This is a genomic window from Pantoea sp. Acro-807, from assembly GCF_011752675.1.
Classification (GTDB): Bacteria; Pseudomonadota; Gammaproteobacteria; order Enterobacterales; family Enterobacteriaceae; genus Pantoea; species Pantoea eucrina.
Genome location: NZ_VWXE01000001.1, coordinates 741574 through 798972 on the forward strand (window position 1 = coordinate 741574; position 57399 = coordinate 798972).

54 protein-coding genes, 3 tRNA genes and 1 other RNA gene (2 of these 58 cut by a window edge) are annotated in these 57399 nt (G+C 56.2%); 27 read left to right on the forward strand and 31 right to left on the reverse strand.

The window, feature by feature from the left end; genetic code table 11:
• The 4 genes from btuD to F3J39_RS03605 form a co-directional block, all read left to right on the forward strand.
• Positions 1–242, forward strand: partial view of a vitamin B12 ABC transporter ATP-binding protein BtuD gene (gene btuD / locus F3J39_RS03590; protein WP_104084797.1) — the 3' end only. It extends 508 nt beyond the left edge of the window; 242 of the gene's 750 nt are visible here — the last part of the coding sequence; its start codon lies off the left edge, out of view; its stop codon occupies positions 240–242.
• A gap of 63 nt (positions 243–305) precedes the next feature.
• Positions 306–764 carry an NlpC/P60 family protein gene (locus F3J39_RS03595; protein ID WP_039384078.1) on the forward strand — a complete coding sequence of 153 codons (459 nt, stop codon included), beginning with the start codon at positions 306–308 and terminating at the stop codon, positions 762–764.
• A gap of 312 nt (positions 765–1076) precedes the next feature.
• Positions 1077–1820 (forward strand): EAL domain-containing protein, encoded by a 744-nt coding sequence (locus tag F3J39_RS03600; protein ID WP_039384082.1) that lies wholly within the window; start codon positions 1077–1079, stop codon positions 1818–1820.
• 97 nt (positions 1821–1917) lie between these two features.
• Positions 1918–3357: a protein adenylyltransferase SelO gene (locus F3J39_RS03605; protein ID WP_071668770.1), complete on the forward strand. Its 1440-nt coding sequence runs from the start codon at positions 1918–1920 to the stop codon at positions 3355–3357.
• Between the two features lie 2 nt (positions 3358–3359).
• On the opposite strand, the gene F3J39_RS03610 is transcribed toward F3J39_RS03605, so the two are convergent.
• Together F3J39_RS03610 and F3J39_RS03615 are read right to left on the reverse strand one after the other, a co-directional pair.
• Positions 3360–4406 (reverse strand): 3-deoxy-7-phosphoheptulonate synthase, encoded by a 1047-nt coding sequence (locus F3J39_RS03610; protein WP_039384089.1) that lies wholly within the window; start codon positions 4404–4406, stop codon positions 3360–3362.
• A gap of 133 nt (positions 4407–4539) precedes the next feature.
• Positions 4540–5367, reverse strand: a complete 828-nt coding sequence (locus tag F3J39_RS03615; protein ID WP_039384092.1) for a pyruvate, water dikinase regulatory protein — start codon at positions 5365–5367, stop codon at positions 4540–4542.
• Positions 5368–5807: 440 nt separating this feature from the next.
• On the opposite strand from F3J39_RS03615, the gene ppsA reads away from it, so the two are divergent.
• A complete protein-coding gene (ppsA, locus tag F3J39_RS03620) occupies positions 5808–8198 on the forward strand; it encodes a phosphoenolpyruvate synthase (protein ID WP_071668771.1) in 2391 nt (796 codons plus the stop codon).
• 162 nt (positions 8199–8360) lie between these two features.
• Here ppsA and rprA read toward each other — a convergent pair.
• Both rprA and ydiK read right to left on the reverse strand, forming a co-directional pair.
• Positions 8361–8469, reverse strand: an RNA gene (gene rprA, locus F3J39_RS03625) — antisense sRNA RprA.
• Positions 8470–8719: 250 nt separating this feature from the next.
• A complete protein-coding gene (ydiK, locus tag F3J39_RS03630) occupies positions 8720–9829 on the reverse strand; it encodes an AI-2E family transporter YdiK (RefSeq protein ID WP_039384098.1) in 1110 nt (369 codons plus the stop codon).
• 201 nt (positions 9830–10030) lie between these two features.
• On the opposite strand from ydiK, the gene F3J39_RS03635 reads away from it, so the two are divergent.
• On the forward strand, positions 10031–13084 hold the full coding sequence (locus tag F3J39_RS03635; protein ID WP_166713835.1) for an FAD-binding and (Fe-S)-binding domain-containing protein: 3054 nt from the start codon (positions 10031–10033) through the stop codon (positions 13082–13084).
• Between the two features lie 30 nt (positions 13085–13114).
• On the opposite strand, the gene F3J39_RS03640 is transcribed toward F3J39_RS03635, so the two are convergent.
• On the reverse strand, positions 13115–13519 hold the full coding sequence (locus tag F3J39_RS03640) for a hypothetical protein (RefSeq protein WP_039385821.1): 405 nt from the start codon (positions 13517–13519) through the stop codon (positions 13115–13117).
• A gap of 387 nt (positions 13520–13906) precedes the next feature.
• Between F3J39_RS03640 and sufA the strand changes: the two genes are divergently transcribed.
• The 7 genes from sufA to F3J39_RS03675 are packed head-to-tail and all read left to right on the forward strand — an operon-like array spanning position 13907 to position 20509.
• The gene (gene sufA, locus F3J39_RS03645; protein ID WP_039384102.1) at positions 13907–14281 is read left to right on the forward strand and encodes a Fe-S cluster assembly scaffold SufA; all 375 of its coding nucleotides are present in this window, start codon (positions 13907–13909) and stop codon (positions 14279–14281) included.
• 7 nt (positions 14282–14288) lie between these two features.
• On the forward strand, positions 14289–15782 hold the full coding sequence (gene sufB, locus F3J39_RS03650) for a Fe-S cluster assembly protein SufB (RefSeq protein ID WP_039384104.1): 1494 nt from the start codon (positions 14289–14291) through the stop codon (positions 15780–15782).
• Positions 15783–15821: 39 nt separating this feature from the next.
• A complete protein-coding gene (sufC, locus tag F3J39_RS03655; protein ID WP_039384106.1) occupies positions 15822–16568 on the forward strand; it encodes a Fe-S cluster assembly ATPase SufC in 747 nt (248 codons plus the stop codon).
• Positions 16543–17820 carry a Fe-S cluster assembly protein SufD gene (gene sufD, locus F3J39_RS03660; protein WP_039384107.1) on the forward strand — a complete coding sequence of 426 codons (1278 nt, stop codon included), beginning with the start codon at positions 16543–16545 and terminating at the stop codon, positions 17818–17820. Before sufC ends, sufD begins: the two co-directional genes overlap by 26 nt.
• Positions 17817–19037 carry a cysteine desulfurase SufS gene (gene sufS, locus F3J39_RS03665; protein ID WP_108569279.1) on the forward strand — a complete coding sequence of 407 codons (1221 nt, stop codon included), beginning with the start codon at positions 17817–17819 and terminating at the stop codon, positions 19035–19037. The genes sufD and sufS overlap by 4 nt, the downstream gene beginning before the upstream one ends.
• A gap of 20 nt (positions 19038–19057) precedes the next feature.
• Entirely contained in the window at positions 19058–19474 is a 417-nt protein-coding gene (gene sufE / locus F3J39_RS03670; protein ID WP_071668772.1) for a cysteine desulfuration protein SufE, read from the forward strand.
• A 60-nt stretch (positions 19475–19534) separates the two neighbouring features.
• Positions 19535–20509 (forward strand): L,D-transpeptidase family protein, encoded by a 975-nt coding sequence (locus tag F3J39_RS03675; protein ID WP_039384113.1) that lies wholly within the window; start codon positions 19535–19537, stop codon positions 20507–20509.
• A gap of 88 nt (positions 20510–20597) precedes the next feature.
• On the opposite strand, the gene F3J39_RS03680 is transcribed toward F3J39_RS03675, so the two are convergent.
• From F3J39_RS03680 to F3J39_RS03705, 6 genes are all read right to left on the reverse strand, one after another.
• Positions 20598–20834, reverse strand: coding sequence for a major outer membrane lipoprotein (locus tag F3J39_RS03680; protein WP_039384115.1), 237 nt, complete (start codon positions 20832–20834; stop codon positions 20598–20600).
• A gap of 302 nt (positions 20835–21136) precedes the next feature.
• A complete protein-coding gene (gene pykF / locus F3J39_RS03685; RefSeq protein WP_039384119.1) occupies positions 21137–22549 on the reverse strand; it encodes a pyruvate kinase PykF in 1413 nt (470 codons plus the stop codon).
• 343 nt (positions 22550–22892) lie between these two features.
• Positions 22893–22969 (reverse strand) — tRNA-Val (locus F3J39_RS03690).
• Between the two features lie 14 nt (positions 22970–22983).
• Positions 22984–23060: transfer RNA gene (locus F3J39_RS03695), tRNA-Val, on the reverse strand.
• Between the two features lie 3 nt (positions 23061–23063).
• Positions 23064–23140 (reverse strand) — tRNA-Val (locus tag F3J39_RS03700).
• A gap of 154 nt (positions 23141–23294) precedes the next feature.
• Positions 23295–24668 carry an MATE family efflux transporter gene (locus F3J39_RS03705; RefSeq protein WP_039384121.1) on the reverse strand — a complete coding sequence of 458 codons (1374 nt, stop codon included), beginning with the start codon at positions 24666–24668 and terminating at the stop codon, positions 23295–23297.
• Between the two features lie 191 nt (positions 24669–24859).
• On the opposite strand from F3J39_RS03705, the gene F3J39_RS03710 reads away from it, so the two are divergent.
• Positions 24860–25516: a riboflavin synthase gene (locus F3J39_RS03710; RefSeq protein WP_039384122.1), complete on the forward strand. Its 657-nt coding sequence runs from the start codon at positions 24860–24862 to the stop codon at positions 25514–25516.
• A 34-nt stretch (positions 25517–25550) separates the two neighbouring features.
• Here F3J39_RS03710 and cfa read toward each other — a convergent pair whose 3' ends face one another.
• Both cfa and punC read right to left on the reverse strand, forming a co-directional pair.
• Positions 25551–26699: a cyclopropane fatty acyl phospholipid synthase gene (gene cfa / locus F3J39_RS03715; RefSeq protein ID WP_071668774.1), complete on the reverse strand. Its 1149-nt coding sequence runs from the start codon at positions 26697–26699 to the stop codon at positions 25551–25553.
• Positions 26700–26971: 272 nt separating this feature from the next.
• Positions 26972–28165 (reverse strand): purine nucleoside transporter PunC, encoded by a 1194-nt coding sequence (gene punC / locus F3J39_RS03720; protein ID WP_145339102.1) that lies wholly within the window; start codon positions 28163–28165, stop codon positions 26972–26974.
• A 108-nt stretch (positions 28166–28273) separates the two neighbouring features.
• Here punC and punR point away from each other — a divergent pair, with 108 nt between their 5' ends.
• Positions 28274–29185 (forward strand): DNA-binding transcriptional activator PunR, encoded by a 912-nt coding sequence (punR, locus tag F3J39_RS03725; protein WP_094111259.1) that lies wholly within the window; start codon positions 28274–28276, stop codon positions 29183–29185.
• Here punR and purR read toward each other — a convergent pair.
• Entirely contained in the window at positions 29182–30207 is a 1026-nt protein-coding gene (gene purR / locus F3J39_RS03730) for an HTH-type transcriptional repressor PurR (protein WP_039384130.1), read from the reverse strand. The two genes, punR and purR, sit on opposite strands and share 4 nt — an antisense overlap.
• 297 nt (positions 30208–30504) lie before the next feature.
• Entirely contained in the window at positions 30505–31293 is a 789-nt protein-coding gene (locus F3J39_RS03735; RefSeq protein WP_039384133.1) for a C40 family peptidase, read from the reverse strand.
• 352 nt (positions 31294–31645) lie between these two features.
• Here F3J39_RS03735 and F3J39_RS03740 point away from each other — a divergent pair, with 352 nt between their 5' ends.
• Positions 31646–31978 carry a Grx4 family monothiol glutaredoxin gene (locus F3J39_RS03740; RefSeq protein ID WP_021506217.1) on the forward strand — a complete coding sequence of 111 codons (333 nt, stop codon included), beginning with the start codon at positions 31646–31648 and terminating at the stop codon, positions 31976–31978.
• A 38-nt stretch (positions 31979–32016) separates the two neighbouring features.
• On the opposite strand, the gene rnt is transcribed toward F3J39_RS03740, so the two are convergent.
• The 5 genes from rnt to eptA all read right to left on the reverse strand — a co-directional run bounded on the left by rnt (position 32017) and on the right by eptA (position 36731).
• Complete coding sequence (rnt, locus tag F3J39_RS03745) at positions 32017–32700, reverse strand: ribonuclease T (RefSeq protein WP_039384135.1); 684 nt, start codon at positions 32698–32700, stop codon at positions 32017–32019.
• Between the two features lie 108 nt (positions 32701–32808).
• Complete coding sequence (gloA, locus tag F3J39_RS03750) at positions 32809–33216, reverse strand: lactoylglutathione lyase (RefSeq protein ID WP_039384137.1); 408 nt, start codon at positions 33214–33216, stop codon at positions 32809–32811.
• Positions 33217–33312: 96 nt separating this feature from the next.
• On the reverse strand, positions 33313–34410 hold the full coding sequence (locus F3J39_RS03755) for an alkene reductase (RefSeq protein WP_039384139.1): 1098 nt from the start codon (positions 34408–34410) through the stop codon (positions 33313–33315).
• A 41-nt stretch (positions 34411–34451) separates the two neighbouring features.
• Positions 34452–35054: a TetR/AcrR family transcriptional regulator gene (locus F3J39_RS03760; protein WP_039384141.1), complete on the reverse strand. Its 603-nt coding sequence runs from the start codon at positions 35052–35054 to the stop codon at positions 34452–34454.
• A gap of 39 nt (positions 35055–35093) precedes the next feature.
• Positions 35094–36731, reverse strand: a complete 1638-nt coding sequence (eptA, locus tag F3J39_RS03765) for a phosphoethanolamine transferase EptA (RefSeq protein WP_104084802.1) — start codon at positions 36729–36731, stop codon at positions 35094–35096.
• 184 nt (positions 36732–36915) lie between these two features.
• Here eptA and F3J39_RS03770 point away from each other — a divergent pair, with 184 nt between their 5' ends.
• The 4 genes from F3J39_RS03770 (at position 36916) to F3J39_RS03785 (ending at position 39339) form a co-directional block, all read left to right on the forward strand.
• Positions 36916–37185 (forward strand): DUF1289 domain-containing protein, encoded by a 270-nt coding sequence (locus F3J39_RS03770; RefSeq protein WP_162287178.1) that lies wholly within the window; start codon positions 36916–36918, stop codon positions 37183–37185.
• Between the two features lie 64 nt (positions 37186–37249).
• A complete protein-coding gene (locus tag F3J39_RS03775) occupies positions 37250–38146 on the forward strand; it encodes an aldo/keto reductase family oxidoreductase (protein WP_039384145.1) in 897 nt (298 codons plus the stop codon).
• Between the two features lie 81 nt (positions 38147–38227).
• The gene (gene sodC / locus F3J39_RS03780) at positions 38228–38746 is read left to right on the forward strand and encodes a superoxide dismutase family protein (protein ID WP_094111264.1); all 519 of its coding nucleotides are present in this window, start codon (positions 38228–38230) and stop codon (positions 38744–38746) included.
• 125 nt (positions 38747–38871) lie between these two features.
• Complete coding sequence (locus tag F3J39_RS03785) at positions 38872–39339, forward strand: hypothetical protein (protein WP_039384148.1); 468 nt, start codon at positions 38872–38874, stop codon at positions 39337–39339.
• Here F3J39_RS03785 and F3J39_RS03790 read toward each other — a convergent pair whose 3' ends face one another.
• From F3J39_RS03790 to F3J39_RS03800, 3 genes are read right to left on the reverse strand one after another with little or no spacing between them, the layout of a single operon-like run.
• Positions 39340–41337: an FUSC family protein gene (locus F3J39_RS03790; protein WP_071668776.1), complete on the reverse strand. Its 1998-nt coding sequence runs from the start codon at positions 41335–41337 to the stop codon at positions 39340–39342.
• A 7-nt stretch (positions 41338–41344) separates the two neighbouring features.
• Positions 41345–42202 carry an HlyD family secretion protein gene (locus F3J39_RS03795; protein WP_039384152.1) on the reverse strand — a complete coding sequence of 286 codons (858 nt, stop codon included), beginning with the start codon at positions 42200–42202 and terminating at the stop codon, positions 41345–41347.
• A 6-nt stretch (positions 42203–42208) separates the two neighbouring features.
• The gene (locus F3J39_RS03800; RefSeq protein ID WP_039384154.1) at positions 42209–42445 is read right to left on the reverse strand and encodes a DUF1656 domain-containing protein; all 237 of its coding nucleotides are present in this window, start codon (positions 42443–42445) and stop codon (positions 42209–42211) included.
• A gap of 151 nt (positions 42446–42596) precedes the next feature.
• On the opposite strand from F3J39_RS03800, the gene slyA reads away from it, so the two are divergent.
• Complete coding sequence (gene slyA / locus F3J39_RS03805) at positions 42597–43034, forward strand: transcriptional regulator SlyA (protein ID WP_039384157.1); 438 nt, start codon at positions 42597–42599, stop codon at positions 43032–43034.
• A gap of 39 nt (positions 43035–43073) precedes the next feature.
• On the opposite strand, the gene slyB is transcribed toward slyA, so the two are convergent.
• Complete coding sequence (slyB, locus tag F3J39_RS03810; protein WP_039384159.1) at positions 43074–43541, reverse strand: outer membrane lipoprotein SlyB; 468 nt, start codon at positions 43539–43541, stop codon at positions 43074–43076.
• 277 nt (positions 43542–43818) lie between these two features.
• On the opposite strand from slyB, the gene anmK reads away from it, so the two are divergent.
• From anmK to pdxY, 5 genes are all read left to right on the forward strand, one after another.
• The gene (anmK, locus tag F3J39_RS03815; protein ID WP_145339334.1) at positions 43819–44940 is read left to right on the forward strand and encodes an anhydro-N-acetylmuramic acid kinase; all 1122 of its coding nucleotides are present in this window, start codon (positions 43819–43821) and stop codon (positions 44938–44940) included.
• Positions 44941–44949: 9 nt separating this feature from the next.
• Positions 44950–45279 (forward strand): MliC family protein, encoded by a 330-nt coding sequence (locus F3J39_RS03820; protein WP_039384161.1) that lies wholly within the window; start codon positions 44950–44952, stop codon positions 45277–45279.
• Between the two features lie 19 nt (positions 45280–45298).
• Positions 45299–45955, forward strand: a complete 657-nt coding sequence (gene pdxH, locus F3J39_RS03825) for a pyridoxamine 5'-phosphate oxidase (RefSeq protein WP_071668777.1) — start codon at positions 45299–45301, stop codon at positions 45953–45955.
• A 138-nt stretch (positions 45956–46093) separates the two neighbouring features.
• Positions 46094–47368, forward strand: coding sequence for a tyrosine--tRNA ligase (gene tyrS / locus F3J39_RS03830; protein WP_039384166.1), 1275 nt, complete (start codon positions 46094–46096; stop codon positions 47366–47368).
• Positions 47369–47422: 54 nt separating this feature from the next.
• Complete coding sequence (gene pdxY, locus F3J39_RS03835) at positions 47423–48283, forward strand: pyridoxal kinase PdxY (protein ID WP_039384169.1); 861 nt, start codon at positions 47423–47425, stop codon at positions 48281–48283.
• A gap of 41 nt (positions 48284–48324) precedes the next feature.
• On the opposite strand, the gene gstA is transcribed toward pdxY, so the two are convergent.
• The gene (gstA, locus tag F3J39_RS03840) at positions 48325–48930 is read right to left on the reverse strand and encodes a glutathione transferase GstA (protein WP_039384173.1); all 606 of its coding nucleotides are present in this window, start codon (positions 48928–48930) and stop codon (positions 48325–48327) included.
• 168 nt (positions 48931–49098) lie between these two features.
• Positions 49099–50604 carry a dipeptide/tripeptide permease DtpA gene (gene dtpA / locus F3J39_RS03845; protein WP_039384176.1) on the reverse strand — a complete coding sequence of 502 codons (1506 nt, stop codon included), beginning with the start codon at positions 50602–50604 and terminating at the stop codon, positions 49099–49101.
• 733 nt (positions 50605–51337) lie between these two features.
• On the opposite strand from dtpA, the gene F3J39_RS03850 reads away from it, so the two are divergent.
• A complete protein-coding gene (locus F3J39_RS03850; protein WP_039385834.1) occupies positions 51338–52402 on the forward strand; it encodes a mechanosensitive ion channel domain-containing protein in 1065 nt (354 codons plus the stop codon).
• A gap of 41 nt (positions 52403–52443) precedes the next feature.
• Here F3J39_RS03850 and nth read toward each other — a convergent pair whose 3' ends face one another.
• The 5 genes in view from nth to rsxC are tightly spaced (at most 3 nt apart) and all read right to left on the reverse strand, a layout consistent with a single transcriptional unit that may run on beyond the window.
• Positions 52444–53079, reverse strand: a complete 636-nt coding sequence (nth, locus tag F3J39_RS03855) for an endonuclease III (RefSeq protein WP_039384179.1) — start codon at positions 53077–53079, stop codon at positions 52444–52446.
• Positions 53076–53783, reverse strand: a complete 708-nt coding sequence (locus F3J39_RS03860; protein ID WP_039384182.1) for an electron transport complex subunit E — start codon at positions 53781–53783, stop codon at positions 53076–53078. Before F3J39_RS03860 ends, nth begins: the two co-directional genes overlap by 4 nt.
• Positions 53780–54409 (reverse strand): electron transport complex subunit RsxG, encoded by a 630-nt coding sequence (gene rsxG / locus F3J39_RS03865; protein ID WP_039384184.1) that lies wholly within the window; start codon positions 54407–54409, stop codon positions 53780–53782. Before rsxG ends, F3J39_RS03860 begins: the two co-directional genes overlap by 4 nt.
• 3 nt (positions 54410–54412) lie before the next feature.
• Entirely contained in the window at positions 54413–55471 is a 1059-nt protein-coding gene (gene rsxD / locus F3J39_RS03870) for an electron transport complex subunit RsxD (protein WP_039384187.1), read from the reverse strand.
• Positions 55472–57399, reverse strand: the 3' portion of a protein-coding gene (gene rsxC / locus F3J39_RS03875) for an electron transport complex subunit RsxC (RefSeq protein WP_166713836.1). It continues 355 nt past the right edge of the window; 1928 of the gene's 2283 nt are visible here — the last part of the coding sequence; its start codon lies off the right edge, out of view — the gene reads right to left on this strand; its stop codon occupies positions 55472–55474. It abuts the gene before it with no gap.

The window sequence follows — 57399 nt, forward strand, 5'->3', positions numbered from 1 at the left end:
AGCAGGGCGTCACCCGGCTTCTGCAGCAGCTTTGCGCCGCCGGCATCGGCGTGATCACCAGCAGTCACGACCTGAATCATACGCTGCGCTACGCGGATCGCGTCTGGTTGCTGCATCAGGGAGAGCTGAAATATCAGGGCAGGGCGCATGAGGTGCTGACGGCCGCCCGGCTTGCGCCGCTGTTTCAGACAGAGTTGACAGAGGTGGATACACCGCAGGGGCGTCTGCTGCTGCTCTCCTGACTTGCACACCGCGCGCGTTTACGGCTACAGTGTCTGCCGGATCGGGCTGACAGGGAACAGGCTATGCGGTTACTTATTCTGCTATTCGTGCTGATGGTCACAGGGTGCAGTCATCATGCGCCTCCGCCTGATTCCCGTCTCTCAGATCCTGCCGCAGTGCAGACCCGGCTCAACTATCAGCTCAGCCGCTGGCAGGGCACGCCGTACCGCTATGGTGGCCTCAGTCCGCGTGGGGTTGACTGCTCCGGCTTTGTCCTGCTGACGTTCCGCGATCGCTTTGACATCGCGCTGCCACGCTCCACACGCGCTCAGACAAAAATCGGCAACCGTATCGATCCACGTGATTTGCTGCCTGGCGATCTGCTGTTTTTCAAAACCGGCAGCGGCGAAAACGGGCTGCATGTCGGTATATATGCCAGCAACAACACCTTTATACACGCCTCTACCAGCAAAGGCGTTATTCGCTCTTCGCTCAATAATGTTTACTGGCAGAGGGTCTTCTGGCAGGCGCGCAGAATATGACAAGTTGCATTCTGGATGAATGAAATAGCGCGGCGAAAAGAGAGCTTAATTCGCACAATGGGTTCTTTTTTTGCTGAAATAAAGCTCTCATTAAAATTGGTACTTTACCACCTGACAAATTACTACTAAAAATAGAGCTAAAGATTTTATCATTGTGGATATTAACACGGCGTATTTGGCTTAAGTATAATTTAATGATTAATAGCTTGCATTAGGCGCTAAAACACCTTCTCTTCCGGCGTTTGGTGCTATTGCCTGACTCTTTTCATTGATATACGATGCCTTCATTGCCACTGCCTCTGGCTGTAAAAAATGAAAGTCCATATTTCGGCCGACTATCAGTCGGAAACCTGGTTTTATCCGGCTTATACGCTGGAGGGCCAGCTCACTGCGGTTGAGCTGGTTACACAATTTGTTCATGACAGTGCGCCAATTACGTTGCCACAGGATTTACTGTTGCCGCAGCTCGATGCCAGTCAGCAGTTAAGGCTGCTGCAGGCTCAGCTTTTAATCCTGGAAAAGCACCGCGCTTTCTTTGAGCGTAATCATGTTGATGCGCTAATGAGAATTGACGAATCGCTGGCTGAAACGCTGTTAGAGAGTGAAATTCTGTTAAGGAAATTTAAACAGCTGCCATTTATCGTAATGGATATCAGCGAAACGTTTCCGCAATTATCTGCCGGCAAAGCGCATCCGGTTTTATCCCGACTTAATCATCAATTCCGTTTATCGCTTTCACAATTCGGAGCTGGCAAAGCCCCGGCAACGGCAGTCTATGATTCGCTGTTTAGCGTCCTGAAGCTGGATAAATTATTTATCCAGAATCTGGCGAAGCGCGCCTCCTTTATCCCTTTTATGCAGACGGTTATCGATAATTTCAGCGGCTATACGCAGCAAATTATTATTTCTGGTATCGATGATGCGCGCCTGCTGAGCAAAGTCAGCGATCTGAGCGGCGTGCATATTCAGGGTAACGTGTTCCCGGTGGTTAAAGCGGAACGGTTAGAAGATCTCATCACTCCTTTTCTGACGCAGACCACACCCTCGCAGCAGTAATTCAGGCGCTGTTTTTCCCGGGCGCCCCGTGCCAGACTATCCTTTACTCTCTACACGCTATCCTGGTGCTGCATTATTAAGCACCTCTGGAGTATATATGCAATTTATCAATAGCTGGCAGCAGGAGCTGACCGGATATTACACATCGCTGCAGCCCACGCCGCTGGCGGGAGGGCGTCTCCTCTATCATAATGCGCCGCTGGCGGCGGAAATGGCGCTGGATGCGGAGCTGTTTGCCGGCGACGGCCACGGCGTATGGAGCGGTCAGGCGCTGCTGCCAGGCATGGCTCCGCTCGCTCAGGTGTATAGCGGCCATCAGTTTGGCGTCTGGGCCGGGCAGCTGGGTGACGGACGCGGCCTGCTGCTGGGTGAGCAGCAGCTGGAAGATGGGCGCAAGCTGGACTGGCATCTGAAAGGCGCAGGCTTAACCCCTTATTCCCGCATGGGAGATGGACGGGCGGTGATCCGCTCAAGCGTGCGGGAGTTTCTCGCTTCAGAAGCGTTACACCATTTGGGTATTCCCGGGACGCGCGCCCTGGCGCTGGCCATCGGTGACGAACCGGTGCTGCGCGAAACGCAGGAGCGCGGCGCGATGCTGATGCGTATTGCGGAGAGCCATCTGCGTTTTGGTCACTTTGAACACTTCTATTACGCAGGGGAGACGGATAAAGTACGCCAGCTGGCAGACTATGCGATTCGTCATCACTGGCCGCACCTTGAGGCGGAACCGGATCGCTATCTGCTGTGGTTCACGGATGTGGCAAAACGTACCGCCCGCCTGATCGCACTGTGGCAGAGCGCAGGCTTTGCTCACGGAGTGATGAACACAGATAACATGTCGATTCTCGGCCTGACGCTGGATTACGGTCCTTACGGCTTTCTTGATGAGTACGATCCCGCCTTTATCTGCAACCACAGTGACTATCAGGGGCGCTATGCGTTTAATAATCAGCCGACGGTTGGCCTGTGGAACCTCAACCGGCTGGCGCACGCGCTGTCGGGATTGCTGACCACGGAGCAGCTGAAGCAGGCGCTGAGCCACTATGAGCCTGAACTGATGCGCGTCTGGGGAGAGCGCATGCGGGCGAAACTTGGCCTGCTGACGCCGCAGGCAGAGGATAATACGATTCTGAGCAACCTGCTGGCGCTGATGAGCAATGAGCACAGCGATTACACCTTTACGTTTCGTCAGCTCAGCTATACCGAACAGCAGGAAAGGCGTTCGCCGCTGCGCGATGAGTTTATCGATCGCGACGCGTTTGATCGCTGGTATAGCAGCTATCAGCAGCGACTGCTGCAGGATGAGGCCAGCGACAGCGAACGGCAGGCGGTGATGCAGGCGGCCAACCCCGCCATCGTGCTGCGCAACTATCTTGCCCAGCAGGTGATTGAAGAGGTGGAGCGGGGCGAGACTGCGGCCCTTAAAGAGCTGCATCTGGCGCTGCAGCACCCCTTTGATGAAGCGGCCAGCAGCGCGACATTGCGCCAGCGGCCGCCAGAGTGGAGTAAAACGCTGGAGGTCAGCTGCTCCAGCTGATATCAGAAACGGCTGTCGACGGCGGCAGCCAGCTCTGCCAGTACCGCCGCGCTATCGTCCCAGCCGAGGCAGGGATCGGTAATCGACTGGCCGTACACCAGCGGCTGACCAGCCACCACTTTCTGGTTTCCTTCCTGCAGAAAACTCTCAATCATAACGCCTGCTACCGCTCGCGAACCGGCGCGGATCTGCGCGGCGATATCGCGCGCCACATCACGCTGGCGACGATGCTGCTTAAGGCAGTTGCCGTGACTGAAATCGATCACCATCTGCTCAGACAGGCTGAACTCACGCAGGCTGGCTGCCGCCGCCGCCACATCTTCCGCATGATAGTTTGGCTGACGCCCGCCGCGCAGGATCACATGACCGTGCGGATTGCCGCTGGTCTGATAAATGGTCATCTGGCCCGCTTTATCCGGCGAGAGGAACATATGGCTGGCGCGGGCAGCACGAATGGCGTCGACGGCGATCTGTACGTTACCGTCCGTGCCGTTTTTAAACCCTACCGGGCAGGAGAGCGCAGAGGCCATTTCGCGATGGATCTGGCTTTCAGTGGTGCGGGCGCCAATGGCACCCCAGCTGATGAGATCGGCTATAAACTGGCCGATGACCATATCGAGGAATTCAGTCGCCGTTGGCAGACCCAGCGCGTTGATATCCAGCAGCAGCTTGCGGGCGATAGCAATACCGCGATTGACATCAAAGCTGCCGTCAAGGTCGGGATCGGAAATCAGCCCTTTCCAGCCCACCACGGTACGCGGTTTCTCAAAATAGGCGCGCATGACGATTTCCAGCCGGTCCTGATACTGCTCGCGCAGCTGCTGCAGGCGTGCCGCATAATCCAGCGCAGCGCGCGGGTCATGCAGCGAACAGGGCCCGATTATGACCAGCAGGCGCGGATCCTCGCCGGTCAGAATGCGCGCAATACGCTGGCGCGCGGCCGTAACGCTCTCTGCGATATCAGACGATAGCGGGTGCTGGCTGGCCAGCGCGGCGGGCGTAATCAGGCTGCCAATTCGCGCCGTACGCAGTTCATCAGTTTTATTCATAGTGGCTCTCAAACAGGTTCTTCGCAGCGGTGATATACCGGGAAGTGATGAGGTTCACAATAAACCAATGCGTCCTGAATTCAACCAGCAAAATCACAGAGATAATAAATACGCGGGCCGCTTAGCGCATCAGTCAGTACATATGTCGCTCCAGCCCCATAATGTCGAGGATTTTGGTGGCAATCTCCTCGACCGAGTAGTTGGTACTATTGAGGTAGCGAATCTGATGTGTACGGAACAGCGCTTCCACTTCACCCACTTCCAGCCGGCACTGGCGTAGCGAGGCGTAGCGGGTATTCTCCGCCCGTTCCTGGCGAATGGCCGCCAGCCGTTCCGGATCAATGGTCAGCCCGAACAGCTTGTGCTGATGCGCGCGCAGCGCAGGAGGAAGCTTGAGGTTATCCATATCATCGGCAATAAAGGGGTAGTTGGCTGCGCGAATACCAAACTGCATGGCAAGATAGAGGCTGGTCGGGGTTTTGCCACAGCGCGAAACGCCCAGCAGGATCACCTGAGCATCTTCGAGTCCGCGCAGTGAGATCCCGTCATCATGCGCCAGGGTGTAGTCAATCGCGGCGATACGCGCATCATATTTACCCAGATTATTCGCGGTCAGCCCGTGAGTGCGGTGTGCCACCGGCATAGAGGAGACGCCCAGTTCACTCTGCAGGGGAGCCACCAGCGCCTGCACAATATCCTGACAAAACCCCTCACTCTCCAGAATGATGTCGCGAACCTCAGGCGTAACGATGGAAAAAAAGACCAGCGGCCGCACGCCGCTGCGCTGCCAGAGCGCGTTGATCTGCGCTTTGACCGCCTGGGCCCGCTGCACGTTTTCTACAAACGGCAGGGTAACGCTGTGCGTATCAACCGGAAACTGCGAGAGCACCGCGTGGCCCAGCACTTCTGCTGTAATGGCGGTGCCGTCTGAAATATAAAACACGCTGCGTTCAGTGCTCATTGAAAAGTGCTCTCTGAATGAATAGTGAATTAACCGATTTCATTTCAAATTAAATCGAAATGAAATATCCATATGCCGCCGTGCTCAGACCGGAATAATGTCATACCTGACGTTAATAGCATCATAAAGAAAAAGCGATAAATAAACGTCCGCGCCCGCCACAGTTCTATAAATGACGCGCAGACTCTGTCTGATGTCGTTTGCGCAACAGCAATCCGCTGATAATGCTATAAAAATGGAAAATTCGTTATTGCAGCAAGCTGTTAGTAATAATAGTGCCGTTTGCGCAACGTCAGCCCCGGCAGGTAATAGTCTGATTTTGTCTCTCTTTTTTTGCTTTAACGATTCAACACTTAGTCTTTATAAACCAGTTATGCCAGGCTGCTGTGGCGAATAGCAAAATGTTCCATGTGCCCTAATCATTTAAAAGGATCATCTCAATGTCCAATCAAGACCAACAATCGCTAGTGCTCTGGTATAACCAGCTTGGCATGCATGATGTTGATCGGGTGGGAGGCAAAAATGCCTCTCTTGGAGAAATGATTACCAATTTGTCGTCGCTGGGCGTATCCGTCCCGAACGGCTTTGCCACGACGTCTGACGCGTTTAATCAGTTTCTCGACCAAAGCGGACTGAACCAGCGCATTTATGCACTACTGGATATCACGGATATTGATGACGTGGCGGCGCTGGCCCAGGCGGGCAAGCAGATCCGCCAGTGGGTCGTGGACACGCCGTTTCAGCCGGCGCTGGAAGCGGCTATTCGTACTGCTTATGAGCAGCTTTCTGCTGATGATGCCGACGCCTCTTTTGCCGTCCGCTCATCCGCGACTGCCGAGGATATGCCTGACGCCTCATTCGCCGGGCAGCAGGAGACCTTCCTCAACGTACAGGGGTTTGATGCCGTGCTGGTGGCGGTTAAGCACGTATACGCCTCGCTGTTTAACGATCGGGCTATCTCATACCGCGTGCATCAGGGCTACGATCATCGCGGCGTGGCGCTCTCGGCCGGGGTGCAGCGTATGGTTCGCTCCGATCTTGCCGCCTCTGGCGTGATGTTTACCATTGATACTGAGTCAGGTTTTGATCAGGTCGTCTTTATCACTTCAGCCTGGGGGCTGGGTGAGATGGTGGTACAGGGTGCGGTCAACCCGGATGAGTTTTACGTGCATAAACCGACGCTGGCGGCAAACCGCCCGGCTATTGTCAGGCGGACGATGGGGTCTAAAAAAATCCGCATGGTGTATGCCGATTCTCAGACGCATGGCGAGCAGGTGCGCATTGAGGATGTGGAGCAGGCAACGCGCGATCGTTTCAGCCTGACCGACGACGAAGTACAGGCGCTGGCACGCCAGGCGGTGCTGATTGAACAGCACTACAAGCGCCCGATGGACATCGAGTGGGCAAAAGACGGGCATACCGGCAAGCTCTATATCGTACAGGCGCGACCGGAAACCGTACGCTCGAATGGTCAGGTGATGGAGCGCTACAGCCTGCAGGGCACGGGCCAGGTGCTGGTTGAAGGACGCGCCATCGGTCACCGTATCGGTGCGGGTGAAGTCAAGGTGATCCACGATATCAGCGAAATGCACCGCATTGAGAAGGGCGACGTGCTGGTCACCGATATGACGGACCCGGACTGGGAACCTATCATGAAAAAAGCGTCGGCTATCGTGACCAACCGCGGCGGACGCACCTGCCATGCGGCGATCATTGCACGTGAGCTGGGGATCCCGGCGGTGGTGGGATGTGGTGATGCCACCGATCACCTGCGTGACGGGCATAAAGTGACGGTTTCCTGCGCCGAAGGCGATACCGGCTACGTCTACAATGACCTGCTCGATTTTGAGATCGCCAGCTCTCAGGTCGACTCGATGCCCGATCTGCCGCTTAAGATCATGATGAACGTCGGTAATCCCGATCGCGCGTTTGACTTCGCCTGTCTGCCCAACGAGGGCGTGGGTCTGGCGCGGCTGGAGTTTATTATCAACCGCATGATCGGCGTGCATCCTAAAGCGCTGCTGGAGTTTGATCAGCAGACGCCGGAGCTACAGCAGCAGATCCGCCAGATGATGAAAGGCTTTGACGATCCGGTTGAGTTCTATATCGCGCGCCTGACGGAGGGGATTGCTACCCTGGGCGCCGCCTTTGCGCCGAAGCGCGTGATTGTGCGCCTGTCCGATTTTAAATCGAACGAGTACGCCAATCTGGTCGGCGGAGAGCGCTACGAGCCGGAAGAGGAGAACCCGATGCTTGGCTTCCGGGGGGCCGGGCGCTACGTTGCTGACAGCTTCCGCGACTGTTTTGCGCTGGAGTGCGAAGCCGTGAAGCGGGTGCGCAATGAGATGGGGCTGAGTAACGTTGAAATCATGGTGCCTTTTGTGCGCACCGTTGACCAGGCGGAAGCGGTCGTGGCTGAACTGGCGAAGCACGGGCTGAAGCGCGGTGAAGCGGGTCTGAAGGTGATTATGATGTGTGAAATCCCGTCAAACGCGCTGCTGGCAGAACAGTTTTTGCAGCACTTCGACGGTTTCTCCATCGGTTCCAACGATATGACGCAGCTGGCACTGGGGCTGGATCGCGATTCTGGCGTGGTGTCTGCTCTGTTTGATGAGCGCAATGAAGCGGTGAAAGCGCTGCTTTCGATGGCGATTCAGGCCGCAAAAAAACAGGGCAAATATGTCGGTATCTGCGGACAGGGTCCTTCAGATCATCAGGATTTTGCCGCGTGGCTGATGGAGCAGGGCATTGACAGCCTGTCGCTTAATCCGGATACGGTGGTGGAAACCTGGCTGAGCCTGGCTGAGATTGACTCTGCTCAGCGCGCTTAACCTCTGAGCATGGCGCGTAAGGTTATACCGTACGCGTCATGATTCATGCAGGCTTAAGCTGCGGATGAGCCACTGTTTCAGCATAATAACCCTGATTTTTAGCTGCTAAGCATCCCGCCTGTTCAGATAGCATGCAGTGCTACAGCGGGCGCTGAATGCAGGCCAAAAAAAAGCCCATCACAGGGGATGGGCAAAGACTACACACAGCAATTCTTTTACGTTACTCAGGGGAAAAAGGTTGTTTAAAAATCAGTAGGTTGATTTCCAACATGAGAAACATATTATTTATTGCGCCTGCTATAGTCTTTAAGAATCCTCTTATTAGTTTAAAGCTGATAATCTTTTATCGCCTCTTTTGCCCGCTGCATCGGGCGATTCAGTATGAAAAATAATCATTCCAGCCAGCGAAACGTCGTTAAGCGCTAAAAAGCGCGTTTTTTCTTAAAAACCGTTTATGAAAAACAGCGTGCCTGAAAAATGCCCGGGCATGAATGTTCAGGCCGCTGCGACCATCAGAGGTATCAGGGCAGCTCTTCATGCTCTGTCAGCGCTTCAATTGCCGTTTCCACATCATCATCCGGCGCCGGAGCCTCGTGCATCCAGACTGAAACCAGGCGATAAGAGACCGCCAGCACGACCGGGCCGATAAACAGGCCAATCATGCCAAAGGCGATCAGGCCGCCGATAACACCTGAGAGGATCAGAATCATGGGTAAATCGGCACCCATGCGAATCAGCACCGGACGTAACACGTTGTCGAGCGTGCCGACAATACAGCTCCAGACCAGCAGCACCGTGCCCCACGTCGTATCACCGCTCCAGTAGAGCCAGATAATCGCGGGTACCAGAACAATCAGCGGACCCAGCTGGACCAGGCAGGTCAGGATCATCAGCACCGTCAGCAGCGTGGCATAAGGTATGCCCGAGATCGCCAGTCCGATCCCGCCTAATACCCCCTGCACCAGCGCCGTGACGACAACACCCAGCGCAACGGCCCGTATTGCCTGTCCGGCCAGCAGCACCGCAGCATCGCCACGGGGCCCCCCCATACGGTAGGCGAAGTGGCGGATACCCTGTCCCACCTGCTCACCGCGCCAGTAAAGCAGCACGCTGAATAACAGCATCAGCGCCAGATGCAGCATAAAGCGGCCAAAATGTCCCGCCTGTGCGACAAAGAAGCCCGTGGTGCGACCAATATAGGGCTGCACCTGACGCATGATCGCTGAACCGCCTCCATCCACCAGCTTATGGTAACTGACATAGAGCTTGTTGCCGGCATACGGGATCTCCCGCAGCCAGGCGAATTCCGGCATCAGCAGATGGCGCTGAGTAGCCCAGGCGATAACCGGGGCGCTGTTGTCAATCAGGCTGCTGACCAGCAGCGCAATCGGAATGATAAACAGCAGCAGCAGCAGAATCGTCATGGCGATAACGGCCAGGGAGCGGCGTCCCCACAGCAGATGCTGCAGGCGAATCATGAGTGGCCAGGTTGCGATAACAACCATGCTTGCCCAGGCAAAGCCCAGAATAAAAGGCTGTACCACCCAGAGACAGGCGATAATCATCAGCAAAATAAACATCAGTGAGAACAGCAGTTGCGGCAGATCCACACCGCGTTGCAGGCTTTTCATAACAGCGATTTAACCTCAGTTAATCCTTCAGGAAGGGCCCCTGGCCCGGGATCATCATGCGCTATTTCCTGAAAATTAAACAGGAAAAGCAGGGCCACAGAAGCGGGGAAGGGAAATGCCAGCAGACAGGAAAAAAATGTGATACAACCAGACGTTAAAAAATTACTACGCAAACGTTTACAACATCCCGGTCACGACACCATGATCCCACAAATTCCGCAGGCTCCTGGCCTGGTTCAGCAAGTTCTCGCCTTTTTGCAGGCGCTCAAAGAGCAGGGTTTTACCGGCGATACCGCTACCAGCTATGCCGACCGTCTCTCACTCTCTACGGATAACAGCATCTATCAGCTTCTGCCGGATGCGGCACTGTTTCCGCGTTCGACCGCAGATATCGCTCTGATTGCGCGGCTCGCCGGTGAGGACGCTTTTGCCAGCCTGACGTTTACGCCACGCGGCGGCGGCACCGGCACTAACGGACAGTCGCTGAATCAGGGCATTGTGGTTGATATGTCGCGCTACATGAACCGCATTCTGGAGATCAACACCGAACAGGGCTGGGTGCGGGTTGAGGCGGGAGTAGTGAAAGATCAGCTCAACGCCTGGCTCCGGCCATACGGTTTCTTCTTTTCCCCGGAGCTCTCCACCAGTAACCGCGCCACGCTGGGCGGCATGATCAACACCGATGCCTCAGGTCAGGGATCGCTGGTATATGGTAAAACTTCCGATCATGTCGAGGGGTTACGCGCGGTGCTGCTGGGCGGCGATATCCTTGATACGCGCGCCATACCGGTGGCGCTGGCGGAGCAGCTCGCCGCAACGCCGACGCCTGAGGGCCGCATCTACCAGACGGTGCTGCAAAGCTGTCGTGAGCAGCGCGCGCTGATCCTTGAAAAATTTCCAAAGCTTAACCGCTTCCTGACCGGTTACGATTTACGCCACGTCTTCAGTGATGACATGCAGCAGGTCGATCTCACGCGGCTGTTGTGCGGTGCCGAGGGCACGCTGGCGTTTATTACGGAAGCGCGTCTTGATATCACGCCAATCCCCAAAGTCCGTCGTCTGGTTAACGTTAAATATGAGTCTTTCGACTCCGCGCTGCGCAACGCTTCATTTATGGTAAAAGCGCAGGCGCTGTCAGTGGAGACGGTGGATTCAAAAGTACTGAATCTGGCGCGGGAAGATATTGTCTGGCACTCCGTTAAAGAACTGATCACCGATATCCCGGATAAAACGATGCTGGGACTGAATATCGTGGAGTTTGCCGGCGATGATGGCGCACTTATCGAACAGCAAATCGCCCGTCTCTGCGACCGGCTGGATACGCTGATGGCTGAGCGGCAGGGTGGCGTCATAGGTTATCAGATCTGTAATGAACTGGCTGAGGTCGAGCGTATTTACGCGATGCGTAAGAAGGCGGTTGGCCTGCTGGGCAATGCACAGGGGCGCGCCAAGCCAATTCCGTTTGTGGAAGATACGGCGGTGCCGCCGGAGCAGCTGGCCGATTATATTGGTGAGTTTCGCGCGCTGCTGGATAGCCACGGCCTGAGCTACGGTATGTTTGGCCATGTTGATGCGGGCGTGCTGCACGTGCGTCCGGCACTGGATATGTGCGATCCGCAGCAGGTGCTGCTGATGAAGCAGATTTCAGATGAAGTGGTCGCGCTGACGGCCCGTTACGGCGGGTTACTGTGGGGGGAGCATGGCAAAGGTTTCCGCGCGCAGTATAGTCCGGCCTTTTTCGGTGAAACGCTGTTTACCGAGCTGCGTCGTATCAAACGCGCGTTCGATCCCGATAACCGGCTGAATCCGGGTAAAATCTGCACGCCGCTGGAGAGCGATGCGCCGATGATGCAGGTGAATGGCGCGATGCGCGGCGATCTGGATCGTCAGATCCCGCTGACGGTGCGCACCAGCTGGCGCGGCGCGATGGAGTGCAACGGCAACGGCCTCTGCTTCAATTTTGATGTGCGCAGCCCGATGTGTCCGTCGATGAAAATCACCCGCAATCGTATTCACTCGCCGAAAGGACGCGCGACGCTGACGCGTGAATGGCTGCGCCTGCTGTCGGAGCAGGGCGTTGATCCTGACCAGCTTGAGCAGGCGCTGCCGCAGCAGGGAGCCAGCCTGCGTATGCTGATCCAGCGTACGCGTAACAGCTGGCACGCTAACCGCGGAGAGTACGATTTTTCCCATGAGGTAAAAGAGGCGATGTCGGGCTGTCTGGCCTGTAAAGCCTGTTCGACCCAGTGCCCGATTAAAATCGATGTGCCCGATTTCCGCGCGCGCTTTTTACAACTTTACCATACGCGCTATCTGCGACCGGTCAGCGATCACCTGGTGGCCAGCGTAGAGAGCTATGCGCCGCTGATGGCGAAAGCGCCAAAGGTGTTCAATTTCTTCCTGCAGCAGCCGTGGATGCGCGAATTCAGCAAAACGCATATCGGTATGGTGGATTTGCCTCAGCTCTCCGCACCTAACCTTAAACAGCGTCTGAGCGGGCATCCGGCAATGAACCTGACGCTGGAGCAGCTGGAAGCGATGGATAGCGCAGCGCGGCAGCAGTGCGTGCTGGTGGTGCAGGACCCGTTTACCAGCTACTACGAAGCGCAGCTGGTGACCGACTTTATTTCACTGATTGAAAAGCTGGGTTACCGTCCGGTGCTGCTGCCTTTCTCTCCCAACGGCAAAGCGCAGCATGTTAAGGGGTTTCTGCAGCGTTTCGCCCGTACCGCAGCGAAAACTGCTGAACTGCTCAATCGGGTGGCAAAACTGGGGATCCCGATGGTCGGGGTCGACCCGGCCACTGTGCTCTGCTATCGCGATGAGTATCAGCAGGTACTGAAAAGCAAGCGCGGTGATTTCAGCGTGCTACTGGTGCATGAGTGGCTGCAGCAGGCGCTGGCTGATGGCGTAAATCAGCCGGTCAGCGGCGAGCCCTGGTATCTGTTTGCGCACTGTACGGAAGTGACCGCGCTGCCCGCTACGCCGAATCAATGGCAGAAGATATTTGCCCGCTTCGGTGCCCGGCTGGAAAATATCAATACCGGCTGCTGCGGCATGGCGGGGACGTATGGCCACGAGGCGCAGCATCTGGAGAACTCGCTCGGCATCTATGCGCTCTCCTGGCATCCGCAGCTGCAGCGGCTGCCGCGCCAGCGCTGTCTGGCGACCGGCTTTTCCTGTCGCAGCCAGGTGAAACGTGCCGAAGGCAACGGCATGCGTCATCCTTTACAGGCGCTGCTGGAATTGATGTAAACAAAATGTAGGAGCCGTCACAAAGCTGGATTAGAATATCCAGCCAGCGTGGCGGACAAAATCACGCTGCAGGCCCGTTATCTGGTCCCAGTCGCCGCTTTGTGCAAGCTTTTGGCATAAATGCGTCAGCGACTGGCGGGCGAACTGATACGCCTGCAGGCGAAACAGCCGGTCACGGTCATCGTTGCCCATCTCCTGAATCAGGCGATGGTGCAGCTTGCCTAAGGCGTGCAGATAGCTGCGATCGTCGCCGTTGATATCGCAGATTTCCGCCATATCCAGGCAGGTATCGTTAAACCGGCGCAGCTGCTCCAGTGAGCACTCTGGCCGGTTGAGTCTGGCTTCGGCCAGATAAAAATCTACGGTGATGTCGCGCACGGCAAATCGGTAGTCGCTGATTTTGTGTTGTAACCAGGCTGAAACGGTACGTGTCATAGCGCCGCCTAAATAGTTAATGATAATCATTATCATATTAAACTGCGTCAGGAATGCAATTCCCGCTAAAGAAATATATTGATGTCTGTAACCTGTTACTAAAATCGGCAATAACAATCTCTTTACATTCGGTAAAGGCGTAACCTGTATACAGGTTAATTGCTTTAGGGCCGGTTTTTATAAAATGTTACGATATCAATAGGTTGTAATATTTGTCCCGAATAAAAACTGTCTGTTACAGGCCGTACTAAAGGGACTATGCTTAATAATTAAGCAGAAAAAACAGCACGAGATGATTATCCCTGCAAAACAAGAGGTTGAAGTGATAGGCGATATCACTACCATAGGGGGATAGCCTGAGAAGGTCCAGACTTGCGAGGTACAACGATGTCATCAGTAAACGCCGCGTCCTTTTCGCCTGACGATTTTGTCTGGAAAGGACTTACGCTGACCGAGTCGGCAGCGAAACAGATCCTGACTCTGGTTGAACAGGACCCGGAAGTAAAGGGTCTGAAACTGAGCGTGAAACAATCTGGCTGTGCCGGTTTTGGTTATGTCATGGATCTGGTAAAAGAGCCAGCCGATGACGATCTGCAGTTTGAGCAGTTTGGCGCAAAACTCTTTGTGCCGCTTCAGGCAATGCCGTTTGTCGACGGCACCGAGCTGGACTACGTCCGTGAAGGCCTGAACCAGATCTTTAAATTCAATAACCCTAAAGCTCAGCACGCCTGCGGGTGCGGTGAAAGCTTTGGCGTCGAGTAAGTGAAATATGTCACGACATAGCGAAGCATCTGATGATGTACAGACCTGGGAAGGCAAGCTCAACTACAAAGAGGGCTTCTTTACCCGGTTACAAACCGACGAACTGGCACACGGCATTAATGAAGATGTCGTGCGTGCGATCTCGGCTAAACGTAACGAACCCGAATGGATGCTTGAGTTCCGGCTCAAGGCTTTCCGTGCCTGGCTTGAAATGGAAGAGCCGCACTGGTTAAAAGCGCACTATGACAAGCTCGACTATCAGGATTACAGCTACTTTTCTGCGCCATCATGCGGGAACTGTGACGACAGCTGCGCATCTGAGCCGGGTGCAACCCAGGCGTCGGGCAGCGTGGCCTCCAGTGACTACCTGACTCAGGAAGTGGAAGACGCGTTTAATCAGCTGGGTGTTCCGGTACGTGAAGGTAAAGAGGTCGCTGTCGATGCGATTTTCGATTCCGTGTCGGTCTCAACCACCTACCGTGACAAGCTGGCCAAACAGGGCATTATCTTCTGCTCATTTGGTGAAGCGATCCATGACCATCCGGAACTGGTACAGAAGTATCTGGGTACTGTCGTGCCACACAACGATAACTTCTTTGCTGCGCTTAACTCAGCGGTAGCCTCCGATGGCACCTTTGTTTATATCCCGAAAGGGGTACGCTGCCCGATGGAGCTGTCGACCTATTTCCGCATCAACGCGGCGAAAACAGGTCAGTTTGAGCGCACCATTCTGATTGCAGATGAAGACAGCTATGTCAGCTATATCGAGGGCTGCTCGGCGCCGGTACGTGACACTTATCAGCTGCACGCAGCGGTCGTTGAAGTCATCATCCATAAAAATGCTGAAGTGAAATATTCCACGGTACAGAACTGGTTCCCTGGCGGCGAAGGTGAGGGCGGTATCCTCAACTTCGTTACCAAGCGCGCCCTGTGCGAAGGCGATCACAGCAAGATGTCCTGGACGCAGTCTGAGACTGGCTCTGCGATTACCTGGAAATATCCAAGCTGTATCCTGCGCGGTGACTACTCCGTAGGTGAGTTCTACTCGGTTGCCCTGACCAGCGGTCGCCAGCAGGCGGATACCGGTACCAAAATGATCCATATCGGTAAAAACACCAAATCGACCATTATCTCTAAAGGGATATCGGCGGGTAAAAGCCAGAATACCTACCGCGGTCTGGTGAAAATCATGCCGACGGCAACCAATGCGCGTAACTTTACGCAGTGTGACTCGATGCTGATTGGTCCCGATTGCGGTGCGCATACTTTCCCGTATGTAGAAACGCGCAACAACACAGCGCAGCTTGAGCATGAAGCCACTACGTCACGTATTGGCGAAGATCAGATGTTCTACTGCCTGCAGCGCGGCATCAGCGAAGAAGATGCGATCTCTATGATCGTCAACGGCTTCTGTAAAGATGTTTTCTCCGAGCTGCCACTGGAATTTGCCGTGGAAGCACAAAAACTGTTAGCGATCAGCCTTGAGCACAGTGTCGGCTGATGCCACACGCGTTGCCGGAAGCAATGTGAAGGAATAAGTATGTTAAGTATTAAAGATTTACAGGTTAGCGTTGAAGATAAAGAGATTTTGCGCGGTCTGAACCTGGAAGTTAAACCAGGTGAAGTCCACGCCATTATGGGCCCGAATGGCTCAGGTAAAAGTACGCTTTCAGCAACGCTGGCGGGTCGCGAAGATTACGAGATCACCGGTGGCTCCGTCACCTTTAAAGAGAAAGATCTGCTGGCGCTGGAACCTGAAGAGCGTGCCGGAGAAGGCATCTTTATGGCGTTCCAGTACCCGGTAGAGATCCCGGGTGTCAGCAACCAGTTTTTCCTGCAGACCTCCGTTAATGCAGTACGCAAATATCGCGAGCAGGAAGAGCTGGATCGCTTCGACTTCCAGGATTTTATCGAAGATAAGATCAAGCTGCTGAAAATGCCGGAAGATTTGCTGACGCGTTCAGTTAACGTCGGCTTCTCCGGTGGTGAGAAGAAGCGCAATGATATTCTGCAGATGGCGGCGCTGGAGCCGGAACTCTGCATTCTCGATGAGACCGATTCGGGTCTGGATATTGATGCCCTGAAAATCGTGTCTGAGGGCGTTAACAGCCTGCGCGACGGTAAGCGCTCTTTCATCATCGTAACGCACTATCAGCGTATCCTGGATTACATTAAGCCGGATCACGTGCACGTTCTTTATCAGGGTAAAATCGTTAAGTCTGGCGACTTTTCACTGGTGAAACAGCTGGAGGAGCAAGGCTATGGCTGGCTTACCGACGAAGAGTGATAATGCCCTGCAGCAGTGGCACCATCTGTTTGAGTCTCGCGGCGAGCAGCGCTCGCTGCAGGCGCAGCAGCACTGGCAGCAGCTGATGCGTGAAGGCTTGCCCACCCGCAAGCATGAAAACTGGAAATATACGTCGCTGGAGAGCCTGCTGGGACAGCACTTTGTGCTGCCTTCCGCGCAGAGTCTCAGCCGTGAGCAGGCGGATGCGCTGGCGCTGCCGCTGGACGCGGTACGACTGGTATTTGTTGATGGCCGCTTCCAGCCTGCGCTGAGCAGCACGGAAACCGATCTGTTTGAGATCCAGCACGTTCAGGCAGCTGAGCGTCGCGATTTGCCGGCGCCGGTACAGCCGGAGATCTTCCTGCATCTGACAGAGAGCCTGGCAGAAGAGGTGACGACGATTCGTCTGGCGCGCGGCAAAGCGGCTACCCGCCCACTCTACCTGCTGCATATCACCAGCGGTCAGGCAGATGCGCTCAACACCGTGCATCATCGTCATCATGTAGAGCTGGAGCAGAGTGCGGTAGCGGAAATCGTTGAGCACTATGTCACGCTGAATGACGCGGCGCACTTTACCGGCGCGCGGATCACCTTTGCCGTAGCGGATAATGCGCAGCTGAAACATACCAAGCTCGCCTTTGAAACCAGCAGCAGCTATCACTTTGCGCATAATGACATTGTGATGGGTCAGGATGCGCGCGTCAGCAGCACCAGCTTCCTGCTGGGCGCCGGCCTGTCACGTCATAACACCAGCACGCAGCTGAATGGCGAAAACAGCGAGCTGGCAATGAACAGCCTGGTCCTGCCGGTGGGCAGCGAAATCGCAGATACCCGCAGCTATCTGGAGCACAACAAAGGCCACTGCCTGAGTCGTCAGCTGCATAAAACCATTTCGCGCGAAAAAGGCCGTGCCGTCTTCAATGGTCACATCAAAGTGGCACAGCACGCGCTGAAAACCGATGGCCAGATGACCAACAATAATCTGCTGCTGGGCCGGCTGGCGGAAGTCGATACCAAGCCACAGCTGGAGATCTACGCCGATGACGTGAAATGCAGCCATGGTGCCACCATCGGCCGCATTGATGATGAGCAGATGTTCTATCTGCGCTCGCGCGGTATCGCTGAAGAAGCGGCGCAGCAGATGATCATCCACGCTTTTGCCGCCGAACTGACCGAAACGCTGGATGATGACATTCTGCGTCAGGCGGTGCTGGCACGCATCTCACAGCGTTTCCCTGGAGTACATTCATGAGTTTCGATTCCGAACGAGTCAGAGCGGAGTTTCCGATCCTGAGTCGTGAGGTCAACGGACACCCGCTGGCCTACCTTGACAGCGCGGCCAGCGCGCAGCGTCCGCTCGCGGTAATCAACGCGGAAAGTCATTTTTACCAGCACGGCTACGCCGCCGTGCATCGCGGCATCCATTCGCTTAGCGCGCAGGCCACCAGCGATATGGAAGCGGTACGCGCGCAGGCTGCGGCCTTTCTGAATGCGGCTTCGCATGAAGAGATTATCTTTGTTAAAGGCACAACCGAAGGCATTAATCTGGTAGCCAATAGCTGGGGCGGCAGTCAGCTGCAGCCCGGTGACAATCTCATCATTACCGAGATGGAGCATCACGCTAACATCGTGCCGTGGCAGATGGTGGCACAGCGCACCGGTGCTGAGATCCGCGTCCTGCCGCTCAGCGATAGCGGCGAACTGGCTACAGAGCAGCTTGCTTCGCTTATCGACAGCCGTACCCGGCTGCTGGCGGTCACGCACGTCTCTAACGTGCTGGGCACCGTTAACCCGGTTAAGGCGCTGGTCGCTCAGGCGAAAGCAGCCGGCCTGGTGACACTGATTGATGGCGCGCAGGCGGTGATGCATCACGCCGTTGACGTGCAGGATATCGACTGTGATTTCTACGTTTTCTCCGGACATAAGATTTACGGTCCGACCGGCATCGGCGTGCTCTATGCGCGTAAAGCGCTGCAGGAGCAGATGCCGCCGTGGGAAGGCGGGGGTTCCATGATTGACCAGGTCATGCTGCCGGTGGGAACCACCTGGAACAGCGCGCCGTGGCGCTTTGAAGCGGGTACGCCTAATACCGGCGGTATCATCGGTCTGGGTGCCGCACTGAATTGGGTAAGTGAACTGGGTCTTGATGCTATTCATGCACGCGAAAGCGCGCTGATGCGTTACGCGCTGGACAAACTCGCTTCAGTACCGGACATCGTGCTTTATGGTCCTGCGCAGCGCAGCGGGGTGATCGCCTTTAACCTGGGTAAACATCACGCCTTTGACGTTGGCAGCTTCCTCGATCAGTATGGTATTGCCATTCGCACCGGTCACCACTGTGCGATGCCGCTGATGCGCCACTATGCCGTACCGGCGATGTGTCGCGCCTCCTTCGCGCTCTATAATACCGAAGATGAGGCAGATCGGCTGGCCGCTGGCCTGACGCGTATCCATCGCCTGCTGGGCTAAGCAGATTTCAGGAGTAACAGATGGCGAACCTGCCGGAAAAAGAGAAGCTGGTGCGCAACTTTAATCGTTGCGCTAACTGGGAAGAGAAGTACCTTTACATCATTGAGCTGGGTGCAAAATTACCAGAATCCTCTGAAAGCCTGCATCAGCCTGAGTATGTCATTTCAGGCTGTCAGAGCCAGGTCTGGATCCGCATGACGCCGCAGGCGGACGGATCGATGGCGTTTGAAGGGGATAGCGACGCAGCTATTGTTAAGGGATTGATTGCAGTAGTATTTAGCCTCTATCAGGGGCTGAAGCCGCAGGAGATCCTCGAGCTGGATGTGCGCCACTGGTTTGCGGAACTGGCGCTGACTCAGCACCTGACGCCAACGCGTTCTCAGGGGCTGGAAGCGATGATCCGCGCTATCCGGCATAACGCTCAGCAGCTCTGCTAAGGTACACTCTTCAGACCCCGGTTTAGCCGGGGTCTTTTCCATCCAGAAAGAGAAACCTGCATGAAACCTGCGTTACGTTTAGCTGGTGCACTGCTGCTGTCCTGCTTTGGACTCTCTGCACCTTCAATGGCTACTGAATATCCTCTCCCTGCCGACGACAGCCGCCTGATCGGCGAAAACGTTCTGACCACTATCTCTGATAACAAACAGCCGCTGGAGAGCGTGGCAGCGCGCTACAGCACGGGACTGCTCGGCCTGCTGGAAGCAAACCCCGGCGTTGATCCCTGGCTGCCGGCGGCAGGTACGCAGATCACCGTGCCGCTGCAGATGCTGTTGCCGGATGCGCCGCGCAAAGGGATTGTGGTTAATCTGGCTGAGCTGCGCCTCTACTACTATCCGCCGGGAGAAAACCGCGTGGTGGTCTATCCGATCGGCATTGGCCAGTTAGGCGCTGCGACGCCCGATATGGTGACGCGTATCAGCCAGAAAATTCCCAACCCGACCTGGACACCGACGCCAAATATTCGCAAGCGCTATGCGAAAGAGGGCGTGACGCTGCCGGTGACGGTTCCGGCCGGCCCTGACAATCCGATGGGGCTATTCGCCCTGCGTCTGGCGTATGGCAAGGGACACTACCTGATTCACGGCACTAACGCTGACTTTGGCATCGGCATGCGCGTCAGCTCCGGCTGTATTCGCCTGCGTCCCGCTGATATTGAAGCGCTGTTCAACAGCGTCCCGGCAGGCACGCGCGTTCAGATTGTTAATCAGCCGGTGAAGTACGCCATCGAACCAGACGGTAAACGCTATATTGAGGTTCATCAGCCGCTGTCGCGCAGTGAAAAAGATGATCCGCAGACGCAGCCGCTGGTGCGCAGCACCGCTCTGAAAGCCTTTAGCCGCAGTGCGAAAAGCGACAGTGCGCTGATTGAGGAGGCGATGACGCGCCGTTCAGGTATGCCGGTGCTGGTCAGCAGCGGCGAGCCGGTTGCCGCAGAGACGGCAGAGCAAGTTGCAGCAGAGCCGCAGGGCTGAAGTCAGCCGGTCAGACAGCGCCACCGGGCGCTGGAATCAGCACAAAAAAAATGGTGCCACCAGGGCACCATTTTTCAAACCAGAACTCTTACTTACGGTAAGAGTGAGCCTGGTTGTCCAGACGCTGGTTAGCGCGAGCTGCGTCATCTTTAGCAGCCTGAACGTCAGAACGCACTGCGTTCACGTCGTTGCTCAGCTGGTCAACTTTAGCGTTCAGAGTCTGAACGTCTGAAGACAGCTGGTCGATTTTAGCGTTGCTTGAGCAACCAGCCAGCAGAGTTGAACCCAGGATTACCGCGCCCAGTACCAGTTTAGTACGTTTCATTTTATACCCTCTAGATTAAGTTAATCTCCATGTAGCGTTACAAGTATTGCACAAAGCTTTTTAAGTTGAGAATAAATTTTTGATGAGAACATGCTTAAATTTGATCGTTCGCTCAAAGAAGCAGCATCTGGCAGAATATGATGAAAATATTTAGCGAAAACAGAGGGATTTAATCGGATTAACCTTAATTCCACAACATATTGAATAGTTATTTTCGATTTGAATTTTTCTGATTATAGATTAGCGATGGAATAAAAAAAGCGCCGGTTAAGGCGCTTGTTTAAATAAAGTGTGACGTTAAATCAAATCACGTGCACGGAAGCGGTGTTAGTAGTTCCGCTTGGCACCAGGGCACCTGAAACCATCACGACCACATCACCTTTCTGCGCGTAGCCGCTTTCCAGCGCCAGCTCTTTACCAATGCGATAGAAATCATCGGTTGATTCAATGCGGGCGACCAGGCGAGTCTCGATACCTTTGCTCAGGATCAGCTGACGGGCAGTGGTCTGGTTGGTCGTCAGGGCGAGAATGGTTGCATCCGGGAAGTACTTACGTACTGATTTTGCTGATTTACCGCCCTCGGTGGCTACAACAATCAGTGGTGCTTCCAGTTTCTCTGCGGTCTCAACGGCACCACGGCAGACAGCTTCCGTAATACGCAGCTTGCGGGAATCTTTCAGCTCGTCGATGCGTGACTTCATCACGCGATCGGTACGCTCACAGATAGTGGCCATGATCGTGACCGACTCCAGCGGATAGCGGCCTTTGGCGCTCTCACCAGACAGCATCACGGCGTCAGTACCGTCAAGAATGGCGTTAGCCACGTCGCCCGCTTCAGCACGGGTAGGGCGCGGGTTTTTGATCATGGAGTCGAGCATCTGCGTAGCAGTGATGACCACTTTGCGGGCTTTGTTGCACTTTTTGATCATCATCTTCTGCGCGAAGATAACCTCTTCAACCGGGATCTCTACGCCCAGATCGCCACGCGCAACCATGATGCCGTCAGACGCTTCAAGAATTTCATCGAAGTTGTTAAGGCCTTCCTGGTTTTCGATCTTAGAGATGATCTGGATGTTTTCGCCGCCATGCGCTTTCAGATGCTCGCGGATCTCCAGCACGTCAGAGCGTTTACGAATAAACGACGCGGCGACAAAGTCCACTCCCTGCTCGCAGCCAAAAATCAGATCGCGCTTATCTTTTTCTGCCAGTGCAGGCAGCTGGATAGAGACGCCAGGCAGGTTAACGCCTTTGTTTTCGCCGAGGTCGCCGTTATTCAGCACTTCACACACTACGCTGTTTTCCGTGACTTCAGTAACGGTCATGCCAATCAGGCCATCGTCGACCAGAACCGTGTTGCCAATTTTCAGATCTTCAGTAAAACCGGCATAGGTAACAGCGACGCGTTCATGATTACCAATCACAGACTGATCGGTGGTAAAGGTAAAGGTCTGGCCCGCCTTGAGTGAAACGTCGTTGCCACCCTCCAGCTTCATGGTGCGGATTTCCGGTCCTTTGGTGTCCAGCAGAATCGCGGCCTGATGCCCCGTTTTTTCCATGACGGCACGCATATTTGCGATGCGCTGACCATGTTCGGCGTAATCACCGTGCGAGAAGTTGAGACGCATAACGTTCATGCCTGCTTCCAGCAGTTGGGTCAGCATCTCTTCTGATTCGGTTTTCGGCCCGATAGTACAAACAATCTTGGTCTTTTTCATGTCAGATATCTGTATGTTGTGATGGATGATAAAGGTCGGTATCCGATGCGCGGAGCACCGAAGTGAAAATGTGACGATTGTGGCTACGGATAATACAGAAGTAAGAATAGGTGACAGGAACTGAGCGTGCAGGGAAGTTATGCGTTGCAGAAGCAGGCCGGCAGAGCGGCGTTGCGCAAATCAGAGACATTGATGGCATAGGCACGTCAGCGCTGAAACCTTTCAGGTGAAACAACGAGCCATAGTATAATCGCTAAGTATGCGAAAACCAATATAAAAGCAGCAGGGGATATCGACCTGGATCAAGGAAAGCGACGTTGCGCAAGAAGAGGATACAGCGAAGTGGTGCGCTCTAATGGACTCGAACCATCGACCCCCACCATGTCAAGGTGGTGCTCTAACCAACTGAGCTAAGAGCGCGCAATACAGCAAACTGGTGCGTCCGAGTGGACTCGAACCACCGACCCCCACCATGTCAAGGTGGTGCTCTAACCAACTGAGCTACGGACGCACTTGGTGCGCTCTAATGGACTCGAACCATCGACCCCCACCATGTCAAGGTGGTGCTCTAACCAACTGAGCTAAGAGCGCAACACGCTGTCAGGGCGACAGCGGGGACGAATATTAACGGTACGCCGGAAACCTGGCAAGGGAAAAAAACAGAAAATCGGGACGACTGACCAGCATCTGTGCGAAGCGTCGCTTTTTTCAGCATTGCGGGCCAGATAAACGCCCGTTCAGCCACTTAGCGCGCCGCCCGCGCCAGAATAACCTCTGCAGGCAGACGCTGCATACGGCGAATACGCCAGATCATCATCGCGGCGGCAGAGGTCAGGCCCACAATAAACCCGCACCAGAATCCGGCCGGACCCAGCGCCGGAACAATCCAGTCAGTCAGCGCCAGGATATAGCCTGCCGGCAGTCCCAATACCCAGTAAGCGATCAGCGTAATGAAAAAGATCGAGCGGGTATCTTTATAACCGCGCAGGATCCCGCTGCCGATAACCTGAATCGAATCGGAGAACTGATAGATCGCAGCCAGCAGCATCAGCTGGGCAGCCAGCGTAATGACCGCAGGGTTCGCCGTATAGAGCGCGGCGATATCGTGACGGAACGTGACTGTAAACAGGGCAGTGCAGGCCGCCATGGCGATGCCCACGCCCTGACCGGTCCAGGCGGCGGTGCGTGCACCTTCCGCCGAGCCTTCACCCAGCCGGTAACCCACGCGAATCGTGGTGGCTACCCCCAGCGACAGTGGCAGGACAAACATCAGTGAGCTGAAGTTGAGCGCGATCTGGTGTCCTGCGACATTCACAATGCCCAGTGGTGAAACCAGCAGCGCCACTACGGCAAACAGCGTAACTTCAAAGAACAGCGCCAGCGCTACCGGTAACCCCAGCGAAAAGAGCCGCGTGAGAATAGCGCGCGAGGGCGCTGACCAGCGTGAGGCCATGCGAATATCGCGCATCGCCGGCATACGCCGGAGCCAGAAGCGCATAACCAGAAACATCACCCAGTAGACGGAGGCGGTTGCCACGCCGCACCCCACGCCGCCGAGACGCGGCATACCAAAGTGGCCATAAATGAAGATGTAGTTCAGCGGAATGTTGGTCAGCAGTCCGAGAAAGCCCAGCAGCATGGCGGGTTTGGTTTTAGACAGACCGTCGCACTGGTTACGCGCCACCTGGAAAAAAAGATAGCCTGGTGCGCCCCAGAGCAGCGCATGCAGGTAACCTTCCGCTTTAATGGCCAGATCGGCGTCAATGTCATGCATTGCGCGGATAAGATAGCCCGCGTTCCATAACACAACCATAATGACAAGCGAAACGGCCAGTGCCAGCCAGTACCCCTGGCGCACCTGCTCGGCAATGCGTTCACGTCGTCCGGACCCGTTGAGTTGCGCAACGGCTGGCGTCAGTGCCAGTAGCAGACCGTGACCAAAAAGAATGGCGGGAAGCCAGATAGAGGTGCCAACAGCAACGGCGGCCATATCCGTGGCGCTTACCGCACCGGCCATAACGGTATCTACAAATCCCATCGCAGTCTGGGCTACCTGAGCGAGGATCACCGGGATTGCGAGGGCCAGCAGCTGACGCGCTTCTGTTAAATACTTCTGCACGTATCACCTGTTTGATTAAGAGAAAGAGAGACTATTCCCGGCGAATGCGCGCTCAATGCAGCCAGAGCCCGCACGCGGAACAAATAATGATAACAAATTTATTTGCCTTTTATGCAACCATTGCGCATGCGCAAATTAAGTTGTGCTGGCAGGCTGTGATAAGCTAAGACAAACGCGTGGAGAGGATAGTTATGTTTACGGGTATTGTGCAGGGCGTGGCGGAAATTGTCGCCATTGAAGAGAAAGAGCTGTTTCGCACTCATACTGTACGTCTTGATGCAGCCCTGCTGCCAGGGCTGGAGCTGGGGGCGTCTGTAGCGCACAACGGCTGCTGCCTGACCGTAACGGCCATCGAAGAGGATCGGGTCAGCTTTGACCTGATTAAAGAGACGCTGCGCATTACCAATCTGGGTGCGCTGCAGGTGGGTGACAGAGTCAATATTGAGCGTGCGGCTAAATTCAGCGATGAAATTGGCGGACACCTGATGTCGGGTCATATTATGACCACCGCTGAAATCTGCAAAATTATTCAGTCGGAAAATAACCGCGAAGTCTGGTTCAGACTGCAGGATGCAGAACAGATAAAATATATTCTGCGCAAAGGCTATATCGGTATTGATGGCATCAGCCTGACGGTCGGCGATGTGACCAAAACCAAATTCTGCGTCCACCTGATCCCGGAAACGCTGGAGCGCACCACGCTGGGAAGCAAAAAGCTGGGGCATAAGGTCAATATCGAAATCGATCCGCAAACGCAGGCGATTGTGGATACCGTTGAGCGCGTTATGGCGCAGCGTGAAGCCGCCCTGATTGCCGCAGCAACAGCGCCGGCCGGACCGGCAGAATAAACTTCAGTAAAGGCGCGCAGCGCGCCTTTTTAACCTAGCGCGCAACGCGCAGCCCGCCTTCATAGCCGCGACTGAACATCACCTGCCACAGCTGAATATCCCGGGCGCGAAAGGCACCAGCACACGCATTGAGATAGTAGCTGAACATACGCTTAAAACGCTCATCATAGCGGGCAGAGAGCTGCGGCCACGCCGCCAGGAAACGCGTATGCCACGCCATAAGCGTGGTGTCATAATCGGTCCCGAAGTTGTGCCAGTCTTCCATAATAAAATAAGGCTCGCTGGCGTCCGCTATCTGTCGCACAGAGGGCAGGCAGCCGTTCGGGAAAATATATTTATCGATCCACGGATCTACCCGCATATCGGTTCTTACCGCCCCGATGGTGTGCAGCAGAAAGAGGCCGCCGGGTTTCAGGTTGCGGTTAACCACCCTGAAGTAGGTCGCATAATTTTTCGGGCCAACGTGCTCAAACATCCCGACGGAAACGATGCGGTCAAACTGCTGCTCAAGGTCGCGATAATCCTGCAGCAGTATCGTGACGTCCAGTCCGGCGCAGCGCTGCTGTGCCATCTTTTGCTGCTCCTGGGAGATAGTGACGCCATATACGCTGACACCGTAGCGGCGGGCAGCAAACTCCGCCAGCCCGCCCCAGCCGCAGCCGATATCCAGCAGAGACATGCCGGGTTCAAGCTGCAGTTTGCGGCAGATCAGATCCAGCTTGGCTTCCTGCGCCGCTTCCAGCGTTTGCGCATGAGGCCAGTAGCCGCAGGAGTACTGCATAAACGGGTCCAGCATCAGGCTGAACAGGTCATTACCCAAATCGTAGTGCGCTCTGCCGACCTGCCAGGCGCGCTTTTTTGATTGCAGATTGGTCAGCCGGGCAGCGGCGATACGCAGCGTATCCTTAAAGTGGTGCGGCAGCTGATGATCGAGATGATGTCTGAGCGCGCGATGAAAAAACATATCCAGTCGTTCACACGTCCACCACCCATCCATGTAACTTTCGCCCAGACCCAGTGAGCCTTCCTGCATCACGCGCTTAAAAAAGTCAGCATGATGAACCTGAATATCCCACGGTCGTGAACCATTAACGCGAATATCTGCCTGTTCAAGTAACTCCCGGGCAATACGAAACCACGGATTCTCTTCGGGAGTGACTGCTTCTGCACATGATGAACTCATAGCTTCTCCATCACCTTGTAAATATGACCTGGGAAACAGAAGGATCTGCATCAGGTCTGTGAAAGAACGCAGGGTGGTGCCGTGCGCAGCTAAACCACATTAACAGAGGTATGAATAGTCCGGACTCACGCAATGCGCAGCGGCCTGGCCGCACGCAGATGCTGTCCCGGAAAGACCGGGAGCGCTGTTATTGTTATGAATGTCAGAAGAGATAGCGACCCGCGGCGCGAATGCGGGCGGATCGCTCTCTGGCAAAATAGCACCAGACCGGCTTATGCGTTGTCTTCGCAGGGATGGGCGATATCGGCTGATTTAGCTGTTGCGCGCTGCCAGACGAAGCCCATCCAGGCGAGCACCACCGTACTTACCATTACCAGCGTAGTGTGATAAAGCGCCTGCTGCAAACCAGCCGAGACAATCAGGCTGGCAAGGAAGCATAAGCCAAGCTGCAGCAGATTCTGTAAACCTGCAGCTTTACCGCTGGCGTGCGGGAACGGCGCCAGCGCGCTGGCAACCACAATCGGATAGATAGCGCCGTTTGCCAGCGCCATACCGCAGAAAGGCAGCAGCAGGCCAAAAAGCGACGGCGCGGGAAGCAGCGCAACGGCAAAGAGGCTCATAATGCTCAGACTGTAAATCAGCAGCAGCCAGGGCAGCAGCTGCGCGCCCTGAAAGCGATTAAGCAGCGCACGACAGCCAAAACCGCCAATAAGGAAGGCAATCGTCTGCGGCACATAGCTGAGCCCGATATCGGCCGGGGTTAAGCCCGCGGCCGCCAGAATAAAGGGTGAACCCGTCAGCCAGGCAAAGAAGCTGGCAGAGCAGGCGGAGTAAATCAGCACGTTGCCGCTGTAGGCGCGGGTAGCGAGCAGCGTCAGCCAGCCCGGCTGATCGCCGCGCGCCGCCTGAGAGATACGCGGCGAGCGAAGTCTGAGGGTACCTGCCAGCAGCACCAGGGTAATCAGCGTCAGCACCAGGAAAATAGTGCGCCAGTGAAAATGACTCATCAGCCAGGCACCCAGCAGCGGAGCCAGAGCAGGAGAGAGCGCCACCAGCGGCATGATAGTGGCAAACACTTTATTGGCCTGCGCTTTAGGGTAGCGATCGATAACCAGCGCCTGCCAGCTCACGGCGGCGGCACAGACGCCCACAGCCTGAATAAAGCGCAGCGCCAGCATCAGCCAGACGTTGTCGGCCCATAGCATGACCAGACAGCTCAGGGCAAAGATTGAGAGGCCCGCCAGTAAAACCGGTTTGCGGCCAATGCGGTCAGAGAGAAGTCCCCAGCCCACCTGCGCACAGGCAAAGCCCGCCAGAAACAGGCTCAGGCTGGCGCTGATAACACCCGGAGCGGTGGCAAAATCACGCTGCATGTCGCTGAATGCGGGCAGATACATATCCGTGGCGAGAAAGCCGAGCATGCTCAGCAGCGCCAGATAGGGCAGAAATCCTTTAGATGACATCACTATTTTTCTCATTCGGCAGGGAAACGCGAAGGAGTGTAAAAGGGTGCAGTCAGCTTTGTGAAACGCTAATATTTGCAGAGTGCTGTTAAATTTTTTGAAGGCAAAAATATGTGGTCTGAATATGCACTTGAGGTGGCGGATGCCGTCGCCCGCACCGGCAGTTTCAGCGCGGCAGCGCAGGAGCTGCACCGCGTGCCTTCTGCTATCAGCTATACCATCAGGCAGCTGGAGAGCTGGCTTGCTGTGGAGCTGTTTGAACGCCAGCATCGGGAGGTGGTCCTGACGCCGGCCGGCGAGCATTTTGTGCGAGAAGGCCGCTCTGTTATCAAAAAAATGCTGGCAACGCGACGCCAGTGTCAGCAGCTGGCCAACGGCTGGCGCGGCCAGCTCACTATTGCCGTTGACTGTATCGTCAAGCCGCAGCGCACGCGCCAGCTGGTGAAAGATTTCTATCGCCACTTTCCCGATATGGAGCTGATCATCAGCTATGAAGTGTTTAACGGCGTATGGGATGCGCTGGCCGATGGCCGGGTTGATGTAGCCATCGGCGCCACGCAGGCGATCCCGGTTGGCGGACGCTTTGCTTTTCAGGATATGGGCGCCCTTAACTGGCGCTGCGTGGTCAGTCCGGATCATCCACTGGCGCAGAGCGCGCATCCTGACGAAGAGGCGCTGCGCGCCTGGCCGTCGCTGGTGCTGGAAGATACGTCGCGCGCGCTGCCGCGCCGTATGACCTGGACGCTGGATAATCAGCGCCGGCTGGTGGTGCCGGAGTGGGAAACCGGAATCGACTGCCTGCAGGCTGGCCTGTGCGTGGGGATGATCCCGGGACATCTGGCGCGGCCGCTACTGGATAGCGGCGCGCTGGTGGAGCTGATATTACCGCAGCCCTTTCCGGAGAGTCCCTGCTGCGTCAGCTGGGCCGAGCAGCGGGCGTCGCCGGCGCTGACCTGGCTGCTGGAATACCTGGGTGATGCTGAGACGCTAAACCATGAGTGGCTCAGCGAGCGCCGCGCTTAGCGGCGATAGTCGCGAAACGGACCATCCCCGACGGAGCGACGCTCAATCAGACTGGGCTGAACTTCAATTGTTTGCGGCTCTTCACGTTTACTGGTAATGCGGTCCAGCAGCATCTCCAGCGCTTTCTCACCCAGCTGAGCTTTGGGCTGATGCACCGTCGTCAGCGCCGGCGTAAAGTAGCGGGCGTTGCGCACATTATCATAGCCGATCACCGAAATATCCTGCGGTACGCGCAGGCCCATCTCATCAGCAGCGCAGATGGCGCCCATTGCCATAATATCGCCGCCGCAGAACACAGCGGTAGGCCGCTGCTTCTGGCTCAGGATCTGCTGCATCGCCTGATAACCCGACTCCGGCTCAAAATCGCCCTGTACGATCCACTCCGCACGCACCGCGATCCCCGCTTCCTGCATCGCCTGCAGGAAGCCGGCGTGCCGTCCGCCGCCGGTATTGCGCTCCAGCTGGCCCGGAATAGCGCCAATATCGCGATGACCCCGCTCGATCAGGTAACGGCCGGCCAGATAGCCGCCCTGAAAGGCGTTATCCTGCACGGTATCGGTAAAATCACCGCGGGAAGCGCCCCAGTCCATGACCACCATCGGAATATTGCGATTCTCTTCCAGCATCTGAAGCAGATCGTCCGGATACTCAGAGCACATCACCAGCAGGCCATCTACCCGCTTTTGCGCCATCATCGACAGATAGGCGCGCTGTTTTTGCAGGTCATTGTGCGCATTGCCCAGAATCAGCGTATAGCCCTGAGCGAAGCAGTGGTTTTCAATCGCTTCAATGATTTCAGCAAAGTAGGGGGCTTCGCTGGATGTCGCCAGCAGACCCAATGTTTTCGTGTGATTAACCTTCAGGCTGCGCGCCACGGCGCTGGGAGAGTAGTGCAGCGCTTTAATCGCCTCCCACACGGCATTACGCGTCTCTTCAGCGACAAAGCGCGTTTTATTGATGACGTGCGAAACCGTGGTCGTTGATACGCCAGCGCGTTTTGCCACATCTTTAATTGTTGCCATGAAAATGGACCTCTTAAACCTATCGCAACTTTATGATAAGTATAGTGTTAAACGTTTGCGTCTGCGCAGGGTTTTCTGCCCGGTTTCAGCATAAAAATGGCTGATTTAAGGCGAGTAATTAACCGTAACAGATAATGACAGCAGCGTGCGCAAAAGGTGTTGCGCAACGAAAGGCGGCGATTCTAGCAAGGTGAGGGGCATAAAACGAGATTTTTACCTGAGGTCAGGCGAAAATATTTAGATTACGGCAGCCGGTATGTGTTCAGGCCAAAACGCGCGCGGCGTGTTGCGCAACCGCTAACGAATGGTTTTAGGTGTCATCATGCGGCGTGCGCCAACATAGTGCTTCTGCCAGTAATCTTCACCCAGCGCGCTGATCTGAATATCCTTGCCGGTACGCGGCGACTGAATAAATTTGCCGTTACCCAGATAAACGCCAACATGATCGGCTGTACCGCGATTATTGATGCGGAAAAACACCAGATCCCCTTTCTCCAGCATTTCGCGCTTGATGGGAGCGGCATCGCGCAGATGATACATTTCGTTGGCCGTGCGCGGCAGTTTGAAACGGACCAGATCTTTGTAGGCGTACCAGACCAGGCCACTGCAATCGAATCCGGTAAGCGGAGAGGTGCCACCCCACTGATAAGGTTTGCCCAGCTGGCCCATAAGTTTAGTCATGGCGGTTTCACGCGCCTTCTGGTAGCGCAGACGGTGGGATTTGCTGAGCCTGATACCGGTCAGCGCATCGGTACTCTCTTCCGCGGCCGCTATTTTCCGGCTGGTACGCTGATGACCATATTTTTTGCTGGCGGAGAGGGCGGGCGCTTTTTTACGGGCGGTACGGGAGGTCGCAGGCGGTTCTGCGTGCAGGCTTTTTTTCGATTTAACTTTTTGTACGGGCGTGACGCGTGTTTTTTTAGCCGAGGTTTTAACCGGACGTCGTTTGCGGCGCTCATCGTCGCGCGCACTCTTTTTCTCCGCTTTCTGCAGGCTGGCGTTAACCGGCTTGTGCGGTGAAGCAGCGGCCACGTTAAAAAACAGCTGAGCAAAAGCCAGTATGAAAAGCGTAATCAGTAAACGCATAGTCCGGTTACAGGTTCGGCAGGCTGCAGAAGCAGACCGCGGCAATATTAGAAAATTCTGATCAGCGATCAGCGCCGGATTGATTCTAATCCACTTTTTTTACAAAAGGTAAGGTCTTTTTTATTAAATCCATCAACACAAGGGCTGTGCAGCAAAAATGAGCGGTTTCAGGCGGTTAACGCAGCATATTTATTGCTAATCGTGTATTAATACACACTTCGTCATACGCCCGTGGCGGCAAACTTAACAAACATGGCGATTCATGCCGCAGCGAGGCAAATTCCCGATTTCAGTCGCGGGATGAAGTCGCTACAATAAACAAACACGAAGTGAAGAATTAAGGAAGGCAAAAATGAGTACTGTTGAAAAAATTCAGCGCCAGATCGCAGAAAACCCGATCCTGCTGTATATGAAAGGATCGCCAAAACTGCCAAGCTGCGGCTTCTCAGCTCAGGCTGTTCAGGCGCTCTCTGCCTGTGGCGAACGCTTCGCGTATGTTGATATCCTGCAGAATCCTGATATCCGTGCTGAACTGCCAAAATACGCTAACTGGCCAACCTTCCCGCAGCTGTGGGTGGATGGGGAGCTGGTCGGCGGCTGCGACATCATCGTTGAGATGTTCCAGCGCGGTGAACTTCAGCCGCTGATCAAAGAAACCGCTGAGAAACACAAAGAAGCGGAATAAATTAAAAGGCCGGCGCTGTGCCGGCCTTTTTCATTCTCTTACTCTGCCGCGCTTTCGCCTGACGCTTCGCTCTCTGCCTCAGCGTCATTTAGCGCCAGCGGCCAGCCACCTAAACGTTTCCAGCGGTTTACCAGCTCGCAAAACAGCATTGCCGTCTGCTCTGTATCATAAAGCGCCGAGTGCGCCTGCGTGCTGTCAAAATCGATACCTGCCGCCTTGCACGCTTTTGCCAGCACCGTCTGTCCCAGCACCAGCCCGCTCAGCGCCGCCGTATCAAAGGTGGCAAACGGATGAAAGGGGTTGCGTTTCAGGCTGGCGCGCTCAGCCGCCGCCGTAACGAAGCTGTGATCAAAGTTGGCATTATGCGCCACAATAATCGCCCGGTTGCAGCCGCTCTCTTTAAGCCCTTTGCGCACCTGTTTAAAGATGGCGTGCAGCGCTTCATATTCGCTCACTGCGCCGCGCAGCGGGTTCGCAGGATCGATACCGGTAAACGCCAGCGCTTCAGGATGAAGAAGGGCACCTGCAAAGGGTTCAATGTGAAAATGCTGGGTTTCGTCACGCTGCAGCCAGCCATCCTCATCCATTTTCAGGGTCGTGGCGGCAATCTCCAGCAGCGCATCAGTCTGCGCATTAAAACCGGCGGTTTCGACATCGATAACTACCGGATAAAAGCCGCGAAAGCGTTGGTTAAGGGCGTTCTGGGCGTTCGATTCAGACATCAGGATCTCATAGCAGTGAAAAGGGCAGCGCGCATTATGGCAAAAAAGGCGGGAGGGTGCAGCAGATGAGAAAAACCAGCCCGCAAATTTGCGGGCTGGCGTCAGGCATCAGTTACCAAGGCCATTACCGGCATGCTTGTTTTCAATCAGCTCAATTTTATAGCCATCGGGATCTTCAACAAACGCAATAATCGTGCTGCCACCTTTAACCGGGCCCGCCTCACGGGTTACGTTGCCGCCCGCGCTACGGATGCGCTCGCAGGTTGCGGCGACATCGTCTACGCCCAGCGCGATGTGACCATAGGCGTTCCCAAGGTCATATTTTTCCGTACCCCAGTTATAGGTCAGCTCAATGACCGCACCTTCGCTCTCTTCGGTGTAGCCAACAAATGCCAGAGTATATTTATATTCTGCATTTTCACTCTGACGCAGCACGCGCATACCCAGTACGCGGGTATAGAAGTCAATTGAGCGTTGCAGATCGCCAACGCGTAACATGGTGTGAAGTAAACGCATAACATCCTCTTTTTTAACATGGTCAGATTTTGACGCAGAAACAGTACAAGTATAGCGGGTGACGGGGCTGCCGCATCGTTATGCGGCAGCTGCCGGTTACAGCGTCGGGTAGTCGATGTAACCTTCCGCACCGCCGCCGTAGAAACTCTCCGGGCGCTGCGGGTTAAGCGGAGCATCCTGCTGCAGGCGGGCAACCAGGTCCGGGTTGGCAATAAAGTCGCGGCCAAACGCCACGGCATCAATCAGGCCGCGCGCGATCAAATCATCCGCTTTTTCCACGCTGTAGGCGCCGGCACCGATGATCACACCGGGGAAAGCCGTGCGGACTTTTTCGCGGAACGCATCAGTGTAAGGTTTGCCACCCGCCCAGTCTGGCTCAGAAAGGTGCAGATAGGCCAGGCCGCGTTTGCCCAGTTCACTGATATACCAGAGCGCAGCTTCCTCTTCGTCCGGGCCATTTTCCAGGTTCTGGAACGCCCCGACAGGTGAAACGCGGATCCCGACGCGATCGGCAGACCAGTTGGCGATCGCTGCATCCACAACTTCCAGCGCAAAGCGGCCGCGCTTTTCAATCGAGCCGCCATACTCGTCGTCGCGCTTGTTTGAGTCAGGCGACAGGAACTGGTGCATCAGATAGCCGTGCGCTGAGTGCAGCTCAAGCAGGTCAAAGCCAGCCTCGCGGGCATTGGCTGCAGCCTGGCCGAAATCCTGCACAATCTGTTTAATTTCATCGACGGTCAGTTCGCGCGGCACGGAGGTCTCTTCGCGATACACGCTGCCGTCAGCGGCGCGCAGCGAGGTACGGGTACCGGCTGGCAGGGCAGAAGGCGCAACCGGTGCATTGCCTTCTGGCTGCACGCTGTAATGTGAAATGCGGCCGGTATGCCACAGCTGGACCGCAACGTGGCCCTGAGCAGCGTGAATGCCTTCGTTGATCATCTTCCATGCATCAATCTGCTGCTGCGTATGCAGGCCTGGTGCGCCCGCATAGCCTTTAGCCTGAAAAGAGACCTGCGTCGCTTCAGTAATAATCAGGCCCGCTCCGGCACGCTGCTGGTAGTACTCAGCCATCATCGGCGTGGGAACATCACCCGGCTCAATGCTGCGCAGCCGCGTCAGCGGTGCCATGAATACGCGGTTAGGAACGGTAACTGCACCCACTTTCAGCGGGGAAAATAGCTGTTTGCTCGCCATAGTAATTCCTCTATTAGACCGGTCGTCTATAAACATCTGTTTTAAAAATGCGGGCCGTTAAGCCACTGTTCGATAGTGCTGAGTGCCAGATTAATCGGATCTGGTTCGCGGGAAATTTTGCTCTGCAGACTGGCGCCCAGCCAGAGCAGATAGCAACGCTGCGCAAGCTGCACCGGAGTCTGATTAAATAGCAGCGGCTGTTCAGCCGCTGCCTCGGTCAGGCAGTGTGCGTAAGCGGCAATAATGGCGCTGGCGCCGCGCTGCAGCGCATCGCGCATCGGCTCTGAGAGATCGCATACCTCAGCCGACAGCTTGACGCCCAGGCAGCCCATAATAAGCCCCTGCTCAGCAAACAGCTGCCGGCCTGAACGAAAATGCGCCAGCAGCCGCTGACGTGCAGGCAGGGATGGCAGCGTCAGCTGCTGATTGATCTGCTGCAGATAATTGACGAAATAGCGCTCCAGCAGCGCAACGCCAAACGCCTCTTTAGAGCGGAAATAGTAATAGAAGGACCCTTTCGGCACGGCCGCCAGCGTGAGTACTTCGTTAAGTCCCATTCCGGTAAATCCGCGCTGCAGACAAACCTGCTCGCCGGTAGCGAGCAGGTGTTCACGGGTTTCATTACGTTGCACACTTTTATTCATGAGCAAAAGCCTAGTAGACCAGTCGGTCTAATGCAAGCGTCAGCTTTTCTGCTGGCACGATTTGATCATATCCAGCTGCGGCTGATAAACCTGCGTCCGGATGTCAAACAGGCCCAGCAGCGTATGAAACAGGTTATCCTGGGAGACCGGTTGCGTTGCGGCCTGCCGCCGCAGACAGCTTTCATCCAGATGAAACGCGCTGGCATAGCCGGGTGAGAACCACATCAGCAGCGGAATATGCGTCTGCTGTGACGGGGCGAGCATCCAGGGCGCGCCGTGCAGGTACATACCGTGTTCGCCCAGCGACTCACCATGATCCGAAAGATAAACCAGCGCCACGTTAAAGCGGTCGCTCAGCGCTTTTAGCTTGTCGATAGTCTGGCTAAGCATGCTGTCGGTATAAAGCAGGGTATTGTCATAGGTGTTGACCAGCGCCTGCGGATCGCAATCCTGAATCTGATTACTGTCACAGGTGGGTGTAAAACGACGGAACGCAGCCGGATAGCGCAGATAGTAGGCCGGGCCGTGGCTTCCCATCTGATGCAGCACGATCACGCTGTCGTTATGTAAACTGTCAACGTAGTTATCGAAGCGGTGCAGCAGCACGTCATCGAGGCAGAATCCGCTATGGCAGTATTGCGGTAACGACCACTGCGTCATGTCAGTATGCGGCACGCGGTCGCAGGCGCCTTTACAGCCACCATCATTCTCGCGCCACAATACGCTGACTCCGGCGTGCGCCAGCACATCCAGTACGCCCTCCTGGTGATGTGCCAGGTCAGCATCGTAATGCTCGCGCGGCATCACCGAGAACATGCAGGGTACAGAAACCGCCGTCTCGGTGCCGCAGGAGGTCGCATGCGGATAGTAAATCACCTGCTGCTTCTGCAGCTCCGGATTGGTCTGGCGCGCATAGCCGCCCAGCGAAAAGTTCTCCGCGCGTGCCGTTTCTCCCACAACCAGCACCACCAGGGTTTTTTTAGCTGCCTGCGCGATCAGCGGGCCTTTGCGGGCATCCTGCCCGATTTTAATCAGCGCCTGGCTGCCCTGCAGATAGCGCTTATCGACATAATGGCCAGCACCGCTAATCACATTGGCTGGCGTGATCATTTTTACCAGCCCTTTGTTGTTACGGATCAGCGACGCATAATCTTTGTAGAACAGGGCAGCCATCAGCAGGATCACCAGCAGCGCCCCCAGCGCTCCCGCCAGCCGCTGCAGGATGCTCCACCACCAGCGCTGACTGCGCCTGACGCGCACGAAGGCGATAAGCAGCACCGGCAGCAACCCCATCAGCAGCATCCAGACCAGCCAGCGCGGGCTTACCAGCGCACCCGCCTCCTGTACGCTGGATTCAAAGACGTTGGCCACCATATTGGTGTCGATTACCGTCCCAAAGCTGAACATAAAGTAGCTGGCTGCTGCACTGATCAGTACCAGTACGATCAGCAGTGGCTTGCGAACCCATGGCCAGGCAAACAGGCAAAACAGAAGATAAAATGCGGCCGTCAGCACGACCGGCATGCTGGCAGCAAAAAGGTAGTCGTGCAGACGGGTATAGGTGATGATTTTCCACGCCTGTTGCAGAAACAGCGCGTTCAGAATCAGCGCGAACAGCAGGGCAGCCAGCAGATTAAACCGGTTTTCGTGACACTGTAACTTAATGGCAGGTTTCATTGAGGTTCATTATCAAGTCAGAATGGACGCACAGTAGAGAAGAAATCTGAGGATAACCTTAAACGCACTTCAGATGACGTTATTGTTAAAGTTAAATAACACTTATTGATTAGATCAGAGAGCCGGGCAGGTACGCTTTCTTTTAGCACCGCAGCTTGCAGTTCACGCGGAAACTGTTATCACTATGTTATCCAGTAGCGAATCAGAGGCAGATGTGGCTGAACAACTCGAGTTTTTCCCGGTACCCAGCCCCTGTCGCGGCATCTGTCAGACCGATGCGCGCGGCTATTGTCGCGGCTGCCTGCGAAGTCGTGAAGAGCGTTTTAACTGGATGCGCTTCAGCGATGCGCAGAAGCGTGAAGTGCTAAGGCTGTGCCGGCAGCGCTATCTGCGCCTGCAGCGTCAGCAAAAACCGGATGCGGATCAGGATCCGCAGCAGCCCTCGCTGTTTTAAACGCCGCTTCTGTCCTCATTTCGTTATACTCCCTTTTTTAACATTCAATGCAGGGAGTTTTGTTATGTTACAACCACAGGCTATCTCCCCTCAGGGGCCGGCGTTCTCTCCTCTGGTGGTCGGCTACTGGCGGTTAATGGAGTGGGGGATGACACCACAGCAGCTGGTCTCATTCATTGAGTATCATCTCTCCCTCGGGCTGACCACGGTCGATCATGCGGATATCTACGGTGACTATCAGTGCGAGGCGGCGTTTGGCGCTGCGCTGCGCCTGGCGCCACAGCTGCGCGAACAGCTGCAGATTGTGACTAAGTGCGGCATCGCAACGCGGGCCAAACCTGAGCATCAGATCGGACACTACATCACCGATGCCAGCCACATTCTTCGCAGTGCGGAAAACTCGCTCACGCATTTTGCGACTGACTACCTCGACCTGCTGCTGATCCATCGTCCCGATCCGCTAATGGATGCCGATGAAGTGGCCGAAGCGTTTATGCAGCTGCACCAGAGCGGTAAAGTGCGTCATTTTGGCGTCTCAAATTTTACCCCGGCGCAGTTTTCGCTGCTGCAGTCGCGCCTGCCGTTTACGCTGGTGACCAACCAGCTGGAGATCTCGCCGCTGGAGCAGACCGCGCTGCTGGATGGCACGCTCGATCAGTGTCAGCAGGCGCGGATGCGTCCTATGGCGTGGTCCTGCCTCGGCGGCGGCCGTCTGTTCAGCGATCCACACTACCAGCCGCTGCGCGACGAGCTGAGCCAGGTTCAGCGGGAGATCGGTGCGGCCACGATTGAGCAGGTGGTCTATGCCTGGATTATGATGCTGCCATCCCGGCCACTGCCGATCATCGGCTCCGGTAAAACCGGCCGCATCGGTCAGGCGGCAGAGGCGGCTGCGCTGACGCTTAATCGCCAGCAGTGGTTCCGTATCCGTAAAGCCGCGCTCGGCTACGATGTGCCCTGAAGCGTAAAGCTTCGTCAAACTGCAGCAGCGCGGGCAAAAAGCGTCCAGACTTATCGGGTCTATCAACCGTAAGGAGACGTTATGAAAAGAACGCTTATTGCTCTTATTACGCTGGCCTGTTCGGCCGGTGCCAGCGCTGCTTCTCAGGAGGTCACGCTGCATCAGGTTTCCGCCCAGGGCGTCGGCGAGGCCGTGGGTAAAGTGACCATTACGGAAACGGACTACGGTTTGCAATTTACCCCGGCGTTATCCGGTATGAAACCGGGCATCCATGGTTTCCATGTGCATGCTAAAGGCAGCTGTGAACCTGGCGAGTCGCAGGGGAAAACCGTGGCAGCCGGCGCTGCAGGTGGCCATCTTGATCCGCAGAACAGCGGCAAACATCTCGGTCCTTATGCCGACGGGCACCTCGGCGATCTGCCGGCCCTCTATGTTACAGATGACGGCAAAGCCAGCTATCCGGTGGTTGCGCCGCGTCTGAAATCGCTCAGTGATATTAAAGGTAAGGCGCTGATGGTTCACGTGGGCGGTGATAACCATGCCGATCATCCTGAACCGCTGGGAGGCGGAGGGGCGCGTCTTGCCTGTGGCGTAATCTGATCAACCGCGGGTAGCGCAGCAAGGGCTGCCCGCTGCAATAAAATTCTGACACCGTTTAATGCTACTCAGGACGATTATTCCGCTCTATCATAGCGATACAGTCAGGGAACCACTCAGGGGCAGGAATGAAAAGCTTAGGGATAGTGCTGCTGGCACTGTTACTTGCAGGGTGCGATCGGCCCAGGGATACGCAGCTGCGTCTCGACGCCAGCCGTCAGCTGCAGCGCAATATAGATACCAGTCCGCTGCGCGCCAGCTGCGAGCATATCGCCCGCGGCCGGGAGTGGCTGACGCCGCACAGCGTGCAGCAGCTGGAAAAGCACCATTGCCAGAACGTGCTGCGTAGCGCCAGCGAAACCAATTTCCTCAATACGGCGATCTATACGCAGACTATCCCGGTGGTCTGCGGCTCAATTCAGGGGCGCAGCTTTACCGGAACCACGCTGACCCGCCGCTTTATCTACTCTTATGATGAAAAAGCGCTGGTGATCAGGCCGGAGAGCGAACAGGATAAAAGCCGGTTTGAAGATCGTAAAACGCTGGCGCAGCTGCAAACCGATTTTCAGAATCAGTGGGCAAAATATTGCCGGTAATTACTCCGGCAGCGCCTGCTGCAGCTGAGCCAGCGCACAGCGAAGCTGCCATAACATGCCTGCCAGCGTATTCGCTTCACCGCTGACCTCTGAACCGGGCCGGGATATCTGTTTATCAAGCGCCTGCAGCGTCTGCTCCAGGGCGCGATGCTGCACGCCGCGCCGGCTCATGATCGGGTGCAGATCCTGAATACTCTGGTCGCGCAGCTGCGCCAGCGCGCTATCCGCAGGCTGCCACTGGCGCAGCTGCCAGACAATATGCGAGCAGTTCAGCAGAACAACGCCCCAGCGCAGCAGCCAGAGACGGGCCTGCGCATCGCGGCTCTGCGTCAGCTGGCCGATATGGTGATAGATATGTGATTCAAAACGATATTCGCTCAGGCGTGGTCGTCTGCGCAGCTGGTCGAGAAAAGCGTAACGAATAGCGTGGATATAACGGCGGCTGCGGCGCATATCAGAACCCGGCCGCAGCAGCTGAAAGGCCATCCACGCCAGCAACACGCCGCACACCTTTGCCAGGTTGTCATTAATAAAACGCTGAAAATCCCACTCAGGCGGATTGGTGACGGCGATAAACGATCCCATGAACACAATGAATTGCCCCCACAGCGCCGCCCGTTTTTTCTGCTGTAACCTGAAGAGCTGCAGCGTCAGCAGTAGCGGAAAAAGCACGGCTAAAAACCCGCCCAGCGCATTGATCTGCACCATCAATCCATACTGAAACAGAAAACTGAACAGCGACAGCCAGAGCAGAGTACGCAGCAGCAGCAGAACGCTGCCGCCGGGCGAAGGGGCTGAGGCGTAAAGTACGCTGGCGATAGCCGTCAGCGTCAGCGCTGCGGCACCCGATTCCCAGCGGGTAACAATCCAGAAAGCACAGCCCAGCATAATAACGGTAAACGTGCGCAGGGCGCTCCAGGCCGCCTCAACGCTGTCAGCTTCACGCGACAGTGCCGGAACGCGCGGTGGCTGAAAACGGACGCCGGTTTCGGGGTGCTGCAGCAGACGGATCCAGCGCTGCACGTCCAGCCAGAGGCGGCAGAAGGTATGCAGACGCGTGACAAAAGCGCGCTGACGAAAATCACCGCTGTCAGGCGGCGTCACGCGGCTCAGGATGCGCGCGATGCAATATTTATCGCACTGCGGCCGGGTAAGCTGCTCCAGCACCTGCGCTAACGCCTCCTGCACGTCGTCCGGTGCATCGGGCCAGTTGAGCAGCATACGGCGCAGGCCTGAGAGCATGCTGGTCAGCCGCAGCTGCTGGTGGAGCACATAGTTCAGCACGCTATTCTGCCGGCGGTAGCGGTAATGGCTCCAGAATGCCTGAATGCGCAGCAGATTCATGGTCAGAATTTCACTGATAACCTGCTCATGAGCAAGATGGGCTGTTTCGCCGCGCTCCTGCAGCAGCAAACGTGCGTGCTGCAGCAGACGCTGATGCATCTGCTGCAGCGAGCGCATCAGATGGCTGCCATCTGAGGTAGCGGGCAGCAGCATCAGCATTATGCCCGCACAGAGAATACCGGTGATGACTTCACAGACGCGCGCCTGGGTAATCGTCCAGAGCTCAGCCGTGTCGCTGACGTTAACGCTGCTGAACGCGATGATAGCGGCGGTGTAGCCAGCGAGGGAAAAAGCGTAAGCGACATTGTTTTGATAATGGCTGGCGATCCAGGTGCAGAGCGCCAGCCAGCTGGCCATAAAAAAAGCAAACAGCCATGGCTCATTTAGCGTGTGACCGGCAATCAGCAGCGCGGCGAGCGCGCCGGTAAGGCTGCCGGCGATCCGCCCCAGGCTTTTACTGATTGCACCCCCCAGTCCGGGAAAGCTCACGACCGCCGCCGACGTCATCGCCCAGTAGGGCTCATCCAGCTGCAGCAGATACGCCATAGTCAGGGCCAGGCACATCGCCAGGCTAATGCGCAGGGCGCTCCGCCATTCACCGCGTGTGGCTCTGATCCAGGGCAGGTTATGCCACGCCAGCCAGTGCAGTTTCATGCTCGCCTCAGTGCGCAACAGAGATGGTACAGGTGGTGCCCGCAACCAGCCGGACATTAGCGGGCAGCTGCGTCAGCCGGATACGTACCGGTACCCGCTGCGCCAGCCGCACCCAGGGAACATTGGGTTTGATATCCGGCACCAGGCCGCTGTCGGTCGCTACGCTCTGGTCGTAGATAGCGCTGCCGATGCTTTCTACTTCTCCCTGCAGCCGGGTGCCATCGCTATAGAGCGCAATTCGCGCTGCGGCACCAGGCTGGATATGGCGCAGTTTAGTCTCTTCAAAATAGCCCACGACATACCATGAATGACTGTCAACCAGTGCAAACAGCGGTGTTCCCGCCGTCGCATAGTTGCCAGGACGCAGCGTCAGATTGGTTATCCAGCCATCGGTGGGAGCCGTCAGTGTGGTCTGCTGCAGATTCCAGCGCGCCTGATCCAGCGTCGCCTGCGCCGCTTTCTCCGTAGCGGCAGCCGCTTCAGCGGTTAGCTGAGCGATATCCCGATCTTCTGCTGAAATAACATTACGCGGCAGTTCTGCCCGCCGCCGCGCTTCATGCTGCGCTTTTGCCAGATCGCTCTGTGCTTTCGCCAGCTGTGCTTCAGCGCTCGCTACCGCGATTTGCCACGGTTTTGCATCAAGCTCAAGCAGCACGTCGCCTTTGTGTACGCGCTGATTGTCCCGCACTCGCAGCTGAGTAATGCGGCCGGAGATCTCAGGCGTCACATCAACCAGTTCAGCGCGCACTTTGCCGTCGCGTGTCCAGGGCGCCTGCATGTAGGTATTCCACATCCACCAAGCGGCCAGCAGCGCCAGCGCAAAAACAATCAGGGTCGAGAAATATTTCAGGGGATTAAAGGTCATGGTCGGTTATCCATATTGCACCAGCCACAGCGCGGCTGACACGCAAAGCACAAACAGTGAGAGATCCAGCAGCGTGGGGTGCCAGATATCACCGGCATAGAGCCGGTCGCGCAGCAGAGGATGGATCAGCAGCCAGAAAAAAAAGCCGAGCAGCACGGCCTTAAACAGCGGCGGAAACAGCAGTGAGGCACCAAAGACCAGATCGGTCAGGGGCGCTGCTGCAGGAAAATCAGGGGTGGGCATGTGTCATCATCCTTTGTTGACTCAGGCAATGTCATGATAAGCGTAGCGATATCCACTACGTCTGGCCTGCTATTTGTATTTTGTCCTGTAAACTCGCAAAATAGTGTAAAATCTGGCTTGATAGCTAGCAAGCTAATTATAAGGAGATGAAATGGATACGCCACTTGGAACCGACCTGTCGCGCCTGGTGCGCATCTGGCGCGCGTTAATCGATCAGCGCCTGAAGCCGCTGGAGCTGACACAAACGCACTGGGTGACTTTGCATAATATTCATCAACTTCCGCCAGAACAGTCGCAGATCCAGCTGGCTAAAGCGATCGGTATTGAGCAGCCTTCGCTGGTGCGCACGCTGGATCAGCTGGAAGAGAAGGGACTGATCACCCGCTCCACCTGCGCAAACGATCGGCGGGCGAAACGCATCAGGCTGACCAAAGAAGCCGCACCGATTATCGGGCAGGTAGAGCACGTTATTGATGCAACCCGCGACGATATCCTGGCTGGCATCAGCGCCGAAGAGATCAATCAGATGGTCACGCTGATTGCGCGGCTTGAGAAAAATATTCTCGAATTACAGCATCGCGAAAAATAAAAAACCGACGCCAGGCGTCGGTTTTTTTGCGCGTCAGAGTTAGCGCGGAGAGACTGTGACCTGGCTGCCGTTAGAGGCCAGTACCACGCGCTGGCCTGGTGAGTAGCGGCTCGCATCCTGCTTCTGCACGACCATGATGGTATTACCATCGTCTTTGCGGATTTCCAGCTCAACGCCGTTAGATTTGTTAACGGCACCCTGTACGCCCTGGCCCGCAACGCCGCCCAGTACCGCACCGCCCGCCGTCGCCAGGCTGCGACCTGCACCACCACCGATGGTGTTACCCAGGAAACCACCCAGCACCGCACCGCCAATTGCACCAATGACATTGCTGTCATCGCCACCCTGAATCTTAACCGGGCGCACTGACACCAGCGTGCCGTATGACACATTTTGGACCTGCTTGGCTTCACTGGCGCTGTAAACATCGCCTGAGAGGGTGTCATTGCTGACACAGCCTGCCAGCGTTACACCAGCGAGGGCCACGGCTATGAAACGCTTAATCATCAGAAAGCTCCTTTATAAAAAACGCCATGTTCTCATCCTGCTCTGCACAGAGTATAAGACAGAAAGCGACGCATGGATGCCATGCCGCACAATCAGTACCAGAGTCGCAGCATAGAGTATGCCTCATCAACAAAAATTCAATCCGCCGGTAAAAATATTTCTGCTCTGCTGCACTGCGCATGGCAGAGTGAAAAGCAGAAAGTTATCATCATATTAGAAAGGCGGCATCAGCAGAGTGCCGGCGCCGGCGCCCGCCGGATAACGAGGAGCTATCGTGATAAAGTCAGGACGCTATATAGGAGTGATGTCAGGCACCAGTCTGGATGGCGTGGACGTGGTGCTGGCGGCGATCGACCGTCACATGGTGGCGCAGCAGGCGAGCTACTGTCACCCGTTTCCGCCCGCACTGCGGCAGCGGGTACTGGCTATATGCCAGGGACAGCCGCTGACGCTGTCGCAGCTCGGGCAGCTGGACACCGAGCTGGGTAAGCTGTTTGCTGAAGCGGTGGTCACCCTGATGCGTCAGCAGGCGCTGGAAGCCGATGACATTGTGGCCATCGGCTGCCACGGTCAGACCGTCTGGCATGAACCCGGCAGCTTCGCCCCTAATACGCTGCAGATTGGCGATAATAACCAGATTGCCGCCGCCACCGGCGTGACCGTAGTCGGCGATTTTCGCCGGCGCGATATGGCGCTGGGCGGGCAGGGTGCGCCGCTGGTGCCTGCGTTTCATCAGGCGCTGCTCATGGACAGCAGTGAACGCCGCATGGTGCTGAATATTGGCGGCATCGCTAACCTGTCGCTGCTGATCCCGGGGCAGCCGGTGCGGGGCTTTGATACCGGACCCGGCAATATGCTGATTGATGCCTGGATCTGGCGTCATCAGGGGGTAAGCTACGATCATAACGGGACCTGGGCCGCCAGCGGGCAGGTGGTACCCGCGCTGCTGGAGCAGATGCTGAACGATCCCTGGTTTGCGCTGCCGCCGCCGAAAAGCACCGGGCGTGAGTACTTTAATCCTGACTGGATAGAGCGTCAGCTACAGGCTTTTCCTGCGCTGGCACCGGAGGATGTGCAGGCTACGCTAAGCGAACTGACGGCGCTGACAATTGCACAGCAGATCCAGCTCAGTAACGGCTGTGACCGTCTGCTGGTGTGCGGCGGAGGTGGCCGCAATCCGCTGCTCATGGGGCGGCTCGCGGCGCATCTTCCCGGCACCGAGGTGACCACTACCGATGCCGCGGGCGTCAGCGGCGATGATATGGAAGCGCTGGCCTTTGCCTGGCTGGCGTTCCGGACCCTCTCTGGCCTGCCAGGCAATCTGCCTGCGGTCACCGGGGCGCGTGAAATGAGCGTGCTGGGTGCTATCTATCCGGCAAATAGCCGGCCGACACGATAAGGAGAAGTAATGAAGAGATATATGCTGGCAGCGGGCTGCCTGGCACTGAGCGGCTGCGGTATGCTGCAGAAGCCGGCCCCGCAGCCCGAAACGCTGCACTACCAGTGCGGCACGCTGCCGCTGACGGTCACGCTGGATAACAGCAAAGAAGAGGTCAGCTTTATTCTTGATGGCAAGCCGCTGACGCTGAAACAGACCGTCTCCGCGTCGGGCGCGCGCTACAGTGACGACCACTACGTTTTCTGGTCGAAAGGCAACAGCGCTTTTGTTGAGCGCAATGACAGAATCATTATCAACGACTGCGAACTGCAGGACGCGGCGAACACCAACCGGTCTTAATACGATTAAGAGAGACGCTATGAGCGACAGCGACAGCCTGCAACAGATTGCCCATCTGCGCCGGGAATATACCCGCGGCGGCTTGCGGCGCAAAGATTTGCCGGACGATCCTCTGGTCCTGTTTGAACAGTGGCTGCAGCAGGCGTGTGCCGCGCAGCTGCCCGATCCCACCGCCATGACGGTGGCGACGGTAGACAGCAGCGGTCAGCCTTATCAGCGCATTGTGCTGCTCAAGCACTACGATGCTGCAGGCTTTGTCTTTTATACCAACCTTGGCAGCCGTAAAGCGCTGCAGCTGGCAGAAAACCCGCGCATCTCGCTGCATCTCCCGTGGCACTTTCTGGAGCGTCAGGTGATGGTGCTGGGCGAGGCGGAGAAGCTCTCGCCGCTGGAGGTCATAAAATATTTTCATAGCCGCCCCCGCGACAGCCAGATTGGTGCCTGGGTTTCTAAACAGTCGAGCCGTATCTCTGCGCGCAGCGTACTGGAGAGCAAGTTTCTGGAACTTACGCAGAAATTTCAGCAGGGCGACGTCCCGCTGCCCTCGTTCTGGGGCGGATACCGCGTGCGGTTTTCTGCCATTGAGTTCTGGCAGGGCGGCGAACACCGGCTGCACGATCGTTTTCTCTATCAGCGCAGTGAGAATGGCTGGACGATTGACCGGTTAGCACCGTAAAACCCGCTTTTCCCCGTTTCAGCGCTGGCGCCGTGAGCGTCAGCGCTTTATGCTATAGCCCTCTTTTTTTTCGTCTCCGCATCGTAGCGGAAAGCTGTGTACCAGCCCAGGTGCAGCCCGATCAATTTGGAGTCAGTGATGACCAGCAGTAACCTGATACAACAATTGCAGGAACGTGGCCTTGTGGCCCAGGTAACGGATGAAGAAGCGTTAGCAGAGCGACTGGCGCAAGGGCCAATTGCCCTCTATTGCGGCTTTGACCCTACCGCCGACAGCTTGCATTTGGGCCATCTGGTGCCGCTGCTCTGCCTGAAGCGTTTTCAGGATGCCGGCCACAAGCCGGTTGCGCTGGTGGGTGGAGCCACCGGTCTGATTGGCGATCCCAGCTTTAAAGCCGCGGAACGTAAACTCAATACCAGTGAAACCGTAGGCGAGTGGGTAGAGAAGATCCGCAACCAGGTTGCCCCGTTCCTTAGCTTTGACTGCGGCGATAACAGCGCTATCGCGGCTAACAACTACGACTGGTTTGGTGGCATGAACGTGCTGACTTTCCTGCGCGATATCGGCAAGCACTTCTCTGTTAATCAGATGATCAACCGGGAAGCGGTTAAACAGCGTCTGAATCGTGAGGATCAGGGGATCTCCTACACGGAGTTCTCTTACAACCTGCTGCAGGGCTACGATTTTGCCGAGCTTTACAAGCGTTATGGCGTGGTGCTGCAGATTGGCGGCTCCGATCAGTGGGGAAATATCACCTCCGGTATCGACCTGACCCGTCGTCTGCATCAGCAGCAGGCCTTTGGCCTGACCGTGCCGCTTATTACAAAATCAGATGGCACCAAGTTCGGTAAAACAGAAGGCGGCGCGGTCTGGCTGGATGCGAAAAAAACCAGTCCTTACAAGTTTTACCAGTTCTGGATCAACACCGCTGACGCAGATGTCTACCGCTTCCTGAAGTTCTTTACCTTTATGAGCCTGGATGAGATTAACGCGCTCGAAGAAGAGGACAAAAACAGCGGCAAAGCGCCACGCGCCCAGTACGTGCTGGCCGAGCAGGTTACGCGCCTGGTGCACGGTGATGCAGGACTGGCTGCGGCCAGAAGGATCACCGAGAGCCTGTTCTCAGGCAGCCTGAGCGACATGACCGAAGCAGACTTTGAGCAGCTGGCACAGGACGGCATGCCGGTTATCACGCTCAGCGCGGAAGACGATCTGCAGCAGGCGCTGGTTGCCGCAGAGCTGGTGCCGTCGCGCGGCCAGGCCCGGACGATGATCGGCTCTAATGCGGTCTCTGTGAACGGAGAAAAACAGGCGGATGCCGAGTATCGTTTCAGCGACAGCGACAAGCTGTTTGGCCGCTTTACGCTGCTGCGTCGCGGCAAAAAACACTACTGCCTGATAAACTGGCAGTAAGGTGTCAGGGCCGGTTTCCGGCCCTTTTTCATGGCAAGGCAGTACAGGGTTATAATGAAAAATATTCTCGCAATTCAGTCTCACGTGGTGTTTGGCCACGCCGGTAATAGCGCGGCAGAGTTCCCGATGCGCCGCATGGGCGCAAACGTTTGGCCGCTCAATACCGTTCAGTTTTCTAATCACACGCAGTATGGTCACTGGACCGGTACGGTGATGCCGGCCAGCCATCTGACCGATATCGTCAAAGGTATCGCCGCCATCGATCGCCTTAAAACCTGTGATGCCGTACTCAGCGGTTACCTGGGTTCAGCCGAACAGGGCGAGCAGATTCTGGCGATTGTGCGTGAAGTCAAAGCCGCCAACCCGGACGCCTGGTTTTTCTGCGATCCGGTGATGGGGCATCCTGAGAAAGGCTGTATTGTGGCACCGGGCGTAGCGGAGTTTCACTGCAAACAGGCGCTGCCCGCCAGCGATCTGATTGCACCTAACCTGCTTGAACTGGAGATGCTGAGCGGACAGACGGTGGCTGACGTTGAGCAGGCGGTGGATGCGGCGCGTCTGCTGATTGCGCAGGGACCGAAAGTGGTGCTGGTTAAACATCTGGCCCGTGCCGGCCGGCGCAGCGACCGCTTTGAGATGCTGCTGGTTACCGCTGATGAGTGCTGGCATATCAGCCGTCCGCTGGTGGACTTTGGCGTGCGTCAGCCGGTAGGCGTAGGCGATCTGACCAGCGGTCTGCTGCTGGTGGATCTGCTGCACGGCAAATCGCTGCAGCAGGCGCTGGAGCATGTTACTGCAGCGGTATATGAAGTGATGCTGAAAACCCATGAAATGGGAGAGTATGAGCTGCAGCTGGTCGCGGCACAGGACGCTATCGCGCAGCCGCAGCAGCATTTCGCGGCAGAAAAACTCTGACTGCACGGCAGGCCGGTTTCAGCGCCGGCCTGTCGCACTGTTTACGCCAGCCCCTCTGCCTGCAGCGCCGCCTGAACCGCCGGACGCTCACCCACGCGGGCAAACCACGCGTCCAGCGCCGGCATCTCATCCAGCTGCAGCTTCACCGCTTTCGCCCAGCGCGTCACCACATACAGATAGATATCGGCTACGGTATAGCGCGTGCCCAGCAGCCACTGCTTGTCTTCCAGCGCCGCATTGACCAGCTGAAACTTCTTCTCCAGCTGGGCACGCAGCTGCGGTTTGTACGCGTCTGGCGTATCGGGGCGGAACAGCGGCGAAAACCCTTTATGCAGCTCGCTGCTGATAAAGCTCAGCCACTCCAGCGTATGGTAGCGCGTCAGGCTGCCGGTCGGAGCCAGCAGATGGTAATCAGGTTTGAGATCCGCCAGATACTGCACAATCGCCACGCCTTCAGTCAGTATCGTCCCGTCATCAAACTGCAGCGCCGGAACCTGACCTTTAGGGTTAATCTGCCAGTAATCCTCACCCTGTTCCGTCAGTTTCTTCTGCAGATCAACATTAACCTGCGTAAAGTCGAGGCCGCATTCGCGGGCGACGATATGGGGGGAGAGGGAACAGGCGCCGGGCTTGCAATAGAGTTTCATTGTTGCATCTCCTCAACAAATGATATGAGTGACGTGACAAACATGGCACGCCGGATAGCGGACTCTGAGTAAACTACAAGGGAAAAAGAGAGATGGGAAGGGACTTATCAGCTGAAAAACGGCTCCGGTGCGCAGTAACAGGCGTGCGCAGCGCGGAGCCGGATGCGGTTATTCGCTGGCGCCGGCGCGCTTCAGCGCACCCTCAGCGGTATCCTGCGTCATGCGGTTGAGCAGCGGGGCGGTAACCAGCATCAGCAGGGCAATCACACCGGTGGCAATACCAATCTGCTGGAATACCTGGCTGTAGACCGCCAGGGAAGTGTGCGGATCGGTGACATCCTGCGGCACCGCCATCAGGTTGGCCACCTTACCGGCGATCATCGCTGCGCCTGCGGTAGTCAGGAACCATGAGCCCATGATAAAGCCCATCAGACGCTGTGGCACCAGCTGCGCGACCATGGCCAGACCCAGGCCGGAGATCATCAGCTCACCGATACTCTGCAGGGCATAGCTCAGGATCAGCCAGTTAACGGAGACAATACCTGCCTGATTTGCAAAGCCGGCGCCGAGCGGCAGCACCAGAAACGCGCCGGAGCAGAGCACCATGCCAATGGCAAATTTGTGCGGCATCGGCAGCTTATCGCCCAGCTTGTTATAGACTGCGGCCAGCAGCGGGCTGGCGACCATGATCCAGAACGGATTCAGCGCCTGGAACTGCTCCGGCTCAAACGCGATGCCGAAAATGGCGTGTTCAACGTTGCGGATCGCAAAGAAGTTGAGCGAAGTCGGCATCTGCATATAGAGCACAAAGAAGACAATCGCTTCCACCATCAGCAGAAACGCCACAATCATTTTACGGCGCGCGGCACCCTGCAGCGTGAACGCTTCTTTGGCAAAGATCAGAACAATGCCCAGTGCAACAACGCCGAGCGTTATGCGCGCAATGCTTTGATGATGCAGCAGCCAGGTGGCGAGTGCGATCAGCACCGCAACGCCCACGATGGTCAGCAGCAGTTTACCCACCTGCAGCGGAGCAAAATCGGGCTTTGACCCATACTCTTTCACCAGCCGCTTAAAGAACAGGAAGTTAAGCAGCGTGATCACCAGCCCCACGACGGAGAGAGAGAAAGCGGCACCCCAGCCATATTTTGCTGCCAGCCACGGCGTCAGCATCATTGAGAACAGCGAGCCAATGTTGATCGACATATAGAACATGGTAAATGCGCCGTCGATGCGCGGATCGTCTTTGGCGTAGCAGGTGGAGAGCAGCGAAGAGGGGTTCGCTTTGAACAGGCCGCTGCCCACAGCAATGGTCGCCATGCCGACATAAACCAGAGTGGTATCATGCCCGGAAAATGCGATCAGCGCATAGCCGAGTGCCAGCACCATGACGCCCAGCACAATGACGCGCTTGGTGCCGAGTACTTTGTCACCCAGCCAGCCGCCGATAGCCACCAGACCGTAAACCAGGGCGCTAAAGGAGGTAAACAGCGTAATGGAGTCCGCTTCAGACATCCCCAGCTGTTTGACCAGATAGACGGCCATAATGGCCTGTAAGCCGTAGTAGCCGAAACGCTCCCACAGCTCGATAGAGAAGATCAGATAAAATGCTTTAGGTTGCCGGAAGGCGTTGAGGCTTACTGCCTCGTCAGTGTGTTTGTTTGCAGTTGACACGTATACCTCAGTTTATACATCGCCTGTTTTGTAACAGGAATTAAGTCTGCGTCGGTCTGGGTCATCCCGCGCAACATTGTTATTAGAAAGGAAAAACGGCGCCTAATTTGGCTGAATCGGGGCCACAGGGCAAGCATTTTTTACACGCTGGCGTAGCGAATGCCGGCAGGGCAATCTCTGCGGCTAAGCGCAATGATTTAGTGTTTAATAGGGTGTAAAACGATTGTAACAGAATAAACGCGCAGCGCATAAGTTTGGTAAACCCCTTTACTGAAACAAACCGCCTGAGAGGCATAAAGCGGAATAACAGACTGTTGCTGAATATTTATACGATATATGCTGCTGTTTTCGCGTGAATTATGGGCATAATAGGTTGATTATTGAGCTAAAAGAGCAGGGCGGGGTTTCCGGAAAGCTAATTAGTTGATCCAGCGCACAAATTCTCCAATTAATTAGCCGCATGAAAAAAGAAATGGCGCGCTGTTCGTGCAGCAAATCTCTTTTTATTGAGGGAACGAACGAAAACGCTGATGCCAGCCAGCGCTGAACGCTGTTCACGGCTTAACTGAAACATCAACTCATCCTTTCAGACGAATAAACAGCCGTGGGCAGACGCGGTTTATCATAAATTTCATATACTCATGTCAGTACAATTCCGGGGGCCGGCGTGAAACCGGCCAGATGTTCAGCGTACTGGCGGTGCAGTGCCGTCAGTAAACCATGAGGGAAGATGATGCCGTTGATACTGGGTGAGTTATCTGGTGCTCCGCAATGGGTGCCTGCTGTATTACTCGTCACACTGTCGCTCGCAATGGGCTTTCTGGCGCGATATATCCTTCTCAGCCTGATTCGTTACTGGCAGGGACGGGATAAAAAACTTTTCAAATCTCTCGAAAAACATCTGCGCGGCTCGATGTTTCTTATTTTACCGCTGTTATTCATCAGCGCCGGCGTAGATTATGTGAATATTCAGCCGGAGTCGCTGGGCTTTATTAATGCCGCTCTGCACATCTTTATTATATTATCCTTCTGCTCGCTGATGATCAGGATGATCAATGTCGCGCAGGACATGCTCTTTATCCGTTATGACATTAATATCTCAAATAACCTGCGCGCGCGAAAAATCCGCACGCAGATCATGTATGTAAAAAAAGTTGTGATTGTTGTGCTGGTAACGCTCTGTTTGTCGTTGATTTTGCTTAGCTTTCCGGGTGTGCGTAAGTTTGGCACGACGATTCTCGCCGGGGCAGGCGTTGCCGGTATTATTATTGGCTTTGCATTACAGAAATCGCTGGTCAATCTGTTTGCCGGTATTCAGATTGCATTTACGCAGCCGATAAAAATTGATGATGCGGTGGTGGTAGAAAAAGAGTGGGGCTGGATTGAAGAAATTAATCTGACCTATGTTGTGGTGCGTCTCTGGGATCTGCGCCGGCTGGTATTGCCGATAACCTACTTTACAGAAAATCCGTTCCAGAACTGGACGCGTAATAACGCACAGATTTTAGGTTCCGTCTTTCTTTATCTTGATTACTCTATGCCGCTGGAACCGCTGCGCGAGCATTTTGAGAAGGTGCTCAATGAAACCCGGCTCTGGGATCGGGAAACGCAGGTGCTGCAGGTAACGGAAACAACCGAAAAAACCATGACGATCAGGCTGCTGATGACGGCACATAACTCGCCTACCGCGTTTGACTTACGCTGCTACGTGCGGGAAAAGATGATTGAGTTTATTCAGCAGCACTATCCGCAGTGTTTGCCGCATGTACGGGCTACGCTGAGCCATCCGGAAGCGTAACCAGACAGGAGAATGCGGTGCCGCTGACCCCGGCACCGCGCTCAGATCTCCGTCTTATCACGGTATTCGCACAGGTCTTCGATCAGGCAGGCGCCGCAGCGCGGCTTGCGTGCTATGCAGGTATAACGCCCGTGCAGAATCAGCCAGTGATGGCAGTCGACCTTAAACGCGGCAGGCACCACTTTAAGCAGTTTCTCTTCAACCTCTTCCACATTTTTACCCGGCGCAAAGCGCGTGCGGTTACTGACGCGAAAGATATGCGTGTCGACGGCGATGGTGGGCCAGCCAAAGGCGGTGTTCAGCACCACGTTAGCGGTTTTACGCCCGACACCCGGCAGCGCCTCAAGTGCGGCACGATCTTCCGGCACCGCGCCGCCATGCTGTTCCAGCAATATGCGGCAGGTTTTGATCACGTTTTCCGCTTTGCTGTTAAACAGCCCGATTGTCTTGATGTACTCTTTGACGCCGTCGACGCCAAGCGCCAGCATGGCCGCCGGGGTGTTCGCGACCGGATAGAGCCGGGCCGTGGCTTTGTTCACGCTGACATCGGTCGCCTGAGCCGAAAGCAGTACCGCAATCAGCAGTTCAAATGGCGAGCTGAACTGCAGCTCAGTGGTCGGATGCGGGTTGTTATCGCGCAGACGGGTCAGGATCTGCAGGCGCTTCTCTTTATTCACACCGCTTTCCCGATTTCACCTGGCGCAGCCACTGTTTTAGCTTCCGCTTCAGCGCGCAGCGCGGCGCGCTGTTTCATTTTCTGATCGATAAGATACTTTCCTGCCAGCAGCATACCCAGACCGATGAAGGCGCCGGGTGGCAGCATAGCCAGCAGCATCGGTGAATCAAAGTGCACGACTTCGATGCGCAGTGAGGTTGCCCACGGGCCGAGCAGCTGATCGGCACCGTTGAACAGCGTACCGCTGCCAATCAGTTCGCGAATGGATCCCAGCGTGACCATGGCGCAGGTCGCTCCCATACCGATAGCGAACCCATCCAGCGCGGATAGCGGGATACTGCTTTTTGACGCTACCGCTTCAGCACGGCCCACGACAATACAGTTAGTGACGATCAGCGGAATAAAGATCCCCAGCGACTGATAAAGACCGTAGGCGTAAGCGTTGATCAGCATCTGAACGCAGCTGACAACCGAGGCGATAATCATCACATAAATCGGGATACGGATATCTGCCGGTACCCAGCGGCGTGAGGCGGAAATTGCACTGTTGGTAATGGTCAGCACCAGCGTCGTGGCCAGCCCCAGCCCCAGCGCATTGGTTGCGGTGGAGGTCACCGCCAGCAGCGGACAGAGTCCCAGCAGCTGTACCAGCGCAGAGTTATTTTTCCATAAACCGCCAATCAGCAGATTTTTCGCTTCACTCATGGTGTTTCTCCACATTCCGGCAGCGAACGCAACGTCGCTGGCAGCGTTTCAATATAGAGCGCCGTGCGTTTAGTGGCGTTAACCACCGCGCGCGGCGTAATGGTCGCACCGGTAAACTGATCGAAATCGCCGCCATCTTTCTTCACGGCAAAATGCGGGTCATCGGCCCCTTTAATCTGTTTTCCATTAAAGCTGTTGATCCAGTCAGAGATGCGCAGCTCAATTTTATCACCCAGCCCGGGCGTTTCATGGTGTTCAATGACGCGCACGCCCAGCACGGTACCGCTGAAGTCAGCGCCTACCAGGAGCTGAATGGCGCCGGAGTAGCCATCGGGGGCGGTACTTTCCAGCGCTGCGGCCACCGGCTTGTCGCCTTTACGGGCAATATAGAGGTGATGCGGCTGCTCATTACCCAGCGCCGCATTGTGCACCAGATAACACTCCTGCTGAATAGCATTATCGTACAGCGCGGTCGGTACCACCTGATCCAGCAGGTTTTTCTGCTGCAACGCAGTCTGATGCTCAACGGTGGGTTTGGTCACATAGTTCACCACGGCGGTTACGCCGGTCGTCACCACTGCAAACATCCCCAGCGTTACCGCGTTTTTGCGAATAGCGTCGATCATACCTTAATCCTTCCGGTGACCATAAACGCGCGGCTGAGTGTAGTAGTCAATCAGCGGCACGCAGATATTTGCCAGCAGCACGGCGAACGCCACGCCATCCGGATAGCCGCCAAAGCTGCGGATCAGCCAGACCAGCAGACCGATCAGCGCACCGTAGATCAGACGCCCCCGGTTAGTGGTGGAGGCGGTAACCGGATCGGTAGCGATAAAGAATGCGCCCAGCATGGTCGCACCCGAAAAGAGGTGGGTGAGCGGTGTATTAAGCGTCTCAGGCGAGAAGATCCAGCCGAGCGTGGCGCATACCGCCAGCGAGGCGAGCATGCTGGCCGGGATATGCCAGCGAATCGCATTTTTTGCCAGCAGCAGCATGCCGCCCAGCAGGTAACCCAGGTTGACCCACTGCCAGCCCAGTCCCGCCAGTACCCCGGCGTAGATTGGCTGAGCGTGAAGCTCTTCGGCGCTGTGGCCGGCGCGCAGTCCGGTTTTAAACGTATCGAGCGGCGTGGCCTGACTGATGCCATCCACCCCGAGCTGCAGCTGCTGCATGGTATCGCCGGCCAGCGTATGGCCGCGAAACACCATACTGAGTGAATCCATCAGATCCGGTTTTACCGCCTGCAGCGCATCGGGCGGCAGCCAGCTGGTCATCTGCACCGGAAAAGAGATCAGCAGCACAACGTAGCCGACCATTGCCGGGTTGAACGGATTCTGGCCCAGGCCGCCATAGAGCTGTTTGGCAATCAGAATCGCAAACAGGGTGCCCAGAACAATCAGCCACCAGGGGGCAAGCGGCGGCAGGCTGATCCCGAGCAGCAGCGCCGTGAGCAGGGCTGAGTTATCTGCCAGCACCGGCTTTACGGCGCTGTGGCGCAACCGCAGTATCGCCGCTTCGGTCAGCAGCGCCGTCGCAATAGCCAGCACAACCTGGATAAGAAAACCGCTGCCAAAGAAATACCACTGCGCCGCCATGCCGGGCAGGGCCGCCAGTACCACCAGTAGCATAATGTTACCGGTGCTGCGCCGGTTATGAGTATAGGGAGAGCTTGCGATACGAAAGGCCATTTATTCCTCAGTGGTCGAAGGCTGCTGCTGCGCTTTACGCGCTTTAGCACGGGCGACCGCCGCAGCGATGGCCGCTTTGCGTGGGTCTTCAGGTTCAGGTTCAGCGGATACCGCCGGCGGCAGCGAGCTTTCCGACTGCGCGGCCGCTTTTTTCGCTTTGGCGCGGGCAATGGCGGCGGCGACGGCGGCTTTGCGCGGATCGTCTTCCGTTGCCGGCGCAGGCGTTGCGGCGACCGGCTCGTCCGCGGTTGTGGCCTGCGCGGCCGCTTTTTTCGCTTTGGCGCGGGCAATGGCGGCGGCGACGGCGGCTTTGCGCGGATCGTCTTCCGTTATCGGCTCAGGCGTTGCGGCGACCGGCTCGTCCGCGGTTGTGGCCTGCGCGGCCGCTTTTTTCGCTTTGGCGCGGGCAATGGCGGCGGCGACGGCGGCTTTGCGCGGATCGTCTTCCGTTACCGGCTCAGGTGCCTCTGCTGCGGGCATCGCAGCAGGAGTGGCCTCAGGACGCTCGGTTGCCGCCTTTTTCGCTTTTGCCCGCGCAATCGCGGCTTCCACAGCCGCTTTACGCGGGTCGCTCTCTGCCGCAGCCTCGCTCTCTGGCTGAGCCGCTTTTTTCGCTTTTGCCCGGGCAATCGCGGCTTCCACCGCCGCTTTACGCGGGTCGCCTGTCTGACGGGTAACCGGCTGCGTCTCTGCCTGGGTTGCTGCCTGCTGCGCCAGCGCCTGTGCGTGACGCGCTTCGCGTTCGGCCAGTTCCTGCTCTGGCGTTTTCGCCTGACGCGCCTTAATACGTGCAGCAGCGGCGTCGCGTTCACCGTTATCGCTGCGTGCAACGCGCTGCTTCGCCTCTTCATGACGCGCCTCGCGCGCCAGTTTCTCACGTTCTAACCGCGCCTGACGCGCCTCAAAGCGTGCCTTAGCCTCCGCCGTGCGCTTCGCTTCAAGATCGATGGCGCGCAGCTCAGCTTTTTCCTGCCGGTAATACTGAACCAGCGGAATATTACTCGGGCAGACGTAAGCGCAGGCCCCGCATTCAATACAGTCATCGATATTATGCGCGCGCGCTTTTTCATGATCGCCGCCCTGGCTATACCAGTAGAGCTGCTGCGGCAGCAGCTTCGCCGGACAGGCGTCGGCGCAGGCGCTGCAGCGAATGCAGGATTGCTCTTCCTGCGGCGCAGCCATTTCGCTGGCGGCAGGCGCCAGAATACAGTTGGTGATTTTCACAACCGGCACGTCGAGGGAAGGCAGGGTAAAGCCCATCAGCGGCCCGCCCATGATCACCATCTGACGCGGCCCCGGCTGAAAACCGACCTGACGCAGCAGATGACTCACCGGGGTGCCAAGACGCCCCCAGACGTTGCGCGGTTGCGCAATCGCGTCGCCGGTCAGCGTGACCACGCGCTCGGTGATGGGTTCACCATCAACGATCGCACGCTTAACCGCCCAGGCGGTGCCGACGTTCTGCATCAGCACACCAATATCGGTTGAGCGTCCGCCGTGCGGCACTTCCCGCCCGGTCAGGATTTTGGTCAGCTGTTTGGCCCCGCCAGAGGGATATTTTGTCGGGATAACCCGGATCTCAATATCGCGCTCGCCGCACAGCGCCTGTTTCAGGGCAGCTATCGCTTCAGGTTTGTTATCTTCAATACCCACCAGAACGCGTTCCGCCTGCAGTACCCAGGCAAGGATCCGGCAGCCTTCCAGCACTTCGGCGGCGTAATCCTGCATCAGCCGGTCATCAGCGGTGATGTAAGGCTCGCACTCTGCAGCATTAATGATTAACGTTTTGACACCCTGCAGGCCGCCACGCAGTTTAGTCGCGGTGGGGAACCCGGCGCCGCCCAGGCCCGCTACGCCGGCGCTGTGAATGCGTCGGATAACCTCTTCCCGGCTCAGCGCACGGTAGTCGGGCTGCGCATCACGTTCAA

Bases quoted from the DNA above. Each gene is read 5' to 3' on its own strand.
- F3J39_RS03595 (WP_039384078.1), top strand. From the start codon at position 306: ATGCGGTTACTTATTCTGCTATTCGTGCTGATGGTCACAGGGTGCAGT.
- F3J39_RS03600 (WP_039384082.1), top strand. From the start codon at position 1,077: ATGAAAGTCCATATTTCGGCCGACTATCAGTCGGAAACCTGGTTTTAT.
- F3J39_RS03605 (WP_071668770.1), top strand. From the start codon at position 1,918: ATGCAATTTATCAATAGCTGGCAGCAGGAGCTGACCGGATATTACACA.
- F3J39_RS03610 (WP_039384089.1), bottom strand. From the start codon at position 4,406: ATGAATAAAACTGATGAACTGCGTACGGCGCGAATTGGCAGCCTGATT.
- F3J39_RS03615 (WP_039384092.1), bottom strand. From the start codon at position 5,367: ATGAGCACTGAACGCAGCGTGTTTTATATTTCAGACGGCACCGCCATT.
- ppsA (WP_071668771.1), top strand. From the start codon at position 5,808: ATGTCCAATCAAGACCAACAATCGCTAGTGCTCTGGTATAACCAGCTT.
- ydiK (WP_039384098.1), bottom strand. From the start codon at position 9,829: ATGAAAAGCCTGCAACGCGGTGTGGATCTGCCGCAACTGCTGTTCTCA.
- F3J39_RS03635 (WP_166713835.1), top strand. From the start codon at position 10,031: ATGATCCCACAAATTCCGCAGGCTCCTGGCCTGGTTCAGCAAGTTCTC.
- F3J39_RS03640 (WP_039385821.1), bottom strand. From the start codon at position 13,519: ATGACACGTACCGTTTCAGCCTGGTTACAACACAAAATCAGCGACTAC.
- sufA (WP_039384102.1), top strand. From the start codon at position 13,907: ATGTCATCAGTAAACGCCGCGTCCTTTTCGCCTGACGATTTTGTCTGG.
- sufB (WP_039384104.1), top strand. From the start codon at position 14,289: ATGTCACGACATAGCGAAGCATCTGATGATGTACAGACCTGGGAAGGC.
- sufC (WP_039384106.1), top strand. From the start codon at position 15,822: ATGTTAAGTATTAAAGATTTACAGGTTAGCGTTGAAGATAAAGAGATT.
- sufD (WP_039384107.1), top strand. From the start codon at position 16,543: ATGGCTGGCTTACCGACGAAGAGTGATAATGCCCTGCAGCAGTGGCAC.
- sufS (WP_108569279.1), top strand. From the start codon at position 17,817: ATGAGTTTCGATTCCGAACGAGTCAGAGCGGAGTTTCCGATCCTGAGT.
- sufE (WP_071668772.1), top strand. From the start codon at position 19,058: ATGGCGAACCTGCCGGAAAAAGAGAAGCTGGTGCGCAACTTTAATCGT.
- F3J39_RS03675 (WP_039384113.1), top strand. From the start codon at position 19,535: ATGAAACCTGCGTTACGTTTAGCTGGTGCACTGCTGCTGTCCTGCTTT.
- F3J39_RS03680 (WP_039384115.1), bottom strand. From the start codon at position 20,834: ATGAAACGTACTAAACTGGTACTGGGCGCGGTAATCCTGGGTTCAACT.
- pykF (WP_039384119.1), bottom strand. From the start codon at position 22,549: ATGAAAAAGACCAAGATTGTTTGTACTATCGGGCCGAAAACCGAATCA.
- F3J39_RS03710 (WP_039384122.1), top strand. From the start codon at position 24,860: ATGTTTACGGGTATTGTGCAGGGCGTGGCGGAAATTGTCGCCATTGAA.
- cfa (WP_071668774.1), bottom strand. From the start codon at position 26,699: ATGAGTTCATCATGTGCAGAAGCAGTCACTCCCGAAGAGAATCCGTGG.
- punR (WP_094111259.1), top strand. From the start codon at position 28,274: ATGTGGTCTGAATATGCACTTGAGGTGGCGGATGCCGTCGCCCGCACC.
- purR (WP_039384130.1), bottom strand. From the start codon at position 30,207: ATGGCAACAATTAAAGATGTGGCAAAACGCGCTGGCGTATCAACGACC.
- F3J39_RS03735 (WP_039384133.1), bottom strand. From the start codon at position 31,293: ATGCGTTTACTGATTACGCTTTTCATACTGGCTTTTGCTCAGCTGTTT.
- F3J39_RS03740 (WP_021506217.1), top strand. From the start codon at position 31,646: ATGAGTACTGTTGAAAAAATTCAGCGCCAGATCGCAGAAAACCCGATC.
- rnt (WP_039384135.1), bottom strand. From the start codon at position 32,700: ATGTCTGAATCGAACGCCCAGAACGCCCTTAACCAACGCTTTCGCGGC.
- gloA (WP_039384137.1), bottom strand. From the start codon at position 33,216: ATGCGTTTACTTCACACCATGTTACGCGTTGGCGATCTGCAACGCTCA.
- F3J39_RS03755 (WP_039384139.1), bottom strand. From the start codon at position 34,410: ATGGCGAGCAAACAGCTATTTTCCCCGCTGAAAGTGGGTGCAGTTACC.
- F3J39_RS03760 (WP_039384141.1), bottom strand. From the start codon at position 35,054: ATGAATAAAAGTGTGCAACGTAATGAAACCCGTGAACACCTGCTCGCT.
- eptA (WP_104084802.1), bottom strand. From the start codon at position 36,731: ATGAAACCTGCCATTAAGTTACAGTGTCACGAAAACCGGTTTAATCTG.
- F3J39_RS03770 (WP_162287178.1), top strand. From the start codon at position 36,916: ATGTTATCCAGTAGCGAATCAGAGGCAGATGTGGCTGAACAACTCGAG.
- F3J39_RS03775 (WP_039384145.1), top strand. From the start codon at position 37,250: ATGTTACAACCACAGGCTATCTCCCCTCAGGGGCCGGCGTTCTCTCCT.
- sodC (WP_094111264.1), top strand. From the start codon at position 38,228: ATGAAAAGAACGCTTATTGCTCTTATTACGCTGGCCTGTTCGGCCGGT.
- F3J39_RS03785 (WP_039384148.1), top strand. From the start codon at position 38,872: ATGAAAAGCTTAGGGATAGTGCTGCTGGCACTGTTACTTGCAGGGTGC.
- F3J39_RS03790 (WP_071668776.1), bottom strand. From the start codon at position 41,337: ATGAAACTGCACTGGCTGGCGTGGCATAACCTGCCCTGGATCAGAGCC.
- F3J39_RS03795 (WP_039384152.1), bottom strand. From the start codon at position 42,202: ATGACCTTTAATCCCCTGAAATATTTCTCGACCCTGATTGTTTTTGCG.
- F3J39_RS03800 (WP_039384154.1), bottom strand. From the start codon at position 42,445: ATGCCCACCCCTGATTTTCCTGCAGCAGCGCCCCTGACCGATCTGGTC.
- slyA (WP_039384157.1), top strand. From the start codon at position 42,597: ATGGATACGCCACTTGGAACCGACCTGTCGCGCCTGGTGCGCATCTGG.
- slyB (WP_039384159.1), bottom strand. From the start codon at position 43,541: ATGATTAAGCGTTTCATAGCCGTGGCCCTCGCTGGTGTAACGCTGGCA.
- F3J39_RS03820 (WP_039384161.1), top strand. From the start codon at position 44,950: ATGAAGAGATATATGCTGGCAGCGGGCTGCCTGGCACTGAGCGGCTGC.
- pdxH (WP_071668777.1), top strand. From the start codon at position 45,299: ATGAGCGACAGCGACAGCCTGCAACAGATTGCCCATCTGCGCCGGGAA.
- tyrS (WP_039384166.1), top strand. From the start codon at position 46,094: ATGACCAGCAGTAACCTGATACAACAATTGCAGGAACGTGGCCTTGTG.
- pdxY (WP_039384169.1), top strand. From the start codon at position 47,423: ATGAAAAATATTCTCGCAATTCAGTCTCACGTGGTGTTTGGCCACGCC.
- gstA (WP_039384173.1), bottom strand. From the start codon at position 48,930: ATGAAACTCTATTGCAAGCCCGGCGCCTGTTCCCTCTCCCCCCATATC.
- F3J39_RS03850 (WP_039385834.1), top strand. From the start codon at position 51,338: ATGCCGTTGATACTGGGTGAGTTATCTGGTGCTCCGCAATGGGTGCCT.
- F3J39_RS03860 (WP_039384182.1), bottom strand. From the start codon at position 53,783: ATGAGTGAAGCGAAAAATCTGCTGATTGGCGGTTTATGGAAAAATAAC.
- rsxG (WP_039384184.1), bottom strand. From the start codon at position 54,409: ATGATCGACGCTATTCGCAAAAACGCGGTAACGCTGGGGATGTTTGCA.
- rsxD (WP_039384187.1), bottom strand. From the start codon at position 55,471: ATGGCCTTTCGTATCGCAAGCTCTCCCTATACTCATAACCGGCGCAGC.